The following is a 56,985-nucleotide window of genomic DNA, read 5'->3' as shown; positions in this document are numbered from 1 at the left end:
CGCAGTCCAGGAAAATCTGGCCTTCACTTGCAAACACGAAGCGCTACCTCTGGCGAGTCCTGACAGCGATGTGCTGTTCCAGTACGCCCGTTGGTTGGAAAAGAATAACCAGCTCAAACAAGACCCGACTACCGACCTGGAAATTACCCGGCTGTACCGGATCGCCGCCGAAAATGGGCACCCCAAGGCCACCATCAATCTGCAGAACGGCAGCCTGCGAGGGAAATACAAGCTGCGGGGTCACGAACACCTGCGCTTCAGTCAAGACCTGATCGATGCGAACGTAGCCACGGGTTACTACTTTGTGTCGGTGTTTCTAAAAAACGGTATCGCCGATCTGAAACAGGACATGGAGATGTCGCTGCGCTACCTGCGCAAGGCCGCCGACGAGGGCAGTGCGCAAGCCCAATATGAAATTGGTGATGCGCTGGCGCCGAGCAGCAGGGCGCCGGATGTAGCGCGACAGATGCGGCGTTGCGCAGCTGAGCAAGGGCACGGGCGGGCCGCCCGCGCGTTGGGCGTCGATTTGCAGACCAGGAAGCAATACCGTGAATCGCTGGAAGTATTTCAATTAGGAGTCGCTGCGGGGGATGACTCCTCCGCAGGACGTCTCGACGAGGGATTTGGAGGGGCTGAGCCGACCGACGAACTCTATTACATGGATCTGCAAAAGGACTTGGAACGCGCCGACCGCTACCACAAAATCTGGAGCATCCTTGCTGACTACTCCTACGCCCACCCCAAAGTCCCAGAAATTAACGACATCCTCCCGCTGCCCCCGGCCAAGCTGCCGCCGTGGGACGGCAAGCTGCAATGGCTGGAAGCCCGCGAAGCCAATGTCCCGCCCGAAAAACCATCGCCGGAGTTAATTCAGCGCCTGACCCAGGAGCTTAAACTCGACCCCGCCACCGGCAGGCCTTTGTCTCAATTGCTTCCCATGAACTAATCAACCAACTGAAAAAGGATTTCACATGAAAGGCATCATCCGCATCGGCGACACCACCACTGGCGGCGGCATCGTCAAAACCGGCTCTGACGCAATGATCTTCGAAGGCATTGGCGCAGCGCGCGTAGGCGACGTCGTCCTTTGCCCATTGCCAGGCCATGGCACCACCCGCATTGCCCAGGGCAACTCGGGCTGCAGCGATGACGGCGTGCCGATCGCGTTCCACGGCGACCTCTGTGAGTGTGGCTGCGCATTGATCACCTCGCTGCCGGAAGCCAGCGCCGGCTGACGAAGCATGATGTTTTTCAACACCCGAGACACCAAGACAAGGACATCTGTCATGAACAAGGACAACCCGACGCTGGCGTACTTCGATGCCGAGATGCGCTACCTGCGCGAAGCCGCTAAAGAGTATGCCGAGGCATTTCCCGACCGCGCCAGCGCATTGAACCTGGACAAGCCCGGGGCTCAGGATCCCGCCGTCGAACAGCTGTTCCAAGGCTTTGCGTTCCTGATGGGCCGACTGCGGGAAAAGCTCGACGACGACCTGCCGGAGCTAACTGAGGGCTTGGTCGGGCTGGTCAGGCCGCAGTACCTGCGCATGATTCCGTCGCTGTCGATCGTCGAGTTCTCGCCTGACATCCATGAAATGAAGACCAGCGAGACGATCCGCAAAGGCTTCGAGGTGCGCTCGCGACCTCTCGGCCCAGAGGATACTCGCTGCCGTTACACCACCACGCAGGACCTGACATTGCGCGCGCTGTCGCTCGATAGCGTGGAGGTCGGGCAGCAGGCGGATGGCCGCTCCGTGATCAGGCTGCGGTTCTCCCTGGGGAAGTTGGTGCTGGCGGACACGATGGACTTGAGCAGCCTGCCGTTGTACCTGAACGCCAGCGCGCCCGTGGCCAGCGCCTTGCACCAGGCGCTGGCGCTCAATGCCCGCAAGGTCTACCTGCGCAAGGGAAGCTCGGAACGCGAGGAGGTCGCTGTCAAATTCAGCCCCAAGGGTTTCGGTGACGAAGATCGACTCTGGCCTCATGCCGATGACCGTTCCAGCGGCTGCCCGTTATTGCTGGAGTATTTCAGCTTCCCCGAGAAATTCATGTTCCTCACGATCAAGGGCCTGGAGCAGGTGAAACTGGACGCCAACACAAAGGCGTTCGAGCTGGAGGTGGTGCTGGGTCAACCCTGGCCCCGCGGGTTTGCGCTCAGTGCCGAGCATGTTCGTCTTCACGCCGTGCCGGTCATTAACCTGTTTGCCCTGGAGGCAGACCCTCTGGCCCTCGACCCTTTGCAGACCGATTACCGCGTGCGGCCGGCGCATGTGGAGGATGCCGACACGGAAATCTATTCCGTGGACAGCGTTATCGCGGGCAAGCGTGCTGCGCGGCACGAGTATGTGCCCTTCACCCATTTTCAGCACAGGGGCGGCATGCTGCGTGATGACGCTCCGGAGCGATATTTCCATACCCGGCTCAAACCCGCGCCAGATGGGTCCCACGACACATGGCTGGTTCTGGGCGGCGACGGTTTCGAACAGGACCGCTTGAACCCGGCACACCGCCTGACGCTGCAGTTGACGGGCACCAACGGCCGGCTGCCACGAATGGCGTTGGCCGAGACGGTGCTGGACCAGCCTGCGCAGTCGGGTCGGCGGACATTGACGGTGCGCAACCTGTGCGCGCCGACCATGCCCTGTTACGCCCCTGACAAAGACCGTTTTCATTGGCGTGTCCTCAGTCACTTGGGCTCGAGTTTTCTGCCGCTGCTCGACAACGCCGAGGTCTTGCGCAATACGCTGGCGCTTTACGACTGGACCGACAGTGCGCCGAACCGGCGCCGGTTACAGTCGATCATCGAGGTTCGTCATCATCTGATCCAACGTTTTGAGGGCGGTTTTCTGCTGCGCGGTGTGGACATTGAAGTCACGCTGGATGCAGGCAATTTCGCGGGGGAAGGGGACATTTGCCTGTTTGGTGAACTGCTCAGCCGCTTCTTTGCGCAGTACGCCGACATTCATCTGTTCAACCAATTGACGTTGATCCTGCAACCGCAGGATAAACATTTGCGATGGAGTGAGAATCACAGCCAGCGAGTGCCTGGGTGAGCCGTCAATTCGCAAGCGCCGCCGCAGATTGCCTTGCATTAAGGCACTAGGCTGCAGCGCAGCACACTTAACCCAGTGGGAGCGAGCTGCTTGCGATGGAGGCCGGCAAGTCCGCTGACTATTTCAGCGCCTGGAATGCCGTATTCGCGAGCAAGCTCGCTCCCACAGGTTGTGTAATGCCCGAATGATCAAGTCGGCATAACACCTCTGCCGTGCTTACTCGTCATACCCCAGGTTCGGCGCCAGCCAGCGTTCGGTCACGCTCAAATCCTGCTGTTTACGCGCCGTGTAGCTTTCCACCTGATCTTTGTCCATCTTGCCGACGGCAAAGTACTGGGCCTGCGGGTGGGCGAAATACCAGCCGCTAACCGCCGCCGCCGGGAACATCGCGTAGTGCTCGGTGAGGAACACGCCGCTGACGCCGGGTTTGCCGTCGCCCTGGGCCGGGTCGAGGAGGTCGAACAGCACGCCTTTCTCGGTATGGTCCGGGCAAGCCGGGTAGCCGGGGGCAGGGCGGATGCCGGTGTATTGCTCCTTGATCAACTCGTCATTGCCCAACTGCTCGTCACGGGCGTAGCCCCAATATTCTTTGCGCACCTGCTGGTGCAGCCACTCGGCGCAGGCCTCGGCCAGCCGGTCCGCCAGGGCCTTGACCATGATCGCGTTGTAATCGTCGCCCTTGTCCTGATACGCCTTCGACACCTCTTCAGCGCCAATGCCGGCGGTGGTGATGAAGCCGCCGACGTAATCGGTGACGCCGCTGCCCTGGGGCGCCACGAAGTCGGCCAGGGAGAAATTCGGCTTGCCGTCGGTCTTGATGATCTGCTGGCGCAGATGATGGAGCTTGGCCAGTGGGGCGCCGTTGTCGTCGAGCAATTGAATGTCGTCGTGATCGACCTGATTGGCCGGCCAGAAGCCGAACACGGCGCGGCTGCGGATCAGCTTCTCGTCGATCAGTTTGCGCAGCAGCTCCTGGGCGTCCTTGAACAGCGAGGTGGCTGCTTCGCCCACCACTTCGTCGGTGAGGATGCGCGGGTACTTGCCGGCCAGGTCCCAGGAAATAAAGAACGGCGTCCAGTCGATGTAATCCACCAGCACGTTCAGGTCGATGTCTTCCAGCACCTTGACCCCGGTGAACGTCGGCTTCACAGGCTGGTAGGCGGCCCAGTCGAACTGCGGCTTCTTGGCGATGGCCGCGCCGTAGCTCAGGCGCTCGGTGCGGGCGCTGCGGGCGGACGTGCGCTCGCGCACTTCGACGTATTCGGCGCGGGTCTTCTCGATGAAGCCGGCTTTCAGCTCCTTGGACAGCAGCTGCGTCGCCACGCCCACGGCGCGGGAAGCGTCGGTGACGTAGATCACCGCGTCGTTGCTGTACTTGGGCTCGATCTTCACCGCCGTGTGCGCTTTGGACGTGGTCGCGCCGCCGATCATCAGCGGCAGGTGGAAGTCCTGACGCTGCATCTCACGGGCAACGTGGACCATCTCGTCCAGGGACGGCGTGATCAGGCCGGACAGCCCGATGATGTCGCACTTCTGCTCGCGGGCGACCTGCAGGATTTTCTCCGCCGGCACCATTACGCCGAGGTCGACGATGTCGTAGCCGTTGCAGCCCAGCACCACGCCGACGATGTTCTTGCCAATGTCGTGGACGTCGCCCTTGACCGTCGCCATGAGGATCTTGCCCTTGGCTTCGGGCTTGTCGCCTTTCTCCTCTTCAATGAAAGGGATCAAATGCGCCACGGCCTGTTTCATCACGCGGGCGGATTTAACCACTTGCGGCAGGAACATCTTGCCCGAGCCGAACAGGTCGCCAACCACGTTCATGCCGGCCATCAGCGGGCCTTCGATGACCTCGATGGGGCGCTTGAACGACTGGCGCGAGAGCTCGGTGTCTTCAACGATGTGCGTGGTGATGCCCTTGACCAGCGCGTGCTTGAGGCGCTCGTTGACCTCCCAGCCCCGCCACTCTTCGGTTTCCGCTTCCTTCACCGAGCCGTCGCCTTTGTACTGGTCGGCGAGGGCCAGCAGGGCGTCGGTGCCTTCCGGCGTTCGGTTGAGCACCACGTCTTCCACCGCGTCACGCAATTCCGCCGGGATCTGGTCGTAGATCTCCAACTGGCCGGCGTTGACGATGCCCATGGTCAGGCCGTTGCGGATCGCGTGCAGCAGGAACACCGAGTGAATCGCCTCACGCACCGGGTTGTTGCCGCGGAACGAGAACGACACGTTGGACACGCCGCCCGAGGTCAGCGCATACGGCAGCTCATCGCGGATGTAGGCGCAGGCATTGATGAAGTCCACGGCGTAGTTGTTGTGCTCTTCGATGCCGGTGGCAATGGCGAAGATGTTCGGGTCGAAGATGATGTCTTCCGGCGGGAAGCCGACTTCGTTGACCAGAATGTCGTAGGAGCGCTTGCAGATTTCCTTCTTGCGCGCCTCGGTGTCGGCCTGGCCGGCTTCGTCGAAAGCCATCACCACCACTGCCGCGCCGTAGCGCTTGCACAATTTGGCGTGATGAATGAACTGCTCGACGCCTTCTTTCATGCTGATCGAGTTGACGATGCCCTTGCCCTGGATGCACTTGAGGCCGGCTTCGATGACTTCCCATTTCGAGGAGTCGATCATGATCGGCACCCGGGAGATGTCGGGCTCGCCGGCAATCAGGTTGAGGAAGGTCACCATGGCCTTCTTCGAGTCCAGCATGCCCTCGTCCATATTGATGTCGATCACTTGGGCGCCGGCTTCGACCTGCTGCAGGGCGACTTCCAGCGCTTCGGTGTAGTTATCTTCACGAATCAGGCGGGCGAAGCGGGCAGAACCGGTGATGTTGGTGCGCTCGCCGACGTTGACGAACAGCGAGCTGCGATCAATGGTAAACGGCTCCAGACCGGACAGGCGGCAAGCCTTCGGGATCTCCGGAATCGGGCGCGGCGCATAGGGCGCAACGGCGTTGGCGATGGCCTTGATGTGCGCCGGCGTGGTGCCGCAGCAGCCGCCGACGATATTCAGGAAGCCGCTCTGGGCGAACTCTTCAACGACCTTGGCCATCTCTGCCGGGGCTTCGTCGTACTCGCCGAATTCGTTGGGCAGGCCGGCGTTCGGGTGCGCGGAGACATGGGTTTCAGCTTTATTGGACAGCTCTTCCAGGTACGGCCGCAGCTCGCTGGCGCCCAGCGCGCAGTTGAGGCCCACGGAGATCGGCTTGGCGTGGCGCACGGAGTTCCAGAACGCTTCGGTGGTCTGGCCGGAGAGGGTGCGGCCGGAGGCGTCGGTGATGGTCCCGGAAATCATGATCGGCAGCTCGAAGCCCAGCTCGTCGAACACGCCCTGAACGGCAAAAATCGCCGCTTTGGCGTTGAGGGTGTCGAAGATGGTTTCGATGAGGATCATGTCCGCACCGCCTTCGATCAGGCCTTTGGTCGCCTCGGTGTAGTTCTCCACCAGTTCGTCGAAGGTCACGTTGCGGTAGCCGGGGTTGTTGACGTCCGGCGACAGCGAGCAGGTGCGGCTGGTCGGGCCGAGCACGCCAGCGACGAAGCGCGGCTTGTCGGGGGTTTCGAGCGTCTTGGCGTCGGCGACCTGGCGGGCCAGGCGTGCGCCTTCCACGTTCAGTTCGTACACCAGCGCCTCCATGCCGTAGTCGGCCTGGGACACCTGGGTGGCGTTGAAGGTGTTGGTTTCGAGAATGTCGGCACCGGCGTCGAGGTACTCCTTCTCGATCGCGCCAATCACGTCGGGCCGGGTCAGGATCAACAGGTCGTTGTTGCCCTTGACGTCGCTCGGCCAGTCGGCGAAACGCTTGCCGCGGTAGTCTTCTTCCTCCAGCCGATAGCTCTGGATCATCGTGCCCATGCCGCCATCGAGGATCAGGATCCGCTGTTGAAGAGCCTGCTGGAGTGCTTGAAGACGCGCGCTGCGATCTGACATGAGGTTACCCGGATGAAAAAGTACGAAATAAGATGGCGCTGAAAGGTGCGAAATAATAGCAAACCTGCGCGGATTTAAATCATTCCGGGATTTACATGAATTATGTTCATGTTGGGGATCGTCGTCGGATCTGTAATCGCGTCCTACGTGCAAACCCATGGTTAGCGCGGAATGGCCCCACTGACACTGCCCCAAACGCTGAAACCCTTATAAAACATGGCGCGCAGCCATTATGCAGCCCGTCAGTGAAGCCGAACCTTTTTGCAACGTTTGAAGTCGGACGTTGGGAGTCGCTCTTCGGCACCCGCTCTTTTTGAGTGTGGGATTGAAGGTCAATCCAGACGAAGCAAGAGGTTGCAGATGTTGATTTCGGTTCAGGCCCTGCGGGCACTCGCCGCGTGGGCTGTTGTGTGTCACCACTTCATGCAGATTTTTTTCGACTTCCATCCGAGTGGGCCGGTCGGCCGTTTTTTCACTGAAAAAGGCGCGGTCGGCGTCGACGTCTTTTTCGTCATCAGCGGTCTGGTCATTTACCTTTCCACCGTGGACAAGGACATTCCCGCTGGCCGCTTCATGCTCAACCGGGTGATTCGCATCGTCCCCGCGTATTGGCTGTACACCCTGGTGATGGGCCTGCTTGTGGTCGTCGCTCAGCCGCTGTTGCCCCATCAGGTGGTCGACTGGCAGAGCTTCGTCTTGTCGCTGTTGTTTATCCCTTCGGAAAACCCTGGCGGTTACGGCCTCTATCCCACCCTGAACGTGGGCTGGACGCTGAATTACGAAATGTTGTTTTACGTGCTGTTCTCGATGGTCTTCTTGTTTCAGCAACGGCTGCGCCCACTGATCCTGGCGGCGGCACTGTTTGCCATTACCGACGTGCTGGGCCGCTCCGGGCTGGTCAGCCGGTTCTATGCCAATGACATCGTGTATGAGTTCCTGCTTGGCATCTTCGTGGGTGTGATGTACCGCCGGGGCTGGATCAGCGAAAGGCTGTGGTTGCCATTGATCGCAATCGGCGCTGCGCTGTTCACCATCGACCACCTGCAACCGGCGCCACGCATCATCAATTGGGGCCTGCCGAGCGCTGTGATCGTCGTCGCCTGCATCTCCCTCGAACCCTATCTGCGCAACTACCGCCTGCTGAAAACCATGGGCGACTGTTCGTACTCGGTTTACCTGCTCCACGTGCTGGTGCTCTATGCGGGATGGCTGGTGAGCGAGCGCTACGGCGTTAACCCTTACCTGGTCTTCGCCGTCTGCGTGCCGGTCATCGCGCTCGGGGCGTGGCTCAGTTATGAGTGGATCGAGAAGGGGCTGTACCGGCGCATGAAGGGCTGGCTGGACCAGAGAAGGGCGAGCAAGGAGGCGGCGCTGTCGTGACAGGCGCCGGGTAGTGGATGGGGCGCTTACCCGACTAAATTACTAGGGCTTTGTCAGGCGCAGTTGATTGGCGTAAACTGCGCCCCACGTCTGCGAGGAATTTTCATGACCGCTATTACGATTACCGATGCCGCCCACGATTACCTGGCTGATCTGCTGGAAAAGCAGAACACGCCCGGCATCGGCATCCGCGTGTTTATTACCCAGCCTGGCACCCAATACGCTGAAACCTGCATTGCCTATTGCAAGCCAGGCGAAGAGAAATCCGAAGACACGGCCATTGGCCTGAAAAGCTTCACCGCCTGGATCGACGCATTCAGCGAAGCGTTTCTGGACGATGCCGTGGTCGATTACGCCACCGACCGCATGGGCGGACAGTTGACCATCAAGGCGCCGAACGCCAAGGTGCCGATGGTCAACGCCGACAGCCCGATTAACGAACGCATTAATTACTACCTGCAGACCGAGATCAACCCGGGGCTCGCCAGCCACGGCGGTCAGGTGACCTTGATCGAGGTGGTGGAAGAGGATGCGGCCAATGTCGCCATTCTTCAGTTCGGCGGTGGTTGCCAGGGTTGCGGCCAAGCGGATGTGACGCTCAAGGAAGGCATCGAGCGCACCCTGCTGGAGCGCATACCCGAGCTGACCGGTGTGCGTGACGTGACTGACCACACCCAGAAAGAAAACGCGTATTACTGAGAAGTGATGGCGTGGCAAGCAAGCCCCGACGGGTTCGGGGCTTTTTTGTGGGCGCTCGCCAAGGTCCAGAGGCGCACGCTAGGGCCTGAACACATGGGCGTGGCCCGCGCGATACAGCGATGATTCGCTAAACACATCGTTGCCCAGCACCCGTCCCACCAGAATCAGCGCGGTGCGGCGGAACCCCTTGATCCGCACCTTTTCCTCGATGTCCGCCAGCGTGCCGGTGACCCAGTCCTGATCCGGCCAGCTGGCGCGGTGCACCACGGCAATCGGGCAATCGGCGCCGTAGTGCGGGGTCAGCTCGGCGACGATCTTGCCGAGGTTATTCACGCCCAGATGAATCGCCATGGTCGCCTGATGCTGCGCCAGATCACCGAGGGTTTCGCCTTCGGGCATGTCGGTTTTGTCGGCGTAGCGGGTCAGGATCACGCTCTGGGAAATGTCCGGCAGCGTCAGCTCCGTGCCAAGCAACGCAGCGCACGCCGCGGTGGCAGTGACGCCGGGAATGATTTCGAAGGGGATCTGCAGCTCGCGCAGGCAGCGGATCTGCTCGCCGATGGCGCCATACAGGCTCGGATCGCCCGAGTGAACACGCGCCACATCCTGGCCTTGCGCATGAGCGGATTTCATCAGATCGATGATCTGCTGAAGGTGCAATGGAGCGCTGTTGGTGACCTGGATCGCCTGATGCCCTTCCAGCACTGCTTCTGGCACCAGGGAGCCGGCGTAAATGATCACCGGGCAGGAGCGGATCAGCCGCTGGCCTTTGACAGTGATCAGGTCTGGATCGCCAGGGCCGGCGCCGATGAAAAAAACAGTCATGGAGTGTCCTGATTGGAATTCATTTGAGCACTGTTTGGATGGCTGTATGCGGTCCAGTGGGACCGGCTTTAGCCGGGAAGAGGCCAGCGTGTACACCCTCAAATTTGCAGCGTGGCGCCTGACGCTTTCCCGGCTAAAGCCGGTCCTACGAGGGTACGCGGTGTGTCCGTAGGACCGGCTTTAGCCGGGAAGGGGCCTGGATGTACACCCTCAAATTTGCAGCGTGACTATTAATGCCTTCCCGGCTAAAGCCGGTCCTACAAGGGTTGGCCGGTCCTATTAGATCGCGGTTGCCAGAGCAAATGTCGCATGGGGGCTTTTTCGGCGGGGGATGGCCAAGGTCGCGGGCGAGCCGGTCAACCGCGTCGCCATCGCCAACGCCGCGCTTTCCGCCACGCCGTAGCAGCCGGTGCGTTCAAAGGCGATGTCCGAGCGATGGCTCAGTTGGGACTCGTAAGTTGCCAGCTCACGGGCGCTGAAGAACCCGATCGTTAGGCCCAACCCACGACCCAGCTCCAGCAATCCTTCCTCATCCGACTTGTCGTCAATGGAGGCGATGGCGGCAACGTCTGCCAGCTCAAGACGACACTCCCGCAAACCATCCTCCATCAACAGCCGAAGCTCCAGCGCCGAACAGCCGCGCTGGCAGCCCAGACCGACCACCCACAGTGGCCGATCGCGCACTTCATTCACAGAGCAGGCTTCAAACCGACGTGCGTCGCGGTCGCTTCATTGCGCCGAAACAACCAGGCGCTGATCCAGCCCAGGGCAATCCAGAAAACCGCGTTGGTCAGCAGCGACGCAATCTTGAATTGCGCTTCAAGGGCTTCCGGGGCGAGTGCCGAATGCACCGCCGGCTGAGGGGCGCCGACGATATGCGGCACCACCAGAATCATTGCGCCGACAACCTTCAACAGCCAGTGCCGGGCAAACACCATCAACGCCAACCCTGCAGCCGTGGAGGCGGCAGTGCCCACCCACCAGATCTGCCGTTGGGTCAGGTCCGCCGCGACGGTACCGGGCAGTTCGGGCGGCAAGCCGAGGGTTGGCGCCAGCACAAACACGGCATAACCGGCCAATCCCCACAGCACGCCTTCGCGAGCACTCGTCGGCGTACGCAAGGTGTACAGCGCCGCCAGCATCAGCGCGAAACCGACCGCGACTACCAGATTGCCCCCCGTGGTGGACAGCACGCGCTGCCAGCCGTTTTCAGGCTCCCAGGCTTCGGCGTCATGGACGTGACCGGCCATCGCACCGTCGGTGTGCTCGTGCATCTCGGTAGCCGGGGCCTTTTCGTAGGTCTCCGCCTGCAGGATCAACGGCGCGACCGAGAAGCTCTGCAGCAGTGTCAACAACAGGGCGGCGAGCAGTCCGGTGAACCCGGCCGTTTGCGCAATTCGCTTGAACATGGCGGCAGGTCTCAATGGCAAGGGAAGGCGGAGCTGTGACGGGTGTCGTGTGCCGCGTTGTGCACCGCATCGATGTGGGAGAAACCGGCGAAGTACACCAGAAATGCGCCGAGAAACATCGCGCTGACGGCGGCAACAAGGCGCTGGCTCTGCGTGGCAGTCACGGCCGTTGTGGTGTTGGTGGTGCCGGACGTCTGGCGGGGTGTGCTGATGGACATGGCGCTTCCCTCTGAAGTGGTTTCAGCGGACGGAAAGGCGCAAAGACACCGCAGGCGAATGCCGGCAGTGCTCAACAGCGCCCGCCCACCGCGGGTTGTTATGGTGTGTTGTCGGGCCGGTCTCCGGGCTCGCGAGGGGCACATGCATCAGCCGTTACGGCCGTCGTGCCTTCAAGAATCGCCTTCCCATATCGCTGCCGACACAGTGGATCTGACTCTTCACTCGCTTACCGTTGCGGGGGCAGCACCGGACTGATACACACCCGAAGGTCTGCACGCACCGGTTTCCCGTTTCACCCTGTGAAGGGCACCCGTTACAAGGTGTGTAGGAGACCACGGGCTGTTTGGCTCGTCAATCGACCCTTCAGCCGATGGGTCAATCGATGCAGCGATCGGTGCGTCAATTGGCGCGGCACTCACTGCAAAGCGCGATTGACCGGCCTCCAGTCACTGCGTAGCCTTGCGCACTTGAGGTTCGCCGGCCGCTTTTATGAAAGCCACCGGCGCTAAGAAGGGAATGCGGTTTCAAGCCGCAGCTGCCCCCGCAACTGTAAACGGACAGGTTCATTGCACAGCCACTGCGCGAGCGGGAAGGCGCGATGAATGCCAGTCGCCTGACGATCCCTGTCAGTAACCGGCCGCCGTGAGCCAGGAGACCTGCCTCGAATCGGACCGCCTGCAAGCGGCCGAGGAATTCCACTACAACCGGGCGGGGTGATCCGGTGGCGAATTGAACCGCGCGCCTGCTTCGGCCGGCCCTGCGCTGTTTTCGTCCTCGTTGCCCCGCCGCACGCCTGAGGGCAACCGATGAAAACACTGGCCAAACTTCCCGTCACCATCGTCACCGGCTTTCTCGGCTCGGGCAAAACCACCTTGCTGCGGCACATGCTCGACAACGCCGAAGGCCGACGCATCGCCGTCATCGTCAATGAATTCGGCGAGTTGGGCATCGACGGCGACATCCTCAAGCAGTGCACCATCGGCTGCACCGAAGAAGAAGCCGTCGGTCGCGTCTACGAGCTGGCCAACGGCTGCCTGTGCTGCACCGTTCAGGAAGAGTTCTTCCCGGTGATGCAGGAGCTGGTCGCCCGCCGCGGCGATCTCGATCACATCCTCATCGAAACCTCGGGCCTGGCCCTGCCGAAGCCGCTGGTGCAAGCCTTTCAATGGCCGGAAATTCGCAACGCCTGCACCGTCGACGCGGTGATCACCGTGGTCGACAGCCCGGCCGTGCTCGCCGGCACCTTCGCCGCGTTCCCGGATCAGGTCGACGCCCAGCGCAAGCTCGACCCGAACCTGGACCACGAATCGCCGCTCCACGAGCTGTTCGCCGACCAACTGGCCAGCGCCGATCTGGTCGTGCTGAACAAGGCCGACATGCTCGACGCCGATGCGCTGGCAGCGGTGCGCGCGGAAGTCGCCGAAGAGTTGCCGCCAGCGGTGAAGATCGTCGAAGCGAACCGAGGCCAGTTGCCGATCAGCGTGTTGCTGGGGCTCGGCGCCGAATCCGAGCTGCACATTGATGGCCGCAAGACCCATCACGATCACCACGAAGGCGACGATCACGATGATCACGACCATGACGCCTTCGACTCCATCTCCATTACGCTGCCCCAGGCGGACGAATCGCTGTTGCTTGACGCGCTGACCCAGGCCGTCGTCCAGCACGGCATCCTGCGCGTCAAAGGCTTCGCTGCGATTCCCGGCAAACCCATGCGCCTGCTGGTGCAAGGCGTCGGCACGCGCTTCGACAAGCATTTCGACCGCGCCTGGAAGCCTGACGAAGCCCGGGAAACCCACCTGGTGCTGATCGGCCAGGAACTGGACGCCGGCGTCCTCGAAGCGCAATTGCGCGCTGCACTCTCAGGGATCAAAGGCTAACCATGCACCTGCTGCGCACTCAGCCCGGCGGCTTCGTTCCCGACGACAGCATCGCTGACCTGGGCCAGACCCCCGCCGAGCTGGTGATCCTGTGCAGCGCCGACTCGAACCTGGCCCTGCTGGCTGAAACCGCGCAGCAACTGCCGGGTGACTACCCGAGCCTGCGCCTGGCCAATCCGATGCAGGTGCAAAACCATGCGTCGGTGGATTTGTACGTCGACGAGGTGCTGCGACACGCCAAAGTCATCCTGATTTCCCTGCACGGCGGTATCGGCTATTGGCGCTACGGCGTCGAGCGGCTGGTGGAACTGGCGGCAAAGGGGGTGAAGCTGATTCTGGTGCCCGGCTGCGATCGCCCGGACCCCGAGCTGAGCGGCCTGAGCACGGAATCTGCCGAAGACCTTGATCGGCTCTGGCATTACCTGCGTCAGGGCGGCAAGCACAACGCGCTGGCGCTGTTCAACTTCATCGCCACGCGCTGGCTGGGCGGCGACTATCCCTGGGTCGAGCCGCAAACCTTGCCGCGCACCGTGATTTACCACCCGCAGAACACCTACGCCGATTTGGCCCGCTGGCAGGCCGACTGGCGCGCGGATCAGCCGGTCGCCGCCGTGCTGTTTTATCGCTCTCACTTGCAGGCGGCAAACACCGGTTTCATCGATGTGTTCTGCGAGCGCTTGTCGGCCCAGGGATTGAACCCGTTGCCGATTGCCGTCGCCAGCCTGAAGGAAGCCGGCTGCATGAGCGCGATACAAGACTGGCTCGACGAAGTGGAGTGTGAGGTCATTCTCAACACCACCGGGTTTGCTCAATCGAACCCGGAAGCGCCGGATGTACGACCGTTTCGCCGGGACATCCCGGTCATTCAGGCCATTTGCGCCCAGGACAACGAACCGGCCTGGCAGGCCAGCGCTCAAGGGCTGGGGCCACGGGATCTGGCGATGCACATCGCGCTGCCGGAACTGGACGGGCGCATCATCAGCCGGCCGATCAGCTTCAAGGACCTGGCCTGGCACAGCGAGCGCAGCCAGTCCGACGTGGTCTGCTACCGCGCCCAGCCGGGGCGCATGGATTTCGTTGCCGAACTGGCCCGGCGCTGGGTGTTGCTGGCCCGCACGGCCAACGCCGACAAGCGCGTGGCGCTGATTCTCGCCAACTACCCGACCCGCGACGGGCGCATCGGCAACGGCGTCGGCCTCGACACGCCGGCGGCCGCGCTGAACATCCTTAAGGCGATGCAGGCCGAGGGCTACCCGGTCGAAGGTTTGCCCGAAACCGGCACTGCGCTGATACATGCGCTGCTTGGCGGTGTCACCAATGACCCGGACAGCCTCGATCAGCGGCCGTGCCATCAGAGCATGGCCATGGACGAGTACCTGGCGGCGTTTCAGGCGTTGCCTGAGGCCAATCGCGATGCCGTGATGGCTCGGTGGGGCGCGCCGCAGACCGATCCCATGTGTCGCGACGGGCGGATGATGATCGCCGGCCTGCGTTTCGGCATGACCTTCGTCGGCATCCAACCGGCGCGGGGCTACAACGTCGATCACAGCGCGGTGTATCACGATCCTGATCTGGTGCCGCCACACGGTTACCTGGCGTTCTACTTCTGGCTGCGCAAACGCTATGGCGCCCATGCCGTCATCCACGTCGGCAAGCACGGCAATCTGGAGTGGCTGCCGGGCAAAGGCGTTGGTCTGTCCGAACACTGCTGGCCGGACGCGATCCTCGGCCCGATGCCGAATATCTACCCGTTCATCGTCAACGATCCGGGCGAGGGCGCACAGGCCAAGCGCCGCACCCAGGCGGTGATCATCGACCACTTGATGCCGCCGCTGACCCGCGCCGAAACCTACGGGCCGCTGCGCGACCTTGAACTGCTGGCGGACGAATATTACGAAGCGCAGCTGCTCGACCCGCGCCGTGCCCGAGAGCTGCAAAAGGACATTCTCCGGCTGGTGCGCGAGACACATATCGACCGCGAGCTGGCGATGGACGGGGACACCAGCATCGATGCCGATGCCGCCGTGTGGTTGCCGCGCCTGGACACCTATCTGTGTGACCTCAAGGAGTCGCAAATTCGCGATGGCCTGCACGTCTTCGGCGAGTCGCCCACTGGACGGCTGCGCATCGACACGCTGCTGGCGATGGTGCGCGTGCCTCGCGGCGATGGTCGCGGCGGTCAGGCGAGCCTGTTGCGCGTTTTGAGTCAGGCGCTGGCACTGGATTTCGACCCGCTGGACTGTGACCTCGGCGCGCCGTGGACCGGCGAAAAACCTCATGTATTACATGAGGTCAGTGCTGAACCCTGGCGCACGGCCGGTGATACCCGCGAGCGACTGGAGCTGCTGGCTGCGCAGATGATTGAGCAGATTGCCAGTGGCGTTCCTCCCAGTAATCGGTTTGAAAACAACAGCTTGCTCGATGTAATTCAGTCTTTGCATGAAGTCGTGATCCCGCGCCTTGACGCCTGTGGTCCTGCAGAGATGTCCAACCTGCTCAGCGCGCTAAGTGGGCGTTTCGTCCCGGCCGGGCCGAGCGGCGCCCCCAGTCGCGGACGGCTGGACGTGTTGCCCACCGGGCGCAATTTCTTCTCGGTGGACGTAAGAAACCTGCCGACCATGACCGCGTGGCGCATTGGTTTCCAGTCGGCGAATCTGTTGCTGGAGAGGCACTTACAGGACCATGGTGATTATCTCCGTCAGCTGGGTCTTTCGGTGTGGGGCACGGCAACCATGCGCACCGGCGGTGATGATATCGCTCAGGCCATGGCGTTGATGGGGGTGCGTCCGGTGTGGGCGGCGGGCAGTCAGCGCGTGGATGATTTCGAAATCCTGCCCTTGAGCCTGCTTGATCGGCCTCGGGTCGATGTGACCCTGCGGGTGTCCGGTTTCTTCCGCGACGCGTTCGCCAACCTGATCCGCCTGTTCGATGCGGCGGTGCAGGCCGTCGCCGCGCTGGACGAGCCCGACGACATGAACCCCCTGGCGGCGCGCGTGCGCCAGGAGCGCGAGCAATTGCTGCGCGATGGTCTGGATGCCGGGCAAGCGGCGAAGCAGGCCGGCTGGCGCATCTTCGGCGCCAAGCCAGGGGCGTATGGCGCGGGGGTGCAGAACGCCATCGACGGACGCTTGTGGCAAAGCCGCGAAGACCTCGCCGAGGTCTACCTGAACTGGGGCGGCTACGCCTACGGCGGCAGCGACGAGGGCACACCGGCCCGTGACGGTTTTGCCAAGCGGCTGAGCCAGGTTCAGGCGGTGCTGCAGAATCAGGACAACCGCGAACACGATCTGCTGGATTCCAACGATTACTACCAGTTCCAGGGCGGCATGCTGGCGGCGGTGGAAAGCCTGTCCGGCGAAAAAGTCGCCAGTTATCACGGCGACCACAGCCAGCCCGATCTGCCGAAGATCCGCACGCTGAAGGAAGAGCTCAACCGAGTAGTGCGCTCGCGGGCGGCCAACCCGAAGTGGATTGAAGGGGTCAAGCGCCACGGCTACAAGGGCGCGTTCGAGATGGCGGCGACGGTGGATTTCCTGTTCGCCTTCGACGCCACCACCGAGCTGATCGACGACCACCAATACGCGCTGCTCGCCGACGCCTATCTGCTGGACGCCTCGACCCGCGATTTCATCCAGCAGCACAACCCCGACGCATTGCGGGACATGACCGAGCGCATGCTCGAAGCCCAGCAGCGCGGCTTGTGGCAGGAGCCGGGCGAGTACCGCGAGGCGCTGGAGAATCTGTTGCTGGACATCGAAGAGTCATGAGCCTGGATGAGCGCCTGCCCGGCAGTGCGCACAGCCACCTGACGGGCTTGAACAACGTGACTGACCTGCGGCTTGAAGAGAATCGAACATGACCGACACCCCACATTTTCCTTTGGTCGCCGTCGTCGGTGCCGATGACCTGAAGCTCGCCTTGTGCCTGACCGCCATCGACCCGAAAATCGGCGGCGTGTTGATTGAAGGGCCGCGCGGCATGGCCAAATCGACCCTGGCCCGAGGGCTGGCGGAACTGCTGGCCAGCGGTCAGTTCGTCACGCTGCCGCTGGGCGCCACCGAAGAGCGGCTGGTCGGCACGCTGGACCTCGACGCGGCGCTGGGCGAAGGCCGTGCGGCGTTCTCACCGGGGGTGCTGGCCAAGGCTGACGGCGGCGTCCTGTACGTCGATGAGGTCAATCTGCTGCCGGACCATCTGGTCGACCTGCTGCTGGACGTGGCCGCCAGCGGGGTCAATCTGGTGGAGCGCGACGGCATCTCCCACCGCCACGCCGCGCGCTTTGTGCTGATCGGCACCATGAACCCGGAAGAGGGCGAGCTGCGCCCGCAGTTGCTCGACCGTTTCGGCCTGAACGTGGCGTTGAGCGGGCAGACGGTACCGCAACAGCGCGGGCAGATCATTCGCCGCCGGCTGGATTTCGACGCCGCGCCGCAAGCGTTCTGCGAGCAGTGGGCCCCGCAGCAGCAGGCATTGAAGGCCCGTTGTGAAACCGCCCGTGGGCTGTTGCCGAGCATCGAGCTGGATGACGTCAGTCTGGGCCTGATCACCGAGCGTTGTTTTGCCGCCGGGGTCGACGGTTTGCGGGCGGATTTGGTTTGGTTGCGCGCGGCCCGTGCCCATGCGGCCTGGCGTGGCGGAGCCCATATCACTGAAGCGGACATCGACGCCGTGGCAGATTTTGCCCTGCGCCACCGCCGGCGTGAGCCGCAACCACCCCATCACTCCCAACCCCAACCCCCTGCCTCATCAGAGCAGACCCCGCCGACACCCGATGAAGGTGCTCGCCCGCAGCATGACGCGCCAGCATCAGGCGAGGGCAGTTGGGGCGAGCTACCCGCCCGCAGCGTGCAAACCGGCAATGGCAAAGAAGTGCCCCACTGGCCAAAAAAGCCCTAGGCATTCGCCCCCGCCTGTCGAAGGGGGCGAATGCCATCCCTCGACCGGGCGCGGTGGGTGGCGGTAAAAACGGCGCCGCACGCTCAGGTGCCGACGGCGCCATTGCCTGGCTGCCGACGTTGCTGCGCGGCCGCCCTCGGGTTCGTGCCGATCTGGTGCATCTACCCCGCAGTCGCCGGCCGGAGCAGCTCTGGCTGGTGATCGTCGACGCGTCGGCATCGACTCGACGCAATCAGGCGCTGAGTCAGGCGAAGGGGTTGTTGGCGGGGGTGTTCGACGATGCCTATCGGCAGCGCGCCAGACTGGCGTTGCTCACCGCAAGCGGCACGGGCGCCCGCTGGCAGCATCAGGGCCTGAAGGCCAGCGCCGCGTTGCAGCCCTGGCTGGATGCATTGGGCGCTGGAGGCGGCACGCCGCTGTTTGATGCGATCAATCAAGCCGCGGCCTGGTCAGCCAAGCGGCAGAAGCGCTGCCCGGCGGAACAGCAACGGGTGCTGATTCTCACGGACGGGCGGGTCAAGGACATGCCGGCGCTATCAGCTCGACCGGCGCAGCCGCTTCCCTTGTTCAGCGGCCCTGTGCTGCTGATCGACATCGAGCGCGGGCCCATCCGACTGGGCCGCGCCCGGGACATCGCCGCGCAGCTAGACGCTGACTACCGCCACATCGACGAGTGCTGAGCGCGCTTCGTCGGCAGGTGTTTGATCAGCAGGTCTCAGGCGGGCATGGTCCACGGCTCAAGGCTGTAGCCTTCACCGCTGATCTCCGCACGGGCCTGTTCAAGAAACTGCGCCAGTTGTTTCGGATCGGAGTAGGCGCTGCTGGGGATCTGCTTGCGGCCAATGCGGGTGCTGGTGCGGTCGACGACCGTCAGGCTCAGCTCGCCATTGCCATCCTGTGGGGCCCAGGCCACGCACTGGAAGGGTTCAAAGGCGTGACCGGCAATCAGCAAAGCATCGTTGAAGCGCAAGGGGGCGTTCATGGACTGTCCTCAAAGTGCCCGTATCCGTTGTGCACCGGCGGCGGGCGTTTCGCTCGGTGGTGACTGGTGTCGCTACCTGTACTGATGACCGTCCCCCACGGCTGAGTCACACCCATTCCTGAAATTTCCTGATTTATTTTGAACGAAGGTTAGGTCGCGCTTCCTTCCCGCGTCTGGGTGAGCTGTTCCTGAGCCGGGGTTTTCATGGCCAGCGCCGTTCGATCTCGCACGCTGCTGCTAAGCACGTTTCGATCTGAGGCTTATAGAAAATCGATCCAAGGGCGTGTCAAAAATCTTGCTATGGTGTCAATCGGCCTTCACAAGCCACTGTTTATAAGAACGTTTTCTCCATGGATCACTACGCGACTCCGGCGCCAAGGAATCAAACATGCATGATCTGGCCTCCATTCGCCGCCTGCTGATCGTCGAACCGTGCGAGGAATGTTTGCAGCTGGTCCCCGGCTTGCGTATCGCGGGTTGGGATGTCGACAGCTGCACCCTGGAAGAGGCGGCGTTGCGTCCCTGTGACGTAGGTCTTATCCGCCTGCTGCCCGAGCATTTCGCCCACCCCGAAGTGGTCAAATCCCTTATTTCCCGAAGCAACACCGAATGGATCGCCGTGCTGACCAGCGAGGACCTGCGCCGCGAGCACATCGGTGATTTCGTCTGCGAATGGTTCTTCGATTTCCATACCTTGCCCTTCGATGTCGCTCGGGTGCAGGTCACGTTAGGGCGCGCCTACGGGATGGCGCGACTGCGAGGCAAAGACGCCAGCCATTCCAATGGCCTCTTTGTTGGCGAGAACCCGGGGCAGCAACTTCTGGGGGAAAGCCGGCCGATGCGCGAGTTGCGGCGTTTGCTGGGCAAGCTGGCGCCCACTGAATCGCCAGTGCTGATCCGAGGCGAAGGCGGGACAGGCAAGGAATTGATCGCGCGCACTTTGCATGGGCAGTCCCAGCGCCGCGAGCAGCCCTTTATTTCGGTCAATTGCGGGGCGGCTTCGGAGGGTTTGCTGCAGGAAGAGCTCTTCGGCGACGCTGGGGAGACAGTCGACGCATCACGCCAGCGCAAGCCGGGGCGCATCGAAGAAGCCAACGGCGGCACCTTGTTCCTCGACGGAATTGGCGATCTGCCCCTGGACGTGCAGGCCAACCTGCTGCGGTTTTTGCAGGATCGGCACATCCAGGTGGCCGGCGAACGCGTCCCGGTCGATGTACGGGTCCTGGCGGCGACTCACGTCGACCTGGAAGCGGCGATTCGCATGAAGCGTTTTCGTGAAGACCTGTATTACCGGCTCAATGTACTGCAAGTGGGCACCGCACCTTTGCGTGAGCGGCACGGCGATCTGGCGTTGCTGGCCAATCACTTCGCTCAGTTCTACAGCCGGGAGACCGGCCGGCGGGCGCGCAATTTCAGTCAGGACGCGCTGGTCGCCATGGGCAAGCACGACTGGCCCGGCAACGTGCGGGAGCTGGAAAACCGGGTGCGTCGCGGGCTGGTGCTCGCAGAAGGGCGGCAGATCGAAGCGTTTGACCTCGGCTTGCTGGGCGAAGAGGAAATCAGCTCCAGCATGGCCACCCTGGATGAGTACAAGTCCCGGGCGGAACGGCAAGCACTGTGTGATGTGTTGACCCGTCACAGCGACAACCTCAGCGTAGCGGCCAAAGTGCTGGGCATTTCGCGGCCCACGTTCTATCGCTTGCTGCACAAACATCAGATTCGTTGACCCGGCGTCGGGCGATTTATGCCCGGCGCTCACCTTCCGGCTGTTTTGCATTCAGCCGTTGATCAACCGGGCGACCCGCTGCAGCACATGGTCGTTGCGGTCGCTCCAGCTTCCTTCAATCACAGCGAAAGGCTGCCGGTGGGCCACCAGCCATTGCCGGCTGGCCTCGAAGAATGCCTGGCGTTCGCCCAGATCCGGCTGGCAGCGCTGACCGTCGCCGACCCATTCGACGCCGTCGGGCGATAGCAACAGGTGCAGATCGTACTGGCGCTCGACGAGGGCGGCTTCGAGCCAGGCCGGGCAGTCGTTGAACAGCGTACGACTCCAGAGGATGTTGCTGAGCAAATGGGTGTCGAGGATCAGCAGTGCCGGCTTGACTGCGCGGGCGGCGTCTTCCCGTGCCAGTTGCTCGTGGGCGATGACATCGATGTCGGCGTAAACGGTGTCCCGCTGGACCTCATCGATGTACTGGCGGACGTATTCGCCCACCAGCACGCCGCCGAACTGACGTTGGATCTCTTCCGCCAGCCAGCTTTTGCCGCTTGATTCAGGCCCTGTCAGTACCAGCACTTTCATCCCGGTCAACGCGCCAGCGCAGGGTCGGCGCGCCAGTCACGCCAGCCTTGCACGGCGAGCAGGGTGAACAGGGCATAGAGGCCGGCGGTGAGGTACAGCGCCTTGTAGAGAAACAGACCGACGAAGATGACGTCGAGGAGGATCCACAGCGGCCAGCACTGCACGCGCTTTTGCGCCATCCAGACCTGCGCCACCAGGCTGTAACCGGTCAATGTGGCGTCAAGCCAGGGTTGCGCAGCGTCGGTGAAGTGGGCCATGGCCGCGCCAAGCACGAGGCTGACCACCGCGCCGGCCGCCAGACTGAGCAACAGACTGCCGCTGCCCAGCGAGGTGACGAGGCGGCCGTTGTCTGCCGCGCCCCGTCGGGTCCACTGCCACCAGCCGTACAGCTGCAGCCCGGCGTAGACCACCTGCAGCAGCATGTCGGAGTAAAGCTTCACGTCAAAGAAGATCCAGGTGTAGAGCAGCACCATGACCAGGCCGATGGGCCAGCACCACGGGTTCTGTTTGACCGTCAGCCAGACGGCAATGACACCGAGTGCAGCGGCGAACAGCTCAAGCCCAGACATGGCAACTCCTGAAGAAACGGTGGAAAAACGGGTCGGCGATTGTAGGCGCTTTATCGCCCGAGGTGGGGGGCGATGATGCGTCGGAAGCGTCTGAAAAGGCAGCGGAAAACCGTCAGGGCATCCAGCGACGCTCATAGAGGAAATGTAACGGGCACGGGGTGAACGTCAAAGGCTTCGCGCCAGTATTCATGCTAGCGCGTTCGTCAGAAAGGTCTGCTAGCATCGCCGCGCTCATGCCCGAGCCAGACCGCTTCAGCGTTCATGCTTTTTTTACGCTCGAGCGTTTATCGTTCGCGCAACAGTTTGTAATACATATCAAGAGAGCCTTGCCATGAGCAGGTTCCAGCCGGGGGAATGATGGATCTTTGGACCGCTGCACAGGCGCTGATACTTGGGGTTGTAGAAGGGCTGACGGAATTTCTGCCGATCTCCAGCACGGGTCATCAGATCATCGTCGCTGATCTGATCGGCTTTGGCGGCGAGCGCGCGATGGCGTTCAATATCATCATTCAACTGGGGGCGATCCTCGCAGTGATGTGGGAGTTTCGCCGCAAGATCCTCGACGTCGTCAGCGGTTTGCCGACGCGGCCCGAGGCGCGCCGATTCACCCTCAACCTGATCATCGGCGTGCTGCCGGCCATGGTCCTCGGGGTGCTGTTTTCCGACCTGATCCACGAATACCTGTTCAACCCGGTCACCGTGGCCGTTGCACTGGTGGTCGGCGGCTTCATCATGCTCTGGGCCGAGCGCCGCGAGCATGCGATTCACGCCGAAACCGTGGATGAGATGACGTGGGTGGATGCGTTGAAGGTCGGCTTCGCGCAATGCCTGGCGATGATCCCCGGCACCTCGCGGTCGGGCTCGACCATCATCGGCGGGCTGCTGTTCGGCCTGTCGCGCAAAACCGCCACCGAGTTTTCGTTCTTTCTGGCGATGCCGACCATGATCGCGGCTTCGGTGTACTCCGGTTACAAATACCGAGACCTGTTCCAGCCTGGCGATTTGCCAGTCTTCGCGATCGGCTTCATCGCCGCGTTCATCTTCGCGATGATCGCCGTGCGCGGCTTGCTCAAGTTCATCGCCACCCACAGCTACGACGTGTTCGCCTGGTACCGCATCGCCTTCGGTTTGCTGATTCTGGCGACCTGGCAATTCGGCTGGGTCGACTGGTCCAGCGTGCAGGGCTGATCTTTCAATGACTCACCGCTTTGAACCGCAAAACCCGGGTCGACCGGCTGCTGGCAAGCCTGTTGCGGTGCGCTTCCTGAAACTCAAGCTCCTGGCGCTCTTGTTGCTGTGCGGCTTGCCGGTTTACGGGGTCGTGACGTATTGGACGCGCGGCGGCAGCTGGCTGCCGGCGGCGATCTACGCGCTGATGAGCGTTATTGCCTTTGCCTTGTACGGCTACGACAAGCAGCAGGCCCGGCACGGCGGCCAGCGTACGCCGGAAAAGCTGCTGCACGGGATGGAACTGCTCGGTGGCTGGCCCGGCGCACTGCTGGCCCAGCAGGTGTTCCGCCACAAGACCCGCAAGTTTTCCTACCAGTTGCTGTTCTGGCTGATTGTGCTGCTGCACGAACTGTTCTGGATGGACCGTCTGCTGTTCGGCGGTCGCCTGATTTCCCGCCATCTGTTCTAAAGGACTCGCGTAAAGGCGGGATGGCGCGATTACAGCTTCAACGCCACCTGCCGGCGCTTCGACAGCTTGCCGACCACCAGTTGATGGGAGCGGGTCAGCACATCCTTCAGCTCGGCCTCGCCCATGGCGAACGGGTAGGTGAGGGTGATCCAGTGAGCGCGGGCCAGGTACGGCGCAGGGCGCACGCCCGGACGGTCAACGTAGCCGAGGAACAGCTCGGCGCCGACCTTGAACGACAGGTCATTCCCCGCCAGGCCCATCACCGCGAACATCTTGGTGTCGGCGATGGAGAACACCCTGACACCGCCCCATTTGTAATCCTCCCGCGTGCCCGGAAGATTCAGGCAGAACGTCGCGACTGCTTCAATTTCCATCAGGTGTTTCCGGTTTCAAAGGAGGCATTCTGCCACAGGCTCGAATGGACTTTTTATGCTGGGGAGTCATACGCATCCTCAGTATGATGGGCTTTGCGTCGGACTGGATACGGGCAGCCTTGCAGAGGCTATCAGTCGGAAACGCCGTTGCGCTGCAAGTCGCGGAGTGGATGGCGAGCAAACCCATGAGTGCGGGTTGAAAACTGAATGCCGGGCTTGCAACACAGTGCCGCTCATCGAAATGGCAAGGTTCTCGAGCAAAACCTGTCATTTCTGACAGTAGTCGGGCACGGCTACCGGGGGGAGAATTCGAAACATTGTACTCAACCAACGAAAAAAGAGGTGTGCCATGGACAAGGCTGATATTTCTTCCAGGATTAAGGAAATAATCGCCAATAAAGTTGGTGTTCCTGAAGGGGACGTTTCTGAGAAGTCGAGGTTCATCGACGACTTGGGCGCTGACTCACTCGACCTAGTAGAGCTAATGATGGCGGTGGAAGACGAGTTCGAGACTGTGATAACGGATGACGAAGCTGAATCTATTAAGACGGTTGGTCAGGCAATCGATTTGATTTTCACCAAAGCCCGCTGAGAAAGCATTGAGATGGGCTGTTTGATACCGCCCCCTCTCATCAGCCAACCATTATTCATAACGCCTTCCGTCCTGAGCTCTAAGCACCTCCGTTAGGGATTTTTTTGGTATTCCCTTGCAACGGGGGCAAACACCCCAAAACGCCAGTTATCTCAAACCACCGCCCTAATTTTGCGCGTGCGGCATCACTTCGATTTGCACGTTTGTGAGCTCCCCTGCGACGAATGACTGTTCGCGCCCGAAGACCGCATTGTTCTGCGCTGACACCTCCGTAGTGATCCGGGGGCACAGGTGCCTTGAGGGCTTACCCGGGCTGATGGGTGCGACCGCCATTCGACGCCAGGTCCGCCAGAATCGGGCAGTCCGGGCGACGGTCGCCCTGGCAGTGGCTGACCAGGTTCTGCAGCGTGTCGCGCAGCCCGGCCAATTCCTCGATTTTCTGATTGAGTTCGGCTATGTGCTGGTGCGCCAGCGCCTTGACGTCGGCGCTGGCGCGGCCGCGGTCTTGCCACAGGGTCAGCAGTTTGCCGACCGCTTCCAGGGAAAACCCCAGATCCCGCGAGCGTTTGATGAACGCGAGGGTGTGCAACTCGTCCGGGCCGTACAGGCGGTAACCGCTGTCGGTGCGGGCAGCGGCAGGCAGCAGGCCGATGGATTCGTAATAACGAATCATCTTGGCGCTGAGGCCGCTGCGTTTGGCGGCTTGTCCGATGTTCATGACGCGTCTCCCGTGTGGTTGGGCTTGTCTTTGGGGTCGTCTTTGGGTGTCCAGGTTTTCAACAGCAGGGCGTTGCTCACGACGCTGACACTCGACAAGGCCATGGCCGCGCCGGCCAGCACCGGATTGAGCAGGCCGAACGCGGCCAGCGGAATGCCGATCAGGTTATAGAAGAAGGCCCAGAACAGATTCTGGCGGATCTTCGCGTAGGTCTTGCGGCTGATGTCGAGGGCGGCGGGGATCAACCGTGGGTCGCTGCGCATCAGGGTGATGCCGGCGGCATGCATGGCGACGTCCGTGCCGCCGCCCATGGCGATGCCAATGTCGGCAGCGGCCAGGGCGGGGGCGTCGTTGATGCCGTCACCGACCATCGCCACCACCCCGGTTTCCTTCAGGGACACGACGGTCGCGGCTTTGTCGGCAGGCAATACCTCGGCGTGAACATCGCTGATGCCCAGGGCCTGCGCGACGACTCTCGCACTGCCGCGATTGTCACCCGTCAGCAAGTGGCTGCTGATGTGCCGGGCGTTCAGTTGCGCGATGGCCTCAACGGCGCCGGTCTTCAGCGTGTCGCCGAAGGCAAACAGGCCCAGCACCTGACGCTGCGGGCTCAATTCGATGAGCCAGGACAGCGTGCGGCCTTCGGCTTCCCAGGCCTGAGCGCGCTTGTGCAGGGCGTCCCCGTTCAGGCCGTTTTCTTGCAGCAAGCGGTGATTACCCAGCGCCAGTTCGCGGCCTTGCAGGGTCCCGGCGATACCGCGTCCGGCCAGCGCGCGGCTATTGCCGACGGCCTCCAGCCTCAGGCCGCGCTCGGCGGTTACGTCCAGCACCGCTTTGGCCAACGGGTGTTCGCTGCCACGCTGCAGCGCACCGGCCAGTTCGAGCACGTTGTTTTCGTCACCGTCGAGCGCGACCATGTGGGCAATGCGCGGCGTGCCGGAGGTCAGCGTGCCGGTCTTGTCGAACACCACCGTGGTGACTTCATGGGCGCGTTCCAGGGCTTCGGCGTCCTTGATGAGGATGCCGTGGCGTGCGGCCACGCCGGTGCCGGCCATGATCGCGGTGGGAGTGGCTAGCCCCAGCGCGCAGGGGCAGGCGATGACCAGCACGGTGACGGCGTTGATCAATGCGCTCTCCAGTGAGGCACCGGCCATCAGCCAGCCGGTCAGTGTGGCGACCGCTATCAACAAGACCACCGGTACGAACACCTGACTGACTTTGTCGACCAGCTTCTGAATCGGCGCCTTGGCAGACTGCGCGGCTTCCACCAGACGGATGATGCGCGCCAGCACGGTTTCCGCGCCCAGCGCCCGGGTGCTGATCAGCAGCCGACCTTCGCCATTGATCGCGCCGCCAGTGACCCTGTCGCCGGGCTGTTTCGGCACCGGCAGGCTCTCGCCGCTGATAAGGGCTTCATCGGCGTGGCTCTGGCCTTCGATCACCTCGCCATCCACCGGAAAGCGCTCGCCGGGTTTCACTACCACCGTATCGCCGACGCTCAATTCGCTGATGGCGACGTTCGCTTCCTGCCCGTTCACCAGCCGGATCGCGCGGTCGGGGCGCAAGGCTTCCAGCGCCCGAATCGCGCTGGCGGTCTGGCGCTTGGCGCTGCTCTCCAGGTATTTGCCGAGCAGGACCAGGGCGATGACCACCGCCGACGCCTCGAAGTACAGGTGCGGCATCGAACCGGGCGCAGCGCTTAGCCACTGGTAAACGCTCAACCCATAACCGGCGCTGGTGCCCAGCGCGACGAGCAAATCCATGTTGCCGGCACCGTCGCGCACGGCTTTCCACGCGGCTATGTAAAAGCGCGCGCCGAGGAGAAATTGCACCGGCGTTGCCAGGGCGAACTGCAGCCATGCCGGGAGCATCCCGTGGACGCCAAACGGTTGCAGGATCATCGGCAGCACCAATGGCAGCGCGAGAACGATGGCCACGATCAACTGCCAGCGCTCGGTGTCGTGACGTTGGCGCTGGTTGGCCTGCTGGACGGCTGAATCCTGTTCGAGGCTGGCGCCGTAGCCCGCCTTGTCGACGGCGGCTAACAGCACGGCGGGATCGATCTGCCCGCTGACCTCGACGTGGGCGCGTTCGTTGGCGAGGTTGACCGTGGCGACTTGAACGCCCGGCACTTTGCGCAGGGCGCGCTCGACCCGGCCTGCGCAGCTGGCGCAGGTCATGCCGGTAATGGGCAGATCGATTATTGCGGGACTGGGCATCGTGGACACTCCGGTGAGTCGAATGCCAGTAAGGATCAACCTTGCCCGTCTGGCAAGGTCAAGGGGCGTGCCGTGATGGTTTTTTTCTGGCCGGATCGTTTGCCCAGGCCGTGCAGGACAGCCTATTTGCAACCTGCGACAATCTCAGCCCTTTTGGCCAGGCGAGCGGCATACCGTGTACGACTTCAACGATTTGTACTACTTCGTGCAGGTGGTCGAGAACAAGGGGTTCGCCGCCGCCGCGCGCAAGATCGAGGTGCCGAAGACCAAGCTCAGTCGACGCATCGCGCAGCTGGAGGATCGGCTGGGAGTGCGGCTGATCCAGCGCACTACGCGGAAGTTCACGGTGACCGAGGTGGGTCTGGATTATTACCGGCACTGTGTGGCGATGCTGGTGGAGGCCGATGCCGCCGAGAAGGTGGTTGAGCAATCGCGGTCCGAGCCCCAGGGCATCGTGCGCATCAGTTGCCCGCCGGCACTGGGGGCCATGGGGGTGAGCGACACGATCGCCAGGTTTCTGGTGCTGCACCCGAAAGTGCAGATTCAGGTGGAGAGCACCAACCGTCGGGTAGATGTGTTGGGGGAGGGCTATGACATCGCGCTGAGGGTGCGGTTTCCGCCGCTGGACGATGAGAATCTGGTGATGAAGGTGTTGGGCGAGAGCGTCCAGAAGCTGGTGGCGCGACCGTCGTTGGTGGAGGGTTTGTCGCTGCGTACGCCGCAGGATTTGCTGGGGCTGCCGAGTATGGATCTGGCCCCGGCAAACCGGGATCACCGCTGGGCGTTGATTGGGCCGGACGATAAGCGGGTTGAGGTGCCCCATCAGCCGCGCTTTGTGACGTCTGATCTGGATGCGTTGCACCGGGCGGCGGTTGAGGGGGTGGGTATGGTGCAGATGCCGGAGATCATGATTCGGCATTCGTTGCATGAGGGGCGGCTGGTTGAGGTGTTGCCGGGGTTCCGGCCGCCGAGCGGGTTGATTCATGCGGTGTTTCCGTCGCGGCGGGGGTTGTTGCCGTCGGTGCGGGGGTTGGTGGATTTGCTGGCGGAGGATTTTGGCGCGAATGCCAGAGCGGATCGGGAGGCATGTGAGTTGGCGCGACATCTTTGAGCGCTTTCAACATCAAGAGCAGATCAACTGCTTCCCGGCTGAAGCCGGTCCCGCTAACGGCTGGGCGGGATTTTACTGGCTGAATGCGCTGCTTTTAGTGGGACCGGCTTCAGCCGGGAAGAGACCAGTGTGGAGGCCGTGAATATCAGGATTTTTCGAGGATCCCTCAAACCAACGTTCGTGCTCCATCTTTTGATTGTCCTGCAGGTGAGACGATCTATCGCATTTCCACCCGCTAATCACGCATTGCTCCGAGCGGTAGGATGACGCCACTCGATCGCCAGGCGGCGATTCTCACCTTGGGGAGCACCTTATGAAACTCTTGCACATCGATTCCAGCATCCTCGGCGATCACTCCGCTTCGCGTCAGTTGAGCCGCAGTGTGGTTCAGTCTTTTACCGCCATCACCCCGGATACCCAGGTGGTTTACCGCGATCTGGCGAATGAGCCGCTCAGTCATTTCTCCGGTGCGACGCTGGCCGCTGCCGGTACGCCGGTGGAAGGTCGTGATGCGTCACAGAAGCTGGAAGTGGAGACGAACGAAGCCACGCTTGAAGAGTTCCTGTCGGCTGACGTGGTGGTCATCGGTGCGCCGATGTACAACTTCAGCATCCCGAGCCAGTTGAAGGCGTGGATCGACCGGATCTGTGTAGCCGGCCGCACCTTCCGTTACACCGAAGCGGGTCCGGAAGGTTTGTGCAAGGGCAAGAAAGTGATCGTCGTTTCGACGACGGGCGGTCTGCATCAGGGCCTGCCGAGTGGCGCGGGCCATGATGATTTGCTCAAGGTCGTATTCGGTTTCATCGGCGTCACCGACCTGCAGTTCGTCGTGGCCGAAGGCCTCGCTTATGGCGACGAGCCGCGTGCCGCCGCCATGGCCGCTGCGCAGAAAAACATCAGCGAAACGCTGTTCGCCTAAGATCGTCCTCGACGCGAGCTCCTCCCGCGAAGGGGCTCGAAGCGGGAACAAGCGTCACCCGAAAGCCCTGTCATCACCGGCCCCATGCCGGTGGAGGCGGGGCTTTCGCCGTTTTACGGCGCCGTGTTCAGCCCAGCGACAGCCTTTATGACATCTTTGCGCGTAATCTCCTTGCAGCACCGTAGAATGCCGGCCTCTTCGGTCCGTTCTGCGTCAAGCGGTGGCCATTGTCTTTAATCAGTCGAGCTTGGCCCGCCTTGTGCACCATTGATCCTCAAGCGTTTCGGAATGTTATCGAACCCCAAGGGTCAGATAGCGACAGACGCCGTTTTTATGGGCCCTCGGGCCTTGAACGTCTGAATCGGCAGGGATGGATTGATAAGGTGAGGGGCATTGCAATGATGCGTCTTTGTGCAGTGATGATGATCAGCCTGCTGGGCAGCCTGATTTCGGTGCAAGCCAGCGAGCTGCAGAGCTGGAGCGTGGGCTTTCACGAGCTGACGTTTCTCGATCCCCTGGATTCCCGGCCGATGCACGCCTACGCCTTTTACCCCTCCACCGACGATGAACACATCACCCGCGTTCAAGGGTATCCCATTGAAGCGTCGGAAGACGCCACCATTGCCATGGGCCGCTTCCCCCTGCTGATGCTGTCCCACGGCAACACCGGCACACCGCTCGCGCAGCACGACCTGGCGACGTCATTGGCACGCAAGGGATTTGTCGTGGTGGCGGTGTTCCACCCGGGCGACAACTACATGGACCACAGCCGTCTGGGCAGCCTGAGCAATCTCTACGGTCGCCCCCTGCAAATCTCCGAAGCCATCAGTGCCGCATTGATCGACCCGATGCTCTCGCCATACATCAGCGCGCGCCGGGTCGGGGTGATCGGTTATTCGGCGGGTGGCGAAACGGCGTTGATTCTGGCGGGTGCCCAGCCTGATCTCCAGCGCTTGCGCCATTACTGCACCGAGCGGCCCCAGGACCATGACGCCTGTAAAACCCAGGGCGAACTGGTGGCAGACCGTGAAGACCTGCACGCCCAAGCCGATCCCCGCGTAGGCGCATTGATGCTGATGGCACCGCTGGGGTTGATGTTCGGTCGGCAGACGCTGGCGGATGTGCACGTGCCGGTGTTGCTGTACAGCGGCGACGGCGACGAACTGCTCGCCATCGACAAGAACGCCGAAGCGCTGGCGCGCAAGCTGCCCGATGTCTCGGATTTCAAACTGTTCGCCGGGGCAGGGCATTTCGTGTTCATGGCGCCCTGCGATGACGAGCAACGCGCCACCCAGCCTGGCCTGTGCACCGACGCCATTGGCGTCAACCGTGAAAGCATTCACCGCGACCTGAGCAGCGAGGCCGTGCGCTTTTTCGGTACTGCACTCGGCACGCCCATCAGCACTGCCGGCATGCAGACCGCCGCCCACCATGAATTTGATCCAGTCGGCAGCCTCGATCAGTAGCGGAGCACAGAAACTTCTGGTGCTCCTACGGAGCCTGGTTTGTGTCCGCTGCGGGTGAGGGCACCGCCGGTTTGCCACGGATCACTTTGCCGCGGCGCTCGGCGATCTCTCGCGCCTGACCATCACGCTGGCCACCGGTACGGGCCTCGCTGATCAATGCCGGAATCAACGGCCCCTCTGGCAGGTTCTTCCAGAACCGCGCCGGCAGATGACCCTGCATGACTTTCGGATTCAGCCGGGCCGGATTGAAGATGTGGCTGTAATAAGTCAACCACAAATTGCCATGGGGATCGTCGGCATTGCGTGCCAGTGATTGCCACGCCTCCGGGCACACCGGCTGATGAATCAATTGCTTGCCGTCATAAAACACGCCGTCTTTGGGCGTCGCGATCATCCAGCGATGACGGCCCATGCGCCCGATGAAGTGCTCGCTGGCGGTGCGCAGAATGTCGTGGGCTGGCTCGTGCCACGCAACGTATTCCGGCAGGCAGGACATCTCCAGTAACGCTGCTTTGGCGGCGACGTCTTCGGCATTGTCGAGCACCGGCAACGCCACGAAGCGCAGAAACGCATGCAGGTGATGAGCTTCGCGGCTGACCTGTTTCAGGCGCCGGTGCAGTTCGCTGCCCAGTTTGTCGCCGGCCAGCATCGCCGTGCGATCACCATGGCTCACGCGCCAGAGCACTTCGTACAACAGCGTCCAGCGCTGATCGCCGCAGAATTGCGCGGCGTTCTGCAGCAGTTCCAGCAATTCGAGGGGTATGCGCGCGCGGAACGGACCGGGCTCGTCCGGGTAGTCGGTGTCGCTGGCAAACAGGTCAGCGTCCTGCTGCACGCTCCAGCTCACCTGATCCGGGTTGATCTGATGGCTCAGCAGCCAGCGCGCCTGCTGCCGCCAGGTATCGAAGGCGTCGGCGCAATCGAGAATGATCATCCCCACAGCGCCATTTGCTGCGGCTGCGGTTTGTCGCGCAGTTGCTCGCGCAGATCGATGCTCGAGCTGTCAGCCTGGCGCGGATGGTAGTCGCTGGTAATGATGAACGGCTTGGCCTTGGCCAGTACGCAGCGCAGACGGGTCAGGTCTTCATAACGAATGCGGCGCTGGCGGCGCAGTTCGACCAGGCGCTTGGTGGTGCGAATGCCGATGCCGGGGATCCGCGCGATCATGGCCGGCTCCGCGCGGTTGAGGTCCAGCGGGAAGATGTCGCGATGCTCCAGCGCCCAGGCCAGCTTGGGGTCGATGTCCAGGGCCAGATGCCCCGGGCCTTGTAGCAATTCGTTGGCACTGTAGCCGTAACTGCGCAGCAGAAAGTCTGCCTGGTATAAGCGGTGCTCGCGCATCAGCGGCGGCGCGGCATGGGGCACGCTTTTCGGGCTGTTGGGAATCGGGCTGAACGCCGAGTAGTAGACACGCTTGAGGCGGAAATCGCCGTACAACGATTCGGCGGTGTGCAGGATGGTGCTGTCATCGGTTTCGTCAGCACCGACAATCATCTGCGTGCTTTGCCCGGCCGGGGTGAATTTTGGCGCCCGCGGTTCATTCAGTACGGTTTGCTGACCGGTGTAGATGGTCTGCATGGCCTGCTTGATCGAGCCCATTTCCTTTTCCGGGGCCAGGGTCTGCAGGCCCAGCTGGGTCGGCAATTCGATATTGACGCTCAGGCGATCGGCGTAACGGCCAGCCTCTTCGATCAGCGCGGGATCCGCTTCGGGAATGGTCTTGAGGTGGATGTAGCCACGGAATTCGTGGTCTTCACGGAGCAATTTGGCCACGCGAATCAACTGTTCCATGGTGTAGTCCGCCGAGCGGATGATCCCGGAGCTGAGAAACAGGCCGCTGACGCAGTTGCGACGGTAGAAATCCATGGTCAACGTCACCACTTCCTCCGGACTGAAACGTGCGCGGGGCACGTCGCTGGACCGGCGATTCACACAGTACTGGCAGTCGTACAGACAGAAGTTGGTCAGGAGAATTTTCAGCAGCGAGACACAGCGCCCATCGGGGGTGTAGCTGTGGCAGATGCCCATGCCGGTGCTCGAACCAAGGCCGGATTTGCCTTCGGAACTGCGTTTGGGGGCGGCGCTGCTGGCGCAGGAGGCGTCGTACTTGGCGGCGTCGGCGAGGATGCTCAGCTTGTCGATCAGCTGCATGGATTTTCTCGATACTGTTTTTATGTACAGTATCGAGTTGGTCGGAGATGAACAAGGGCCGATCGGATGGATGGCCGGTGGATCAACTGATGCGCTGTACCAATTCCCTCAATTCGCCGAAATCCTTGACGCGATGGAAGTTGGCATTGCCCATGAACGCCGAGAAATCGGTGTCGCCGTAGCCCGCCACTTGCGCACCGGCACCGAGCCCGGCTTCAACGCCCGGAACGCTGTCTTCCACCAGCAGACACTGAGTGGGCGGCAGGCCCAGCAATTCTGCGGCGTGTTCGATCAGCACCGGGGACGGTTTCCACGACTGCACTTCATAAGCGCTGACGATCAGGCCGTGGAACACGTCCAGCAGGCCGACTGTGCTCAGGCACGTTTCGATCTTGCTGCGCGGGCCGTTGGACGCTACGCACTTGGGCAGCGCCAGATTGCGCACGAAGTCGACCGCGCCGGGCATTTCTTCCAGTCGCTCCCGCAGCAGCGGCAGAGTGCGCGCTCGGAATTCGGTTTCGATCTCGTCGCTCGGCAGCCATGGATAATCGCGGCAGAGGCCTTCCAGGCATAGCGCAAACTGCACGCCACGAAAGCGTTGCAGCACCTCCTCGACGCTCAGCAACACCTGATGCTGGTGAAGGATCTCTCGCAGCAACCCGGCGGCCAGCCGTTCGCTGTCAACCAGGGTTCCGTCGCAGTCAAAAATGACGCCGGCAATATTCAAACAGGGTTCTCCTTCTTTTCTCGATCAGGTTGCTTGATCGGAATGCATGTGCAGATGTCTGGAATCCGGGTAGGGGCACTTCGACCGGCATTATCCTGAAAAGTTGGCATCAATGTTCGAGCACTGACTTACGGTACGGCCTCTTCAGTCCATGCTCCGGCCGACAGGCGTTTGAACGTCATTGCGAGCAGGCCGACGGCTTAATCGTCAGACCTGCACGTGAAGCGCCGGTTACAACTCGACCGGCGTGACCAGCGTACCCTTATCGAAGTATCCCTTGACGTTGGCGAAGACCAGGTCGGCCATGGCCTGGCGCGTTTCGTAGGTCCCCGAGCCGATGTGCGGCGTGAGTACCACGTTGTCCAGCTTCAACAGTTCGGCGGGCACATTGGGCTCGTCGTCGAACACATCAAGACCTGCGCCGGCAATTTCCGAGGCCAGCAACGAGGCCACCAGTGCCTTTTCATCGACAACGGTGCCGCGCGCAACGTTGATCAGAAATGACTTGGGTCCGAGGGCCCGAAGCACGTCGGCGTCGATCAGGTGCTGGGTGTCCGGGCCACCGGGGACGATGACGATCAGGTAGTCCGAGTCCTGCGCCAGTTCCCGAAGGTCACCGTAATGCCGGTAGGACACATCGTCGTAGGGGCGGCCACGGCGGAAGTAGGCGATGTTCATCTCGAACGCGGCGGCGCGTTTGGCGATGGTCTTGCCGATCTTGCCCAGGCCGACGATGCCGCAGGTCTTGCCGCACAGGTCGTTGCCGAGGGGGAATTTGCCGTTGGGCCACTGGCCCGCACGCACGAAGCGTTCGGCTTCGCTGATGCGTCGGGAGACGCACAGCATCAGCGCCATGGCGGTTTCCGCGACGGCGTTGTTGAGCACGTCTGGGGTGTTGCTCAGTTTGATGCCCCTGCGCGACAGGTATTGGGTGTCGACCGCGTCGTAGCCGACGCCGAAGCTGTTGACCACTTCCAGATTCGGCAGGCGGTCAAGAATGGCGTTGTCGGTGCCGAACACACCGCTGGTGACGACGCCGCGCACCTGGGTCCCGTGCTGGTCGGCCCAGGCATCAATGTCGTTGATGTCGGCGAGTTTGTGCACGCTGTAATCGCGCTCGAGGTTTTGCATCAGCGAGGCGTGCATCGGGCCCCAGACCAGAATGTCGGTTTTTTGCTCGCTCATTGTTTTCTCCTTGTTCAAACCAGATAGGTGTCGGTACTCAGCACCTCGGCATAGGCAAAGCCCAAGGCTGACATGAAGGCGGCGTGGACCTGAGCGGCAGGTACCACGGTGCCTTCGAATTCCAGGTCGCGGCTGGCGCAGGCGTCGTGGATGACTTTGACGGTGTAGCCCATGTCCGCCGCAGCCCGGGTGGTGGCGTCGATGCACATGTGGCTCATGGAACCGATGATCACCAAGTGTTTGATGCCCTTGTCTTCAAGCAGCGCCTGCAGCCCGGTTTCGCGAAACGAGTTGGGGAAGTGCTTGAGCACCACCGGTTCGCTTTCCAGGTTCAGGACCTTGGGATGCAATTTGGCGCCATCGGAACCGGGGGTGAAGAAGGGGGCATCGGCGCCTGATTCATGGCGGATAAACACGACCAGATCCCCGGCGTCCCGAGCGGCCTGAATCACCCTGGCGGCGTTGTCAGCGGCGGCATCCGCACCTGCGAGGGGCCATTTGCCGCCGGGGAAATAGTCGTTCTGAATATCGACTACGATGAGCGCTGTGGTGGGCATTCGGGCTTCCTTGTTGAATGGGTAGGGTGGGTCAGAGTAATGCCTGCCCGAGCGTAGGGCCACTCCCGCTACACAGGTTCAACGCGATGCGTTTTGTAGGACCGGCTTCAGCCGGGAAGGGGCCAGTGCGTACAACATCGATTTTGCGGCGTGACGTCCGACGCTTTCCCGGCTAAAGCCAATCCCACTATGAAGACCGTATCCGGCGCTTTTTGAATCAGCTGCGTCCTCCGCTGTCCATAGCCCGCCACCCCGTTTGAAGTAACCAGCGAGAAGTCATGCCCGTGAATGGAATCAGTCGCCACCTGCACACCCTGGCCAGCCTCATCCTGCTGACGCTGCTCGCGGGTTGCAGTTCGCAACGCAGCCAGGAACCCGCGCCGGAACCCTCAGTGGTCCGCAGTGAGATTGTGCGGTTGTTGCCTGCCAATGTCGCCGACGGCCAGGGTTGGGCCCAGGACATTCAACGCGCGTTCGAAGTGCAGAAAATCGACCCCAGCCTGGAAAACCTCTGTTCCGTGCTGGCGGTGACCGAGCAGGAATCCAACTTTCAGGTCGACCCGGCCGTTCCCGGCATGAGCAAGATCGCCCAGGACGAAATCGACCGTCGAGCCAGCAAGGCGCACATTCCCAACCTGCTGGTGCGCAGCGCGCTGGACATCCGCTCTTCGACCGGCAAGACCTACAGCGAACGCCTCAGCGCCGCCCGGACTGAAAAAGACCTGAGCGCGATTTTCGATGACTTCATCGGCATGGTCCCCCTGGGCCGCACGTTGTTCGGCAACTTTAATCCGGTGCACACCGCCGGGCCCATGCAGGTCAGTATTGAGTTCGCCGAGCGGCAGGCCCGGGATTATCCGTATCCGGTCGAGGGTTCGATTCGCCATGAGGTGTTCGGCCGCCGTGGCGGCATGTACTTCGGCATCGCCCATCTGCTCGGTTATCCGGTGAGCTACGACAAACCGCTGTACCGCTTCGCCGACTTCAACGCCGGCTGGTACGCCAGCCGCAATGCAGCATTTCAGAGCGCAGTGGCGCGGGTGTCCGGCAAGCGTCTGGCGTTGGACGGCGACCTCATCAGCTACGGTTTCGGCCCGGCGCTGGGGCGGACCGAACTGGCCGTGCGCAGCCTCTACCCTCAGCTGGACATGCGTAATACGACCATCCGCAGCCAGCTGGAGAAGGGCGAAACGCTGGCCTTCGAAGACACCGAGCTGTACGCGAAGATCTTCGCCATGGCCGACAAGGCCGCCGGTAAACCGCTGCCGAGGGCAATCCTGCCGGGCATCGTGCTGGAAAGTCCGAAAATCACCCGCAAGCTGACCACCGCCTGGTTTGCCCAGCGAGTGGAAGAGCGGCGTGTACGCTGCATGTCGCGGGCGTCGGGTTCACTGAAGTGAGGGTGTCTTCGCCGCTGCCTTCCTTCCTTCCTGCTGAAACTGAACGCCGTTCGTCCGCTTGCGGGCACCCGACCCAGATCCTTCAATCAAATATCGATGGGTGACGCAGGATCGACTGCGCCGCCGTTTTATAGGCAGGAGCCCCGCTTGTGAGCCGTGACATGGAAACACCGACCATCATTACCAGCAGCAACCCGATCGCCGCGGAGCAGTCCGCTAACGCTCAAGTGGCAGACGCCATGCTGTTCGGGTCGCCGAAGGACCGGCTGGATTTCTACCGTAAGGAGATCCAGTACGAGACAGCGATCCTGTCCAACCGCACCAACGCCTATCTGTCCGCGCAGTCTTTTCTGGTGATCGCCTTCGCCTCGTCGATGGCCAACCTCAATCCCGAATGGGGCAAGATGTTCACGCTGGTGGTGCCGCCCTTTCTGACATTGCTCGGATTGATCAGCTCCATGCACGCCTGGCCGGGCATCCGCGCGGCGTACGAAATCATCGACCACTGGCATTTCAAACAGGCCCAATTGCTGAGCAGTCAGCCGGCCATGGGCTTGGCCTATGACGATTCGCCGTTGTTCAGCGAGCACGAATCCAGCGAAAAGGGCTACCGCAAGTCGCTGATGTTTTCGATGCGCACACCGTGGCTGTTTACGGCGTTCTGGTTTTTGCTGGGCGCGTTTTCCATCTATGTTCAATTGGTCGACAGCGTGTTTTAAGCCAGTGACGACTCCACTGATAAATAAACATTGAAAACAGGGTGATGTTACCTTGACACCTACCGGCGGCACGCGTATTTCGTGTGCGCGGCTCGCGCAGGTTGCAGCCGCTGTACGCTCGTGGCTCAGGTAGCTTCCTGGTCCGCACATTGCAACAACCTGCCGCGCGACTCTCTGCGCTGTTTTTTTGACCCTTTCGCATATTTCACAGGCCTGCTTACGTCGACCCATTCCAATTCTCGACTTGCACTCACTGGAGCCACCTCATGGCAGCATTACAACAACTCACCGTTGACGCCCTTAAGCGCTCTGAATCGCAACTGGCTGTCCAATGGCACGCCGATCTGGAAGCCAGCGGCGCAACGCGCAATCTCAAGCCCGAGGAAATCCGCCAGCAGGTCGCCGACTTCCTGCGTCTGCTGACCTCGACCCTTGAGAAGGGTGGCTCGGTCAACATCACCACAGGCGAGTGGGATGACGTTCGCCACTTCCTGGAAAAACTCTCCAGCCAGCGCGCGTTGGCCGGTCAGGACTCCCAACAAACCGCCAGCTTTATCTTCGCCCTCAAAGGCCCCCTGTTCGCGCAACTGCAGCGCGACTTTGCCGACCAGCCCGCGCTGGTTGCCGAGCAAGTGATGCAGGTCTCCGAACTGCTCGACGGCCTGGGCCTGCACACCATCCGTACCTATCAGAAGTCCCGCGAAGCGGTGATCAAGCGTCAGCAGGAAGAACTGCTCGAGCTGTCCACCCCGGTGGTGAAACTGTGGGATGGCGTGCTGGCGCTGCCGATGATCGGCACGCTGGATTCGCAACGCACCCAAGTGGTCATGGAATCCCTGTTGCAGCGCATCGTCGACACCGGCGCGGAAATCGCCATCATCGACATCACCGGCGTGCCCACCGTTGACACCCTGGTGGCCCAGCACTTGCTCAAAACCGTCACGGCGATTCGCCTGATGGGCGCCGACTGCATTATCAGCGGCGTGCGTCCGCAGATTGCCCAGACCATCGTGCACCTGGGTCTGGACCTGCAAGGCGTCGTGACCAAAGCCAATCTGGCCGATGCCCTCGCGCTGGCCCTGCGCCGTCTCGGCGTCACCATCACCAAGGCGGTATGAGCCCATGGAGCGCATCCCGATTCTGCAGATGGGCGACTTTCTGCTCGTGACCATTCAGGTAGACATGCACGACCAACTGGCGCTGACGCTGCAGGATGACCTGTCCGAACGCATCAGCCGCACTTCGGCGCGCGGCGTGCTGATCGACATCTCCGCGCTGGACATGGTCGATTCGTTCATCGGTCGGATGATTGGCATGATCTCCGGCCTGTCGCGAATCATGGACGCCGAAACCGTGTTGGTCGGCATGCAGCCTGCCGTCGCCATTACCCTGGTGGAGCTGGGCATGACCCTGCCCGGCGTGAGCACCGCGCTGAACGTTGAGCGCGGCATGAAGCTGCTGCGCGAGCGGGCCTATTCTCAATGAACGAGCGCAGCAGCGGCACTCAGCCCATTCGCATCGAGCAAGATGTCGTGCTGGCGCGGCAGACCGCGCGCAAGCTGGCGCAGGACTGCGGCATGCGCCTGATCGACCTGACCAAGCTGGTCACGGCGGTCAGCGAGCTGGCGCGCAACACGATGGTCTATGGCGGCGGCGGTGACATGGACTGGCAGATTGTCGAAGACGGCCTGCGCGTCGGTGTGCGCCTGACCTTTCGCGACGAAGGCCCCGGCATTCCCGACCTCAAGCTGGCGATGACCGACGGCTGGACGTCCGGAGGCGGCCTCGGTCTTGGCCTGACGGGCGCCAAGCGCCTGGTGGACGACTTCGAGCTGGACACCGCACCCGGCGCAGGTACGCGCGTGATGATCTGCAAATGGACGTGAACCTGCACAGTCATCTGACCCAGGTGTTGTCGATCGAAGACATCAGTCAGGTCGGGCACGCACGGCGCACGGTGCAACGACTGGCCGAACAGGCGGGGTTTGACGAAGCCGATTGCGGCCGTGTGGCCTTGGTCGTCACCGAACTGGCCAGCAATATTCTCAAACATGCGCAAAGCGGCGAGTTGCATGTGCGCGCGCTGCCGGGTGATGCCTCGGGCGATGCCTCGCGTTCAGCGCCGGGCGTCGAGATCATCGCGATCGACCGGGGCAAGGGGTTCGACGTGCAAAACTGCATGGCCGATGGTTTTTCCACCCGCGGTACCCAAGGCATCGGCCTGGGCGCCGTGCTGCGCCAGGCGCAAGTCTTCGATGTGCACAGCGACGCGCGTGGCAGTGTGTTGCTGGCGCGTTTCTTCCCGCGCAAAGCCACGGTCAAAGACCTGCGCATGGGCATCACCCAGCATTCGCTGCACGATGACCCGGCCTGCGGCGATGTGTGGGAGGTCGCGGTCAAGGGGCAGCAGATGTCGATCATGATGATCGACGGCCTCGGTCACGGCCCTGAAGCCGAAGCGGCGGGAATGGCCGGCGCACGTGCGTTCATTCGCACTCCGTTCGCCGATCCGGGCGTGCTGCTGGAGGACCTGCACGTCGACATGCAAGGCAGCCGTGGCGGCGCGGCAGCACTGGTGCGGTTCGACGGCGCGACAGGCAAGCTGCGTTTTATCGGCATCGGTAACATCGGCGCGACGCTGATTGGCGACGAGAAAACCCGCGGTATTCCCTCGCACCCCGGCATCGTCGGCCTGCAGTACCGCAAAATACCGCCGATGGACTATGACGATTGCACCGGGCAGCTGTTGATCATGTTCAGCGACGGCCTGCAATCGCGATGGAATCTTCGCGATTATCCAGGCCTGGTGTACCGACATCCGGCAATCATCGCAGCGGTCTTGCATCGCGATTATTGCCGGGGCAGGGACGATGTAACGGTATTGGTGATGGCTCTGGAGACGCTCGATGACTGACCACAACGCCCGTGTGACGCCTCAGGGGTCTATCGAACTTGAGCTGGAACGCTCGCGCGCCGAAGCCGTTGCCCTGCGCACCGAGCTTGACGAGACCAACCAGGGGGTTCTCGCGCTGTACGCCGAACTTGAGAATCAAGCCGACCAATTGCGTCAGGCTTCCGACCTCAAGAGCCGTTTCCTGTCCTACATGAGCCATGAGTTTCGCACGCCGCTCGGGTCGATCCTCAGCATTGCCAGTCTGTTGACCGATGAACTGGACGGTCCCCTGAGCGAGGAACAGCACAAGCAGGTCGCATTTGTCAGCACCGCCGCGCGGGAGTTGAGCGACATGGTCGACGACCTGCTGGACCTGGCGAAGATCGAAGCCGGCCGCATCAGCATCTCGCCGGCGTGGTTTGACATGTTCGATCTGTTTTCGGCACTGCGTGGCATGTTCCGTCCCATCGTCGACGCCTCCGCCGTGGACCTGATCTTCGAAGCGCCCGTGGGCTTGCCCAGGCTGTACACCGACGATCAAAAACTGGGGCAGATTCTGCGCAACTTTATCTCCAACTCGCTGAAGTTCACCCAGCGCGGTGAAGTGCGCGTCTCGGCACGGCTGGAAGCCGAGGACTCGGTTCGCTTTGCCGTGACCGACACCGGTATTGGCATTCCCCAGGAGCTTCATGGTGCCCTGTTCGAAGACTTCACTCAGGTCGATTCGCCCCTGCAGAAACGCCTGCGCGGCACCGGTCTGGGCCTGTCACTGTGCAAGCGTTTTGCCGAATTGCTGGGCGGGCGTGTCGGCGTGGAGAGCGAGCCCGGTGTGGGCTCGACGTTCTACGTGGTGATCCCGTTGGCGCTGGCCCAGGAGCCTGCCAATGAAGCCTGAAACCCGGCTGCTGATCGTCGATGACAATGCCGCCACCCGCTACGCCTTGCGGCGTCGGATGGAGCGCCAGGGGTTCAAGGTGGCGGAGGCCGGCACCGGCACCGAAGGTCTGGCGCTGATCGCCGAGCGCTTGCCTGACGCGCTGATTCTCGACGTCAATCTGCCCGACATGAGCGGCTTTGACATCGTTCGTCAGCTGCGCGCTGCGCCCCGTACGGCGCTGTTGCCAGTGGTGCACGTGTCGGCGGCGTCGATCCAGACCGGCGACATCGTCACCGGCCTGGAAGCAGGTGCGGACGCCTATCTGGTGCACCCGGTCGACCCCGACGTGCTGCTTGCCACGCTGCGCACGCTGTTGCGGGTGCGTGATACCGAATACGCATTGCGTGACAGCGAAGAGCGCTTCCGCGAGATTTTTGCCAACGTCTCGGCGCCGATTGCGGTCATGGACGGCAGCCTGAACGTCCACGAAGCCAACCACGCCTTTGCCCAACTGCTGGGTCAAGGCGCCGATGAGGGGGCGGTGCTGCGCAGCTTCAGCGAAGATCAGGGCTCGGCCCTCGACGGCCTGCGCGAAGCGCTGGACGCAGGGGAGCGCTGGATGGGCACGCTGAGCATGCGGGTCAAGGGTGAATTGCGCGAGACTGAATGGCAGGTTTCGCCGTACCGGGAGAGCGGCATGAGCCTGGTGTTCATCGAAGACGTCACCGAGCACCGCCGTCGCGAACAGTCGCATCTGCAGCAACTGGACTCGGTCAACAGCCGGCTCGCCCATGAAGTCGCCGAGCGCGCCCGGACCGAAGAACAACTGTTGCAAGCGCAGAAGATGGACGCTATCGGCAAGCTCACCGGCGGCATCGCCCACGATTTCAACAACCTGCTGACGGGTATCGTCACCGGGCTTGAGCTGGTCAAGAAACGCACCGAAGACGGCCGCCCCGAAAAAGTCATGGTGTATGCCGATGCCGCGTTGGCGTCGGCGAAGAGCGCGTCGGCACTGACCCATCGTCTGTTGGCCTTCGCCCGCCAGCAGCCCCTCGATACCCGCGCATCTGACGTCAATCAATACGTGCGTTCCCTCGAGGACCTGCTGGGTCGCACCATCGGCAAAGGCATTTGCCTGACGCTGGAGCTGACTTCACGTAGCGCCGTGGCGATGGTCGACGCCGGCCAGCTCGAAAGCGCCGTGCTCAACCTGGTGATCAATGCCCGGGACGCATTGCCGTCGGGCGGCAATATCTGGATCAGCACCTTCGAGACCTACTCCCAGGGCCACTCACGCATGGCAGATGGCGCGTACATCGCCCTGACCGTGCGCGATGACGGCGTCGGCATCGAACACCATTTGATCGACAAGGTATTCGACCCGTTCTTCACCACCAAGCCGATCGGCCAGGGCACCGGCCTGGGCCTGTCGACGATCTACGGTTTCGCCCGGCAGTCGGGCGGCGACGTGCAGATTCGCAGCGTGGTCGGTCACGGCACCGAGGTCACGCTGCTGTTGCCGGCGGCGGACGAGCAGAGCGTCGAGCCGCAGCAGCCTTCCGCCGTCGCCGCGCAGGGCGCGGGGGAGCACGTGTTGATCGTCGAAGACACGGCGTCGGTGCGCATGTTTGTCAATGAAGTCCTCACCGATGCCGGTTACCGCTGCACCCAGGCGGCCGATGTCGGCACGGCGCTGTCGTGCCTGGAGCATGACGGCACCATCGACCTTTTGCTCACCGACGTGGGCATGCCGGAAATGAACGGCCGCGAAGTGGCCCAGCGCGGCCGAGGGTGGCGGCCCGACCTGCCAGTGCTGTTCATGACCGGCTACGCGGAGAACGCGCTCAACCGACAGGATTTTCTGGGCGAACGGATGGACATGATCCTGAAGCCCTTCCAGTTGGTTGAATTTCTGTCGAAGGTGAGGGCCATGCTCGACAGCTAATGCGAATGGATGGTTTTTTTCTCGCCAATCAGTGAGTTCGGAGTATTTGAGCCGGACGGTTTTTGTTAACGTGTGCGGCATTCCCATCCGTGCCGCCTTTCCGGTACACATTGCCGACGCCGTTTACCCAAACGTTGAAGGTAAAGGAGCCAGACCTTGACCCTTAGCGACGACGCCCTCAAGGGCGCGATCGAGCACTGCGCGCGTGAACCGATTCAGATCCCCGGTAGCATTCAGCCCCAGGGATTTCTGCTGGTCATCGACGAAGCCGCTTCTACGGTCATTCAAGTCAGCGCCAACGTCAGCGACTGGCTTGGGCTGGATCCGCAGTCGTTGATCGGCGCATCCCTGTCCAGTGTGTTCGCCGAGCCTGAGCGCCTGCTCCAGCGCCTGCACGCTCTGCCTGATGAAGAACAAAATCCTTTTCACATTGGGGAAGTGCGTTTCCTGCCAGGTTCGAGTGCCGGCCAGCCGATGACCATGATGGTCCATCGTCACGATCAGGTGCTGATCGCCGAGTTCGAGCCGGCCGGGGACATGAGTGGCGCGTACGGCAACGTCTATCCACTGATGCGCGGCTTCATCAGCCAGATGAATGTGGAAGAGAGCATCGAAGCGCTGTGTCAGCGCTCGGTGGCCGAGGTCAAGCGCATCACCGGTTTCGGCCGGGTCAAGGCTTATCACTTCGATGCCGATGGCAACGGGCTCGTCAGCGCCGAAGCGCTGGATGAAGATTACGAAAGCCTGCTCGGCCTGAGCTTTCCGGCTTCTGACGTGCCTGCCCAGGCCCGGGCGCTGTACCTGGCCAACCGCATTCGCGTCATCGAAAACGCCAACTACCAGCCATCGCCGCTGGTACCCGGCAACAACCCCATGACCGGCGCGCCCCTGGACCTCACTTTTGCCACCTTGCGCAGCGTGTCGCCCGTGCACCTGCAGTACATGCGCAACATGCGGACGCTGGCCTCGATGTCGATCTCCATCGTGGTGCGCGGGCAGTTATGGGGCCTGATTTCCTGTCACCACGCCACGCCCCGGCGGGTCAGTTTCCAGACCCGCACTGCCTGTGAACTGTTGGGCAGCGTCCTGTCTCTGCAGATCGAGAGCAAGGAAGCCCATGCCGCCAACCAGCGCATGCTGAGCCTGCGCCGGCAGATCGTGCAGATGCTCGCAGCCATGGCTGACCTCGACAGCGTCACCGGCGGCCTGCGCACGATGCCCGATGCGTTGCTGGGTTTTGTCGGTGCCACTGGCGCGGCGGTGATTTCCGGCGCCAGCGTCGATGTCTACGGCGAAACCCCCGAGCGCGAGGAGATCGTCAAGCTCGCCGACTGGTTGAGCGGCCGCGACCCCCACGAGGTCTTTCGCTCCGACAACATCAGTCGCGACATCCCCGAGCTGCCCGTGCTGGCCAGCTCGGTCAGCGGCGTGCTGGCGACGGCGATCTCCGAGCTGCATTCCAACTTCATCATCTGGTTCCGGCCCGAGCAGGCCCGCGTGGTCAACTGGGCCGGCAAACCCGAGAAAAGTGTCAGCCCGAGCGGCTCGCTGAGCCCGCGCAACAGCTTCGCCTTATGGCAGCAGACCGTGCGCGGGTTCTCCAGACCCTGGGACGACATGGACTGCGAAGCGGTGACCGAGCTGCGTGCGGCCGTGCTGGGCATCGTCCTGCGCAAGGCTGAAGAAATGGCCGCACTGGCCGATGAATTGAAGAAATCCAACAAAGAACTTGAAGCATTTTCCTACAGCGTGTCCCACGATCTGCGCGCGCCGTTGCGACACATCGCCGGCTACGCCGAGTTGTTGAGCGACATTGAAGGCAGCAAGTTGTCCGACCGAGGGGTGCGCTTCCTGGAAAACATCAGCGAGTCGGCGCGCTTTGCCGGCACGCTGGTCGACAACCTGCTGAGTTTCTCGCAGATGGGCCGTTCGGCGATGCGTTTCTCTGATGTTGACCTCAACGCCATGGTCGAATCGATCCGCCGGGAGATGCTGCCCGATTACGAAAGCCGCACGCTGGAGTGGAAAGTCTCCCAGCCGTTGCCAGTGGTCATTGCCGACGCGGCGTTCCTGCACCTGGCGATGCGCAACCTGCTGTCCAACGCGATCAAGTACACCCGCAACGAGAACCCGGCAGTGATCGAGGTGGGCAGTTACGAGGAAGACGGCAAGGTCGTGGTGTACATCCGCGACAACGGCGTAGGCTTCGACATGGCCTACGCCGGCAAGCTGTTTGGCGTATTCCAGCGCCTGCACCGCATGGAAGAATTCGAAGGCACCGGCATTGGCCTGGCGAGTGTCCGACGGATCATCGAACGCCATGACGGCACCGTATGGGCCCATAGCCAGTTGGGCCATGGCGCCACTTTTTACTTTGCGCTGCCCAAGCGCGGTTGACCGTTACTCTTTGAGTGTCGAAGGAGACGCCCAGTGCTCAAACCCATTCTTCTGGTGGAAGACAATCCAAACGATCTGGAGCTGACCCTTGTCGCCCTTGAACGTAGCCAGTTGGCCAATGAAGTGATCGTGCTGCGTGACGGTGCCGAGGCGCTTGATTACCTGCTGCGCCGCAACCATCACCACGACCGTGTCGCCGGTAATCCGGCAGTGATGCTGCTGGACCTGAAGCTGCCGAAAGTGGATGGCCTTGAAGTGCTCAAGGTCATCCGTGAAACCGAGGAACTGCGCAGCATTCCCGTGGTAATGCTGACGTCCTCCCGCGAGGAGCCCGATTTGAACCGCGCCTACTCGCTGGGTGTGAACGCTTACGTGGTCAAGCCGGTCGAATTCAAGGAATTCGTCTCGGCGATCTCGGACCTCGGCGTGTTTTGGGCCGTATTGAACGAGCCACCACCGGGCTCCCTGCGACTCGCGCGCCGTCCAGGCTCCTGACTCCGGGGCTCTCGGACCGGCACTTATAACCGCCGAACCAGTCCCTTCTGGAACAATGACTTTTATTCATGCCGTTATCGCAGCTTAAATTGCTTATGGTCGAAGACAGTTCGCTGGATGCCGAACTGATCCTGCTCACCCTCGAAAACAGCGGGCTGAAGATCGACGCCACGCTGGTCTACAACCACCAGGACGTCGAGCGTGAGCTGCTGGCCGCGCGTTTTGACCTCATTCTCAGCGATTTTCTGCTGCCGGGCTCTTCCGGGGCGGATGTGCTCAACAGCGCATTGCGTCTGGCGCCGCAGACGCCTTTCATCTTTTTGTCCGGGATTTTCGGCGAGCAGCATGCCGTCGAAATGATGCGCATGGGCGCCATCGATTACGTCCTCAAGCAGAACATGAAGATGCTGCCCAAGGCGGTCATGCGCGCGGTGTCCGAAGTGCAGGAGCGGGAAAAGCGACTGTACGCCGAGAAGACGCTGCAAGTGGCGGAAGTGCGCGCGCAGCTGGCGATCGAGGCCGCGGACATGGGGGTCTGGACGTACGATCCACGCACCGACACGCTGCTGTGGGACGAGCGCTGTAAGGCGCTTTACGGCGTTGACGCCGACGCTTCCGTCAGTCTGGTCCTGATGTTTCTGCTCTGCCACCCGGACGACCGCGATCAGCTGCACAGCAAGGTCATGGCCGCGCTGACGGTGGACACTTCCTTCCAGATCGAGCACCGACTGATCACTAATGAAGGCGAGGAACGGTGGGTGTTCTCCAACGGTCGCTCGGTGTTTGAAGAGGGCCGATGCGTGCGCTTCACCGGCGTCATGCAGGACATTACCGAGCGCAAGCACGCCACTCAGGCGCTCCATCAGCTCAACGACATCCTCGGCGAACGTGTCGTGCAGCGAACCCGTGAACGCGACCGAACCTGGGAGCTGTCCCGGGAATTGCTCGGCGTGCTGCATTTCGACATGACGCCGATCGCCCTCAACCCGGCATGGGAATCGACGCTGGGCTGGGCGCGCGATGAGGTCGGCCGGCAGCGTTTGAGCGAGTTGATTCATCCGGATGATCTCGAAGCCACGTTGCGCGAAACCGCCAGCGTGGCCGAAGGCCATGTCTCGACGCGTTTCGTCAATCGCATGCGCCATACCGACAGTGGCTACCGCTGGTTGTCCTGGACCATCGTGCCGGACGACGGCCTGATGTACGCCGCAGTCCGCGACATCACCGGCGAGCGTGCGGTGGTGGACGAGCTGGCGGCGACCAACAAGCGCCTGCGCGATCAGATCAAGGAGCGCGAGCGCGTCGAGGCCGCCCTGCAGCAAATGCAGCGGCTGGAGGTGGTCGGCCAGTTGACCGCCGGCGTTGCCCACGACTTCAACAACCTGCTGACCGTGATTCTGACCAGCGCGAACTTCCTCAGCCGGGATCTGGAAAAAGGGGTGTTCACCAAGTCTCCCCAGCGCCTGCAAAACATCCGCGAAGCGGGCGAGCGGGGCGCCAAGCTGACCAGTCAGCTCTTGTCGTTCTCCCGTCGCCAGCGTCTGGAGCCTGTGGCGCTGAACCTCAACGACACGATTGCCGGCATGCGCGAACTGCTCGGCCGCGCGCTGGGCGGCAGTGTGTGGGTGGAGACCGAACTGGCCGAAGACCTGTGGAGTGCGCTGGTCGACCCGACGCAGACCGAGATGATCATTCTCAACCTGGCAATCAACGCCCGGGACGCCATGCCTCAGGGCGGGCAACTGCGCCTGAGCACCTGGAACGAGATGGTCTATCGCCTGCCGCTACGGCCTGAAGACCCTGAGCCCGGCGCCTACGTGGTGTTGTCGGTGAGTGACTCCGGCTGTGGCATGAGCCCCGAAGTGCTGGCCAAGGCCTTCGAGCCGTTCTTCACCACCAAGGCAGTGGGCAAGGGTTCGGGACTGGGTCTGGCGCAGGTGTTCGGTTTCGCCAAGCAATCGGGGGGCGGCGTCAGCATCGACACCGCCGAAAACGCCGGCACCACGCTGCGGGTTTACCTGCCGAGTGTTGCGCGCACCGCAGTTCCGGTGATCAGCGCCTCCGACATGCCCGGCCGTGCCGACGCTGACGACAAGGACCGCACGATTCTGCTGGTCGACGATGACCCGGACGTACGCTCGGTGACGGCGATGATGCTGGTCTCACTGGGTTATTCGGTGGTCGAAGCGGACAGCGGCGACGAGGCGCTGAAGAAACTCGACCCGAGCATCGAACTGCTCCTCACCGACTTCGCCATGCCCAACATGACCGGCGGCGAACTGGCCGAAATCGTCCGCCGCGACCACCCGCAGCTGCCGATCATGTTCATCACCGGTTTCGCCGACATCGACATCCTCGATGTCGACCCAAAGCTGATCGTGCAGAAGCCGTACAAGGAAGAAGAGCTGGCGAAGAAACTGGCCGATGTGTTGATGAAGGTATCGGCCGGGTGATAAACCGCTGCATCGGATCCTCTTGCCGTCAGGCCAGGGCTTCAGCTATTGCACTGGATGTTTTTCCGGTGCCGGCCAGCATGATGACGGCCATGGCTTTTCCCCTGACAAGGTCAGACTTTGTCATTTGAATGCTCTGCAAAGTACGAAGCAGCCTGTTCAAAAGATTGCCCGGCACGAGGATTCCACTGCACGCCTGAGCGGGCTTTAATTCCCGGTTTCAGCTGCTGGTTGTCGTCGTAGTCCTCACGGGGGTGAAAAAACAGCGGCTCCAGCGTTTCAAGGCGCCGCAAGTAGTCGGCATATGCATTCAGACACTGCTGACGTTCGTCATCGCTGAGCTGCGCTGGCATCCATGCAGCAAACGGGGGGAAAACGGTGAAGCCGGTATAGGCCAGAATGCCGTTATGGATAGGCCAGAGGACGTGATGCAAATCGCCGTCAATCCCGGCGGGTGTGTAAAGGCTGTTTGCAGTGCCCGTGGTGAGACAAAGCATGGCCTTCTTTCCTTTGAGGAGCCCCGATCCATACTTGTGCCCTGATGAGTATGCGAATCCCCGGCTCAATACCCGGTCTACCCAGCCTTTCAATATGGCGGGCATCGAAAACCACCACACAGGAAACTGAAAAATCACGAGGTCAGCCCACATGACCTTCGATTGCTCAGTCTTGACGTCGCCGGTGTGGGACCCGTTTGCAAACGCATGTTCTTGCTCGCGGGGAAGATCAAAATAGTCAGGATCGGCACGATTATCCATGAAGTCATCAATCCCCAGCTCAGCCTTCCAATTCATCGCGTAGAGATCGCTCACCTGAACCTGGTGACCGAGTTCGCGCAGGGTTTCGACAGCAACGTCCTTTAAGGCGCCGTTAAAGGAGCGTGGTTCCGGGTGCGCCAATACGATTAATGTCTTCATAGCGGGATCTTCTCCTTGGGATGTTTCGGTGCAGGGCCACTTGTATCGCGTCGATTCTGTGCCGCCACTTTGCTGAGGTTCACCACGAGCAGGCCGGCAATAGTCAGGCTTGCGCCCAGCAAAAAACCGAAGCTTGTCTGCTCACCTAGCCACAGATAACCCATCATTACGCCAAACAGCGGACTCATGAAGGCCAGCACGCCCAGGCGAGCCGCGAGGTAGCGACGAAGCATCCAGAACCAGATCAAGTAGCTTGCCACCGACACGATTAATGTCTGGAAAACCAGGCTGGCCACCGCACCCGTTGAAAAGCTCATCAAGCTTTGGCCTGCAAGCAGGCTCAACGGCAGCAAAAGGACAAAAGCACCCGCCAGTTGGTAAAACAGGGTCTGGGTTGCGCTTGCTTCACTTAAGCGACTGGTCCGCACCGCTACTGTCGTGAATCCCCAGGTAGCGCCCGCGCACAAGCCCAGCAGGTCACCCGGCAGACTGTTCGCGTTGACGGTTTGAATGGCTGTCCCATCCCGCGGCATGAGAAAGGTGGTTGCAATCCCTGCGAAGGCCAGCGACATACCCAACCACTGAATCGCACCAAGACGCTCCTCCGGCAAGCGCAGGTGCAGACCAATGGCGGCGAATAAGGGGGCCGTATAAAGGAACACCGCCATGTGCGAGGCACTTGTCCGGCGTAACCCTTCTGCGACGAACAGAAATTCACCCGCAAACAGAACCGCGACGACTAATCCCGAGCGGCACCAGACGCCGGGTAACCACACCTCGCGCATGATCCATTTTCCGATTATCCACACCAGGGCGGCAGCGATTCCGGAGCGAACGGCGACCTGCATGATGGGTGCTATGTCACCGGCAACTGCCTTCATTGCCACCTGCTGCGCCCCCCAAACGACACACAGCAGCACCATGACCGCCGTGGCAGTTCCATCTACTGACTTCCTCACTTATCGGCACCTTTTGTCACTGATCTGGTCATCAATTTGTTCCTCACCCCGGTGACTCGGCCATTTGGCACTGGCGTTTCCCCTTTGCAAATCGGATTGAGTTGCAGCGCTGTGGCGAAATTCGATTGTGGGAACGTTCGCAAGCCGCTACAAATCATGTGTTTTCGGTCTATAGAAGAGAAAAACTACGCCATGAGAGCGGATACGCCCCTCAGGGCCATTGCTTGCTTTGACGCAGTCATGCGCACCGGCAGCGTGACCCTTGCTGCAAGCCAGCTGTTCGTCACGCCGGGAGCGGTCGGGCAACAGATTCGCAAGCTGGAAGGTTGGTTAGGAACGTCTTTGTTTGTGCGCAGTGTGCGCAGGCTGGAGCCAACGGCTGAAGCGCTGGGCTATTGGGAGCAGGTGAAGCCGGCTCTGCGCCAGTTGGAAACCGCCAATCTCGCGGTTCGAGGTCTTAGAGACAGGCAGGTACGGCTAAGCCTGCCGCCGGCGTTTGCCAATTCCTGGTTTGCGAAGCGGATGCCATTGTTCACGGAGCGATACCCGGAGGTGCAACTGCACCTTAGCGCGTCCAGCGATACCGTGGATTTCAATGACGGTACCTGCGACCTGGCGGTGCGGCATTTCGATGGATATGGCGGTGACGTCAACGCAGAACTGCTCTTGCCAGACGAGGTAAGGGTCTATTGCAGCCCGGCTTACCGTGAACGGCTCCAGCTGCATAGCCTTGACTCCTTGCCGGGAGCAACCTTGCTCTATACGACCTCACATGCTCACTGGTCTCAATGGCTGTCATCGGTCGGCATGTACCCTGATAGCTTCTCCAGCAGCCTCAGGTTCGATCAGTCGGAGCTGGCAATCGACGCGGCGCGCCGCGATCAAGGTCTGGTGCTCACGAGCCCCTGGCTGGTTGAAGAAGATGTCCAAAGGGGCTTGCTCGTCCCTGTCGTTGCCTCCGCATTGAAAACTGGCAAGGGCTATTATCTTGTGCAGGCCAAAGATGTGGTGCTGGGTGAGGCAGCACAACGCCTTCGCCAGTGGTTTTGCGACGTGGCGCAGCGGGTTTGATCACGTTGATAATTTGAATCTAAGGCTTGTTCTTCAACGCGAATGGCAGTGATCGAGGGTGACGGCACCCGGCCTCAATCCTCCCGCGTAAGGACTTCCAGCAATTCAATCTCAAACACGAGGTTTGAATGGGGTGTGATGTGCGCGCCCATCGACCGCTCACCGTAGGCCAGCGTCGCAGGCACCAGCAGCTTGCGTTTGCCGCCTACTTTCATGCCCATCAGCCCGATGTCCCAGCCCTTGATGACCCGACCGGTGCCGATCACGCACTGAAACGGCTTGCCGCGCTCCCATGAGGAATCAAACACCGTGCCGTCTTCCAGGGTGCCAGTGTATTGGGTGGTGATCAGCGCGCCTTTTACGGCGGCTTTGCCGGTGCCTTCCGTTAGATCGATGATGATCAGTTCTTCATTCATGCTCAGGTTTCCGCAGCGAGATAGCGCCAGAGGCTAGTCATTCGGTCGGCCGCTGGCAACGCTTCACGCCGATCCCAGGGCAAAAAAAACGGCACGGCCCCTCACAGGGTCGCGCCGTTTCTCGTTGGTGTGAAGCATCGGATCTGATGAACAATACCTGACGAATCAGGCCCCTTCATCAGGCGATGACGTCAGTGCTCCACTCGCCGTTCACCAGGCGCTTGAGGCCCAGCGGGTTGGCGTTTTGCAGAGCGGCCGGCAGCAGGCTGTCCGGGTAGTTCTGGTAGCAGACCGGGCGCAGGAAACGATCGATGGCCAGGGTGCCCACCGAGGTACCGCGGGCATCGGAGGTCGCCGGGTAAGGACCGCCGTGCACCATCGCGTCAGAGACTTCGACGCCGGTCGGGTAGCCATTGACCAGAATGCGGCCGACTTTCTCTTCCAGCACCGGTACCAGCCACTGGTACTTCTGCAGGTCGGCGGTTTCGCCGATCAGCGTCGCGGTCAGTTGGCCGCGCAGGGCCAGCAGTGCGGCTTTCAGTTCAGCGTCGTCAGCCACTTCGATGAGCAGCGTAGTTGGGCCGAAGACTTCTTCCTGGAGCAACTCGTCGCCGTTGAGCAACATGCTGACGTCCGCCTTGAACAGCTGAGCCTGGGCCTGCTTGCCTTCCTGCGGCTTGCCGGCCAGGTGCGTGACGCTTGGGTGTGCCAGCAGCTTCTCGACGCCTTTGCTGTAGCTGCGCAGGCCGCCTTCGTTGAGCATGGTCTGTGGTGCCTGACCGCCCATGTGCTCGGTCAGTTGCTCGGTGAACGCCGTCAGGGCGGGGGAGCGAATGCCGATTACAACGCCTGGGTTGGTGCAGAACTGGCCTGCGCCCATGACCACGGAGGCCGCGAGTTCGCCCGCGATGGCGGTGCCGCGCGCTGTCAGTGCGCCGGGCAGGAGGACCACCGGGTTAATGCTCGACATCTCGGCGAACACCGGGATTGGCTGCGGACGCTCGGACGCCAGTTTGCACAGGGCGTTACCGCCATGCAGAGAACCAGTGAAGCCGACGGCCTGAATGGCCGGGTGCTTGACCAGACCTTCGCCAACGCCGCTGCCGAAGATCATGTTGAACACGCCTTTAGGCATGCCGGTCTTCTCGGCGGCGCGGACGATGGCGTTACCGACCAGATCAGCCGTCGCCATGTGGCCGCTGTGGGCTTTCACCACAACCGGGCAACCGGCAGCCAGTGCCGAGGCGGTGTCGCCGCCGGCAGTGGAGAAGGCCAGCGGGAAATTGCTGGCGCCGAACACGGCCACCGGGCCAACGCCGATGCGCTGCTGGCGCAGGTCGACACGTGGCAGTGGCTTGCGGTCAGGAAGGGCTTGATCGATACGCGCACCGAGGAAGTCACCGCGACGCAGGACTTTGGCGAACAGGCGCATCTGGCCGGAAGTACGGCCACGCTCACCCTGGATTCGACCGGCCGGCAGCGCGGTTTCCTGGCAGACGAGGGCAACGAAGTCATCGCCCAGGGCGTCGAGTTCGTCAGCGATGGCGTCAAGGAATTCAGCGCGACGGGCCGGGCTCAACTGACGGAATTCGAGGAAGGCGTCTTTGGCAGCCGAGGCGGCGGCATCGATTTCCGCGTCGGTAGCCTGATGAAAGGTGTAAGGCAGTGCTTCGCCAGTAGTGGCGTCGAGGCTTTTATGGCGTGCTTCGCCGAGGCCACTGCGGGCGCCGCCGATGAAGTTCTGACCGAGAACGGTAGGCATCTGCTTCTCCTGTTATTTTTGGGGCGAATCGATCAGGCGTGGAGCCTGATGGAGGAATTCGAATCGTATGAAGCGTAGCGGTGATGAGCGCAAAGGCCCATCGAAAAGTCGACAGTCATCATACAACTGCATTTTTTCAGCCGCAAGGCGCGCCTCGCAGAGGCAATGTCCAAAGCCCGGCGAACAAAATAGCCGGGCTCTGGATTGCGATCAACGTGTGTACGCCGTCATACCTGATCAACAAGACGGTCAGGCATTCGGCTCATCGGTATTGATGTACTCCGGCACCTTGGCCAGCGGCAGGCGACGGGCCTGCTCGATGCTGATGCCCGGGCGCTCCGGCAATGGCTCAAGCTTCTGCGGCTGCCCGGTGGTCAGCGCACGTTCAATGGCCTCGACCACACGCACATCGCGCCAGCCCTCGTCGCCGTCAGGCTCGGGTTCGCGGTCCTGAAGGATGCAGTCGGAGAAGTACTGGGTCTCACCGCCAAACTGATCGACCACCGGATGGGTGTGTTCGGTGGTCTGGCGGTCGATAATCGCCCGGTACCCGATGGCCACGCCTTCGCCGAAACCGAAGCACGGCGATGCTTCGAACTCACCCTTGGTGCCGATCAGCTGGAAACGCTCGGTGGATGGCAGGCTGTAACTCACGGTGAAGGTGGCCAGGCGTTCTTCGGCAAAGCGGAGTGTCACGTTGACCGTGTCGAAGGTGTTGATTTCGCGCCCTGGCGTTTTGATGCCGACGGCGTGGACTTCGATCGGTTCGGCGGCGAACAGGTTGCGCACGGCGTTGATGGGGTAGGGGCCCATGTCGGCCACGGGACCTGCATCGAAGCCGCTCTGCATGCGGTGGTTGGCCGGGTCGGTGGTCTGGGCGAAGGTCGCGGTGAACAGGCGCAGGTCGCCGAGGTCGCCGGCACGCACGCGGTGGACCATTTCGACGGTGCCTGGCTCGAAGTGCAGGCGGTAGGCGACCATCAGTTTGGCGCCCGAGCGTTTGGCGGCTTCGGCAATGGCCAGGCAGTCTTGTTCATTGGCAGCCATGGGCTTTTCAAGCAGTACGTGGATGCCGGCTTCGAGTGCGGGCACAGCGAATTCGCGGTGGCGGAAGTTGGGGGTTGCCAGGTAAATGGCGTCGATTTCGCCAGATTTCAGCAGGGTGTCGAATTCGTCGTAGTGGTAGCTTTTGAGGTCGTAAAGTGCGGCCAGTTGGTCGGCTTTGACGGGGTCGCCGGTGACCAGGGCGGTCATGACGGAGTTGTCGGTCTGTTCAAGTCCCGGCATGAATGCGCCTTGGGAGATCCAGCCTCCAGCGACCACTGCGTAGCGGATTTTGCCGTTTGCGTCTGGCATGTATAAGCCTCCATTTCTCAGCGGACGGTGTGTCCGGCAGCTCTGTAGTCGGCAGGTTCCGGGGTTAGAAGTTCCATCGGATTGTGTCAGGTGGATCTGTGGCGTGGCTTGGTGCCGCAAGATCAACAGCGTCTGCCTGGGGCAGACTGTTTCGCCTTCGGCGAGTTACTTGATAAAGCCCCAAGTAACCAAGGGCTTGTGCTCCTGGTTGGGCCCTTCCTTCGTCAGGGTTCCTTCACTCCGGTCTCGCTCCGTGGGCCCGCGCCGAACGGACATCCATGTCCTGACGGCGCTCTCGCCGCATCCCTGCGGCTCGGCCCACTCCGCGAGACCTGCGTTCAGCCTGCACCCAAGTCGCGATTGGCGTCGTCCGGACGTCTTGCGTATGAAGATCAAGATCAAAAGCAAATCAAAAGCTTCCCGGCTGAAGCCGGTCCCACGGGGGGGTACGCGGTCTGCTTTTAGTGGGACCGGCTTTAGCCGGGAAGAGGCCGGTGCAGGCGCCATCAATTTTATGATCGTGCCCGCGCTCCGCGTGGGAATGCATCCCATGACGCTCCGCGTCAGCGGTCTCACTGATGCAGCGCGCGCTGTTAGTGGGACCGGCTTCAGCCGGGAAGGGGCCGGTGTGTGCCCCCTCAATTTTCCCTGTTAATCAAACACCATCAGCAAATCCCGCAACCTGTCCAGTGCCGGGTCGATGTCGAGCAGGTCGATGGCGCCGAATCCCAGCATCAGTCCATCGCGCGGTGTCGCGTCGCTGTAGAAGCCGTGGAGGGGATAAAGGCCTAAGGCCTTGTCCCGCGCGCGATCGACCAGCAGGTGCAGGTCGATCGCCGGCTGGAGCGAGGGCTTGAGCATCACCGCCATGTGAAAGCCCGCCGTGCACGGGATGGTTTCCAGCCAGGGCGACAGGTCGCCGGCGATGCGGGACAGGATTCGTTCGCGGCGACCGGCGTAGGTGCTGTGGCACCGGCGGATGTGTTTGTTGAGCAGGCCTTCGCTGATGAATTTGCTCAGGGCCCATTGCGGCAGCGTCGAGGTGTGCCAGTCGGTCAGCTGCTTGGCTTTGATCACCGCTTCGAGGATCGCCGCCGGCAGCACGACGTAGCCCAGGCGCAGTTCCGGCAGCAGGGTTTTTGAAAAGGTGCCGACGTAGGCCACGACGCCGTGCTCGTCCATGCTCTGCAACGAGTCAGTCGGGCGGCCTTCGTAGCGGAATTCGCTGTCGTAGTCGTCTTCGATGATGATCGCGCCGATTCGTCGCGCCTTCTCCAGCAGGGCGTGGCGGCGCGCCAGGCTCATGGGCATGCCCAGCGGCATCTGGTGGGAGGGGGTCACATAAATGGCGCAGGCGTCGTCGGGAATCTGTTCGACGATGATGCCCTCGCGGTCGACCGGCACACTGGCGACCTCAGCGCCCTGGGCGGCAAACAGCAGGCGTGCCGGCGTGTAGCCCGGGTCTTCCATGGCCACGCGGCTGCCCGGTTCGATCAGCACGCGGGCGATCAGGTCCAGGGCCT

Annotated in this window: 50 protein-coding genes and 2 riboswitches (2 of these 52 running past the window's edge); of the genes, 28 read left to right on the top strand and 22 right to left on the bottom strand. The window is 61.9% G+C overall.

Annotation, left to right across the window (positions count from 1 at the left end):
• The 3 genes in view from FX982_RS21645 to tssF are tightly spaced (at most 51 nt apart) and all read left to right on the top strand, a layout consistent with a single transcriptional unit that may run on beyond the window.
• On the top strand, positions 1 to 946 hold the 3' portion of the coding sequence (locus FX982_RS21645) for an SEL1-like repeat protein (RefSeq protein ID WP_216843199.1). It extends 98 nt beyond the left edge of the window; 946 of the gene's 1,044 nt are visible here — the last part of the coding sequence; its start codon lies beyond the left edge, outside the window; it ends in the stop codon at positions 944 to 946.
• Between the two features lie 25 nt (positions 947 to 971).
• Positions 972 to 1,235 carry a PAAR domain-containing protein gene (locus FX982_RS21640; protein ID WP_172612525.1) on the top strand — a complete coding sequence of 88 codons (264 nt, stop codon included), beginning with the start codon at positions 972 to 974 and terminating at the stop codon, positions 1,233 to 1,235.
• 51 nt (positions 1,236 to 1,286) lie between these two features.
• Complete coding sequence (gene tssF / locus FX982_RS21635) at positions 1,287 to 3,053, top strand: type VI secretion system baseplate subunit TssF (RefSeq protein ID WP_172612524.1); 1,767 nt, start codon at positions 1,287 to 1,289, stop codon at positions 3,051 to 3,053.
• A gap of 216 nt (positions 3,054 to 3,269) precedes the next feature.
• On the opposite strand, the gene metH is transcribed toward tssF, so the two are convergent.
• Positions 3,270 to 6,980 (bottom strand): methionine synthase, encoded by a 3,711-nt coding sequence (gene metH / locus FX982_RS21630; protein ID WP_172612523.1) that lies wholly within the window; start codon positions 6,978 to 6,980, stop codon positions 3,270 to 3,272.
• Between the two features lie 360 nt (positions 6,981 to 7,340).
• Here metH and FX982_RS21625 point away from each other — a divergent pair, with 360 nt between their 5' ends.
• Together FX982_RS21625 and nfuA are read left to right on the top strand one after the other, a co-directional pair.
• On the top strand, positions 7,341 to 8,360 hold the full coding sequence (locus FX982_RS21625) for an acyltransferase family protein (RefSeq protein WP_122538500.1): 1,020 nt from the start codon (positions 7,341 to 7,343) through the stop codon (positions 8,358 to 8,360).
• Positions 8,361 to 8,465: 105 nt separating this feature from the next.
• Positions 8,466 to 9,059, top strand: a complete 594-nt coding sequence (nfuA, locus tag FX982_RS21620) for a Fe-S biogenesis protein NfuA (protein WP_172612522.1) — start codon at positions 8,466 to 8,468, stop codon at positions 9,057 to 9,059.
• A gap of 78 nt (positions 9,060 to 9,137) precedes the next feature.
• Here the strand turns inward: nfuA and cobM are convergent, their stop codons facing one another.
• From cobM to FX982_RS21600, 4 genes are all read right to left on the bottom strand, one after another.
• A complete protein-coding gene (gene cobM / locus FX982_RS21615; protein ID WP_172612521.1) occupies positions 9,138 to 9,884 on the bottom strand; it encodes a precorrin-4 C(11)-methyltransferase in 747 nt (248 codons plus the stop codon).
• A 279-nt stretch (positions 9,885 to 10,163) separates the two neighbouring features.
• Positions 10,164 to 10,577, bottom strand: coding sequence for a cobalamin biosynthesis protein (locus FX982_RS21610; protein ID WP_438826292.1), 414 nt, complete (start codon positions 10,575 to 10,577; stop codon positions 10,164 to 10,166).
• On the bottom strand, positions 10,574 to 11,293 hold the full coding sequence (locus tag FX982_RS21605; RefSeq protein WP_172612520.1) for a CbtA family protein: 720 nt from the start codon (positions 11,291 to 11,293) through the stop codon (positions 10,574 to 10,576). Before FX982_RS21605 ends, FX982_RS21610 begins: the two co-directional genes overlap by 4 nt.
• 11 nt (positions 11,294 to 11,304) lie before the next feature.
• The gene (locus FX982_RS21600; protein ID WP_172612519.1) at positions 11,305 to 11,511 is read right to left on the bottom strand and encodes a CbtB domain-containing protein; all 207 of its coding nucleotides are present in this window, start codon (positions 11,509 to 11,511) and stop codon (positions 11,305 to 11,307) included.
• Between the two features lie 97 nt (positions 11,512 to 11,608).
• A riboswitch (cobalamin riboswitch) is annotated at positions 11,609 to 11,841 on the bottom strand.
• 124 nt (positions 11,842 to 11,965) lie between these two features.
• Positions 11,966 to 12,190: riboswitch (cobalamin riboswitch) on the top strand.
• A gap of 128 nt (positions 12,191 to 12,318) precedes the next feature.
• Between FX982_RS21600 and cobW the strand changes: the two genes are divergently transcribed.
• The 4 genes from cobW (at position 12,319) to FX982_RS21580 (ending at position 18,968) form a co-directional block, all read left to right on the top strand.
• Positions 12,319 to 13,392 (top strand): cobalamin biosynthesis protein CobW, encoded by a 1,074-nt coding sequence (cobW, locus tag FX982_RS21595; protein WP_172612518.1) that lies wholly within the window; start codon positions 12,319 to 12,321, stop codon positions 13,390 to 13,392.
• Positions 13,393 to 13,394: 2 nt separating this feature from the next.
• The gene (cobN, locus tag FX982_RS21590; RefSeq protein ID WP_172612517.1) at positions 13,395 to 17,159 is read left to right on the top strand and encodes a cobaltochelatase subunit CobN; all 3,765 of its coding nucleotides are present in this window, start codon (positions 13,395 to 13,397) and stop codon (positions 17,157 to 17,159) included.
• 88 nt (positions 17,160 to 17,247) lie between these two features.
• Positions 17,248 to 18,288: an ATP-binding protein gene (locus FX982_RS21585; protein WP_172612516.1), complete on the top strand. Its 1,041-nt coding sequence runs from the start codon at positions 17,248 to 17,250 to the stop codon at positions 18,286 to 18,288.
• Between the two features lie 53 nt (positions 18,289 to 18,341).
• Complete coding sequence (locus FX982_RS21580; protein ID WP_172612515.1) at positions 18,342 to 18,968, top strand: vWA domain-containing protein; 627 nt, start codon at positions 18,342 to 18,344, stop codon at positions 18,966 to 18,968.
• A gap of 35 nt (positions 18,969 to 19,003) precedes the next feature.
• Here FX982_RS21580 and FX982_RS21575 read toward each other — a convergent pair whose 3' ends face one another.
• The gene (locus FX982_RS21575) at positions 19,004 to 19,270 is read right to left on the bottom strand and encodes a hypothetical protein (protein WP_062381945.1); all 267 of its coding nucleotides are present in this window, start codon (positions 19,268 to 19,270) and stop codon (positions 19,004 to 19,006) included.
• 388 nt (positions 19,271 to 19,658) lie between these two features.
• Here FX982_RS21575 and FX982_RS21570 point away from each other — a divergent pair, with 388 nt between their 5' ends.
• A complete protein-coding gene (locus tag FX982_RS21570) occupies positions 19,659 to 20,996 on the top strand; it encodes a sigma-54-dependent transcriptional regulator (protein ID WP_172612514.1) in 1,338 nt (445 codons plus the stop codon).
• Positions 20,997 to 21,047: 51 nt separating this feature from the next.
• Here the strand turns inward: FX982_RS21570 and FX982_RS21565 are convergent, their stop codons facing one another.
• Both FX982_RS21565 and pnuC read right to left on the bottom strand, forming a co-directional pair.
• Complete coding sequence (locus FX982_RS21565) at positions 21,048 to 21,572, bottom strand: AAA family ATPase (RefSeq protein WP_172612513.1); 525 nt, start codon at positions 21,570 to 21,572, stop codon at positions 21,048 to 21,050.
• A 5-nt stretch (positions 21,573 to 21,577) separates the two neighbouring features.
• Positions 21,578 to 22,141 carry a nicotinamide riboside transporter PnuC gene (gene pnuC / locus FX982_RS21560; protein WP_122623195.1) on the bottom strand — a complete coding sequence of 188 codons (564 nt, stop codon included), beginning with the start codon at positions 22,139 to 22,141 and terminating at the stop codon, positions 21,578 to 21,580.
• 357 nt (positions 22,142 to 22,498) lie between these two features.
• On the opposite strand from pnuC, the gene FX982_RS21555 reads away from it, so the two are divergent.
• Together FX982_RS21555 and FX982_RS21550 are read left to right on the top strand one after the other, a co-directional pair.
• Entirely contained in the window at positions 22,499 to 23,329 is an 831-nt protein-coding gene (locus FX982_RS21555) for an undecaprenyl-diphosphate phosphatase (RefSeq protein ID WP_172613137.1), read from the top strand.
• Positions 23,330 to 23,336: 7 nt separating this feature from the next.
• Positions 23,337 to 23,780 carry a DUF1294 domain-containing protein gene (locus FX982_RS21550; RefSeq protein ID WP_172612512.1) on the top strand — a complete coding sequence of 148 codons (444 nt, stop codon included), beginning with the start codon at positions 23,337 to 23,339 and terminating at the stop codon, positions 23,778 to 23,780.
• Positions 23,781 to 23,809: 29 nt separating this feature from the next.
• On the opposite strand, the gene FX982_RS21545 is transcribed toward FX982_RS21550, so the two are convergent.
• Complete coding sequence (locus tag FX982_RS21545) at positions 23,810 to 24,154, bottom strand: MmcQ/YjbR family DNA-binding protein (RefSeq protein ID WP_172612511.1); 345 nt, start codon at positions 24,152 to 24,154, stop codon at positions 23,810 to 23,812.
• 349 nt (positions 24,155 to 24,503) lie between these two features.
• Between FX982_RS21545 and acpP the strand changes: the two genes are divergently transcribed.
• Entirely contained in the window at positions 24,504 to 24,746 is a 243-nt protein-coding gene (gene acpP, locus FX982_RS21540; protein WP_172612510.1) for an acyl carrier protein, read from the top strand.
• 304 nt (positions 24,747 to 25,050) lie between these two features.
• Here the strand turns inward: acpP and cueR are convergent, their stop codons facing one another.
• Positions 25,051 to 25,464 carry a Cu(I)-responsive transcriptional regulator gene (cueR, locus tag FX982_RS21535; protein WP_172612509.1) on the bottom strand — a complete coding sequence of 138 codons (414 nt, stop codon included), beginning with the start codon at positions 25,462 to 25,464 and terminating at the stop codon, positions 25,051 to 25,053.
• Positions 25,461 to 27,683 (bottom strand): heavy metal translocating P-type ATPase, encoded by a 2,223-nt coding sequence (locus FX982_RS21530; RefSeq protein ID WP_172612508.1) that lies wholly within the window; start codon positions 27,681 to 27,683, stop codon positions 25,461 to 25,463. The genes cueR and FX982_RS21530 overlap by 4 nt, the downstream gene beginning before the upstream one ends.
• A gap of 175 nt (positions 27,684 to 27,858) precedes the next feature.
• On the opposite strand from FX982_RS21530, the gene FX982_RS21525 reads away from it, so the two are divergent.
• From FX982_RS21525 to FX982_RS21515, 3 genes are all read left to right on the top strand, one after another.
• Positions 27,859 to 28,794 carry a LysR substrate-binding domain-containing protein gene (locus FX982_RS21525; protein ID WP_172612507.1) on the top strand — a complete coding sequence of 312 codons (936 nt, stop codon included), beginning with the start codon at positions 27,859 to 27,861 and terminating at the stop codon, positions 28,792 to 28,794.
• Positions 28,795 to 29,107: 313 nt separating this feature from the next.
• Positions 29,108 to 29,713 (top strand): FMN-dependent NADH-azoreductase, encoded by a 606-nt coding sequence (locus tag FX982_RS21520; protein ID WP_172612506.1) that lies wholly within the window; start codon positions 29,108 to 29,110, stop codon positions 29,711 to 29,713.
• Between the two features lie 398 nt (positions 29,714 to 30,111).
• On the top strand, positions 30,112 to 31,179 hold the full coding sequence (locus FX982_RS21515; RefSeq protein ID WP_122538542.1) for an alpha/beta hydrolase family protein: 1,068 nt from the start codon (positions 30,112 to 30,114) through the stop codon (positions 31,177 to 31,179).
• A 25-nt stretch (positions 31,180 to 31,204) separates the two neighbouring features.
• On the opposite strand, the gene FX982_RS21510 is transcribed toward FX982_RS21515, so the two are convergent.
• The 5 genes from FX982_RS21510 to FX982_RS21490 form a co-directional block, all read right to left on the bottom strand.
• Positions 31,205 to 32,113: a TIGR03915 family putative DNA repair protein gene (locus FX982_RS21510; RefSeq protein ID WP_172612505.1), complete on the bottom strand. Its 909-nt coding sequence runs from the start codon at positions 32,111 to 32,113 to the stop codon at positions 31,205 to 31,207.
• Complete coding sequence (locus FX982_RS21505) at positions 32,110 to 33,330, bottom strand: putative DNA modification/repair radical SAM protein (protein ID WP_122538546.1); 1,221 nt, start codon at positions 33,328 to 33,330, stop codon at positions 32,110 to 32,112. The genes FX982_RS21510 and FX982_RS21505 overlap by 4 nt, the downstream gene beginning before the upstream one ends.
• A gap of 82 nt (positions 33,331 to 33,412) precedes the next feature.
• Entirely contained in the window at positions 33,413 to 34,057 is a 645-nt protein-coding gene (locus FX982_RS21500) for an HAD family hydrolase (protein WP_172612504.1), read from the bottom strand.
• A 231-nt stretch (positions 34,058 to 34,288) separates the two neighbouring features.
• The gene (locus FX982_RS21495; protein ID WP_172612503.1) at positions 34,289 to 35,242 is read right to left on the bottom strand and encodes a 2-hydroxyacid dehydrogenase; all 954 of its coding nucleotides are present in this window, start codon (positions 35,240 to 35,242) and stop codon (positions 34,289 to 34,291) included.
• A gap of 14 nt (positions 35,243 to 35,256) precedes the next feature.
• Positions 35,257 to 35,799, bottom strand: a complete 543-nt coding sequence (locus FX982_RS21490) for a cysteine hydrolase family protein (protein ID WP_172612502.1) — start codon at positions 35,797 to 35,799, stop codon at positions 35,257 to 35,259.
• Positions 35,800 to 36,077: 278 nt separating this feature from the next.
• Between FX982_RS21490 and FX982_RS21485 the strand changes: the two genes are divergently transcribed.
• The 11 genes from FX982_RS21485 (at position 36,078) to FX982_RS21435 (ending at position 48,981) form a co-directional block, all read left to right on the top strand.
• Positions 36,078 to 37,199 (top strand): DUF1615 domain-containing protein, encoded by a 1,122-nt coding sequence (locus FX982_RS21485; protein WP_172612501.1) that lies wholly within the window; start codon positions 36,078 to 36,080, stop codon positions 37,197 to 37,199.
• A gap of 239 nt (positions 37,200 to 37,438) precedes the next feature.
• On the top strand, positions 37,439 to 37,918 hold the full coding sequence (locus FX982_RS21480) for a hypothetical protein (RefSeq protein ID WP_122538719.1): 480 nt from the start codon (positions 37,439 to 37,441) through the stop codon (positions 37,916 to 37,918).
• 266 nt (positions 37,919 to 38,184) lie between these two features.
• Positions 38,185 to 39,036 carry an STAS domain-containing protein gene (locus FX982_RS21475; RefSeq protein ID WP_172612500.1) on the top strand — a complete coding sequence of 284 codons (852 nt, stop codon included), beginning with the start codon at positions 38,185 to 38,187 and terminating at the stop codon, positions 39,034 to 39,036.
• 4 nt (positions 39,037 to 39,040) lie between these two features.
• Positions 39,041 to 39,403, top strand: coding sequence for an STAS domain-containing protein (locus FX982_RS21470; protein WP_037010489.1), 363 nt, complete (start codon positions 39,041 to 39,043; stop codon positions 39,401 to 39,403).
• The gene (locus tag FX982_RS21465) at positions 39,400 to 39,804 is read left to right on the top strand and encodes an anti-sigma regulatory factor (RefSeq protein WP_122624707.1); all 405 of its coding nucleotides are present in this window, start codon (positions 39,400 to 39,402) and stop codon (positions 39,802 to 39,804) included. Before FX982_RS21470 ends, FX982_RS21465 begins: the two co-directional genes overlap by 4 nt.
• Entirely contained in the window at positions 39,795 to 40,832 is a 1,038-nt protein-coding gene (locus FX982_RS21460) for an ATP-binding protein (protein ID WP_172612499.1), read from the top strand. Before FX982_RS21465 ends, FX982_RS21460 begins: the two co-directional genes overlap by 10 nt.
• Positions 40,825 to 41,706, top strand: coding sequence for a sensor histidine kinase (locus tag FX982_RS21455; RefSeq protein WP_172612498.1), 882 nt, complete (start codon positions 40,825 to 40,827; stop codon positions 41,704 to 41,706). The genes FX982_RS21460 and FX982_RS21455 overlap by 8 nt, the downstream gene beginning before the upstream one ends.
• The gene (locus FX982_RS21450) at positions 41,696 to 43,636 is read left to right on the top strand and encodes a response regulator (RefSeq protein WP_172612497.1); all 1,941 of its coding nucleotides are present in this window, start codon (positions 41,696 to 41,698) and stop codon (positions 43,634 to 43,636) included. The genes FX982_RS21455 and FX982_RS21450 overlap by 11 nt, the downstream gene beginning before the upstream one ends.
• A 156-nt stretch (positions 43,637 to 43,792) precedes the next feature.
• Positions 43,793 to 46,033, top strand: a complete 2,241-nt coding sequence (locus tag FX982_RS21445; RefSeq protein ID WP_172612496.1) for an ATP-binding protein — start codon at positions 43,793 to 43,795, stop codon at positions 46,031 to 46,033.
• Between the two features lie 33 nt (positions 46,034 to 46,066).
• On the top strand, positions 46,067 to 46,528 hold the full coding sequence (locus tag FX982_RS21440) for a response regulator (RefSeq protein ID WP_122538564.1): 462 nt from the start codon (positions 46,067 to 46,069) through the stop codon (positions 46,526 to 46,528).
• A gap of 68 nt (positions 46,529 to 46,596) precedes the next feature.
• Positions 46,597 to 48,981 (top strand): hybrid sensor histidine kinase/response regulator, encoded by a 2,385-nt coding sequence (locus FX982_RS21435; RefSeq protein WP_172612495.1) that lies wholly within the window; start codon positions 46,597 to 46,599, stop codon positions 48,979 to 48,981.
• Positions 48,982 to 49,094: 113 nt separating this feature from the next.
• On the opposite strand, the gene FX982_RS21430 is transcribed toward FX982_RS21435, so the two are convergent.
• A complete protein-coding gene (locus FX982_RS21430; protein ID WP_172612494.1) occupies positions 49,095 to 49,898 on the bottom strand; it encodes an NAD(P)H-dependent oxidoreductase in 804 nt (267 codons plus the stop codon).
• Positions 49,895 to 50,821, bottom strand: a complete 927-nt coding sequence (locus FX982_RS21425; RefSeq protein WP_216843221.1) for a DMT family transporter — start codon at positions 50,819 to 50,821, stop codon at positions 49,895 to 49,897. The genes FX982_RS21430 and FX982_RS21425 overlap by 4 nt, the downstream gene beginning before the upstream one ends.
• A gap of 276 nt (positions 50,822 to 51,097) precedes the next feature.
• Between FX982_RS21425 and FX982_RS21420 the strand changes: the two genes are divergently transcribed.
• The gene (locus tag FX982_RS21420; RefSeq protein ID WP_254074847.1) at positions 51,098 to 51,928 is read left to right on the top strand and encodes a LysR substrate-binding domain-containing protein; all 831 of its coding nucleotides are present in this window, start codon (positions 51,098 to 51,100) and stop codon (positions 51,926 to 51,928) included.
• 74 nt (positions 51,929 to 52,002) lie between these two features.
• Here FX982_RS21420 and FX982_RS21415 read toward each other — a convergent pair whose 3' ends face one another.
• The 4 genes from FX982_RS21415 to FX982_RS21400 form a co-directional block, all read right to left on the bottom strand.
• Positions 52,003 to 52,344 carry an FKBP-type peptidyl-prolyl cis-trans isomerase gene (locus tag FX982_RS21415; RefSeq protein ID WP_172612492.1) on the bottom strand — a complete coding sequence of 114 codons (342 nt, stop codon included), beginning with the start codon at positions 52,342 to 52,344 and terminating at the stop codon, positions 52,003 to 52,005.
• Positions 52,345 to 52,522: 178 nt separating this feature from the next.
• Entirely contained in the window at positions 52,523 to 54,106 is a 1,584-nt protein-coding gene (locus FX982_RS21410; RefSeq protein WP_037010473.1) for an aldehyde dehydrogenase (NADP(+)), read from the bottom strand.
• A gap of 249 nt (positions 54,107 to 54,355) precedes the next feature.
• Positions 54,356 to 55,462, bottom strand: coding sequence for a Gfo/Idh/MocA family protein (locus FX982_RS21405; RefSeq protein WP_172612491.1), 1,107 nt, complete (start codon positions 55,460 to 55,462; stop codon positions 54,356 to 54,358).
• Positions 55,463 to 56,113: 651 nt separating this feature from the next.
• Positions 56,114 to 56,985, bottom strand: partial view of a PLP-dependent aminotransferase family protein gene (locus FX982_RS21400; protein ID WP_172612490.1) — the 3' portion only. 574 nt of this gene lie beyond the right edge of the window; only the last 872 of its 1,446 coding nucleotides appear in the window; its start codon lies beyond the right edge, outside the window — the gene reads right to left on this strand; the stop codon is at positions 56,114 to 56,116.

Origin of the sequence: Pseudomonas graminis, from assembly GCF_013201545.1 — a bacterium.
Classification (GTDB): Bacteria; Pseudomonadota; Gammaproteobacteria; order Pseudomonadales; family Pseudomonadaceae; genus Aquipseudomonas.
This window is presented reverse-complemented; position numbering and strand designations above follow the sequence as displayed.

Coding starts and splice junctions, on each gene's coding strand:
- cobW (WP_172612518.1), top strand. CDS start 12,319: ATGAAAACACTGGCCAAACTTCCCGTCACCATCGTCACCGGCTTTCTC.
- FX982_RS21410 (WP_037010473.1), bottom strand. CDS start 54,106: ATGCCTACCGTTCTCGGTCAGAACTTCATCGGCGGCGCCCGCAGTGGC.
- cobN (WP_172612517.1), top strand. CDS start 13,395: ATGCACCTGCTGCGCACTCAGCCCGGCGGCTTCGTTCCCGACGACAGC.
- FX982_RS21450 (WP_172612497.1), top strand. CDS start 41,696: ATGAAGCCTGAAACCCGGCTGCTGATCGTCGATGACAATGCCGCCACC.
- FX982_RS21430 (WP_172612494.1), bottom strand. CDS start 49,898: ATGAAGACATTAATCGTATTGGCGCACCCGGAACCACGCTCCTTTAAC.
- cobM (WP_172612521.1), bottom strand. CDS start 9,884: ATGACTGTTTTTTTCATCGGCGCCGGCCCTGGCGATCCAGACCTGATC.
- FX982_RS21435 (WP_172612495.1), top strand. CDS start 46,597: ATGCCGTTATCGCAGCTTAAATTGCTTATGGTCGAAGACAGTTCGCTG.
- metH (WP_172612523.1), bottom strand. CDS start 6,980: ATGTCAGATCGCAGCGCGCGTCTTCAAGCACTCCAGCAGGCTCTTCAA.
- FX982_RS21625 (WP_122538500.1), top strand. CDS start 7,341: ATGTTGATTTCGGTTCAGGCCCTGCGGGCACTCGCCGCGTGGGCTGTT.
- FX982_RS21420 (WP_254074847.1), top strand. CDS start 51,098: ATGCGCACCGGCAGCGTGACCCTTGCTGCAAGCCAGCTGTTCGTCACG.
- cueR (WP_172612509.1), bottom strand. CDS start 25,464: ATGAACATCGGACAAGCCGCCAAACGCAGCGGCCTCAGCGCCAAGATG.
- FX982_RS21605 (WP_172612520.1), bottom strand. CDS start 11,293: ATGTTCAAGCGAATTGCGCAAACGGCCGGGTTCACCGGACTGCTCGCC.
- FX982_RS21555 (WP_172613137.1), top strand. CDS start 22,499: ATGGATCTTTGGACCGCTGCACAGGCGCTGATACTTGGGGTTGTAGAA.
- FX982_RS21575 (WP_062381945.1), bottom strand. CDS start 19,270: ATGAACGCCCCCTTGCGCTTCAACGATGCTTTGCTGATTGCCGGTCAC.
- FX982_RS21460 (WP_172612499.1), top strand. CDS start 39,795: ATGGACGTGAACCTGCACAGTCATCTGACCCAGGTGTTGTCGATCGAA.
- acpP (WP_172612510.1), top strand. CDS start 24,504: ATGGACAAGGCTGATATTTCTTCCAGGATTAAGGAAATAATCGCCAAT.
- FX982_RS21520 (WP_172612506.1), top strand. CDS start 29,108: ATGAAACTCTTGCACATCGATTCCAGCATCCTCGGCGATCACTCCGCT.
- FX982_RS21530 (WP_172612508.1), bottom strand. CDS start 27,683: ATGCCCAGTCCCGCAATAATCGATCTGCCCATTACCGGCATGACCTGC.
- FX982_RS21585 (WP_172612516.1), top strand. CDS start 17,248: ATGACCGACACCCCACATTTTCCTTTGGTCGCCGTCGTCGGTGCCGAT.
- FX982_RS21550 (WP_172612512.1), top strand. CDS start 23,337: ATGACTCACCGCTTTGAACCGCAAAACCCGGGTCGACCGGCTGCTGGC.
- FX982_RS21480 (WP_122538719.1), top strand. CDS start 37,439: ATGCTGTTCGGGTCGCCGAAGGACCGGCTGGATTTCTACCGTAAGGAG.
- FX982_RS21600 (WP_172612519.1), bottom strand. CDS start 11,511: ATGTCCATCAGCACACCCCGCCAGACGTCCGGCACCACCAACACCACA.
- nfuA (WP_172612522.1), top strand. CDS start 8,466: ATGACCGCTATTACGATTACCGATGCCGCCCACGATTACCTGGCTGAT.
- FX982_RS21490 (WP_172612502.1), bottom strand. CDS start 35,799: ATGCCCACCACAGCGCTCATCGTAGTCGATATTCAGAACGACTATTTC.
- FX982_RS21475 (WP_172612500.1), top strand. CDS start 38,185: ATGGCAGCATTACAACAACTCACCGTTGACGCCCTTAAGCGCTCTGAA.
- FX982_RS21495 (WP_172612503.1), bottom strand. CDS start 35,242: ATGAGCGAGCAAAAAACCGACATTCTGGTCTGGGGCCCGATGCACGCC.
- FX982_RS21570 (WP_172612514.1), top strand. CDS start 19,659: ATGCATGATCTGGCCTCCATTCGCCGCCTGCTGATCGTCGAACCGTGC.
- FX982_RS21425 (WP_216843221.1), bottom strand. CDS start 50,821: ATGGTGCTGCTGTGTGTCGTTTGGGGGGCGCAGCAGGTGGCAATGAAG.
- FX982_RS21640 (WP_172612525.1), top strand. CDS start 972: ATGAAAGGCATCATCCGCATCGGCGACACCACCACTGGCGGCGGCATC.
- FX982_RS21505 (WP_122538546.1), bottom strand. CDS start 33,330: ATGCAGCTGATCGACAAGCTGAGCATCCTCGCCGACGCCGCCAAGTAC.
- FX982_RS21415 (WP_172612492.1), bottom strand. CDS start 52,344: ATGAATGAAGAACTGATCATCATCGATCTAACGGAAGGCACCGGCAAA.
- FX982_RS21485 (WP_172612501.1), top strand. CDS start 36,078: ATGCCCGTGAATGGAATCAGTCGCCACCTGCACACCCTGGCCAGCCTC.
- FX982_RS21405 (WP_172612491.1), bottom strand. CDS start 55,462: ATGCCAGACGCAAACGGCAAAATCCGCTACGCAGTGGTCGCTGGAGGC.
- pnuC (WP_122623195.1), bottom strand. CDS start 22,141: ATGTCTGGGCTTGAGCTGTTCGCCGCTGCACTCGGTGTCATTGCCGTC.
- FX982_RS21545 (WP_172612511.1), bottom strand. CDS start 24,154: ATGGAAATTGAAGCAGTCGCGACGTTCTGCCTGAATCTTCCGGGCACG.
- FX982_RS21510 (WP_172612505.1), bottom strand. CDS start 32,113: ATGATCATTCTCGATTGCGCCGACGCCTTCGATACCTGGCGGCAGCAG.
- tssF (WP_172612524.1), top strand. CDS start 1,287: ATGAACAAGGACAACCCGACGCTGGCGTACTTCGATGCCGAGATGCGC.
- FX982_RS21565 (WP_172612513.1), bottom strand. CDS start 21,572: ATGAAAGTGCTGGTACTGACAGGGCCTGAATCAAGCGGCAAAAGCTGG.
- FX982_RS21465 (WP_122624707.1), top strand. CDS start 39,400: ATGAACGAGCGCAGCAGCGGCACTCAGCCCATTCGCATCGAGCAAGAT.
- FX982_RS21515 (WP_122538542.1), top strand. CDS start 30,112: ATGATGCGTCTTTGTGCAGTGATGATGATCAGCCTGCTGGGCAGCCTG.
- FX982_RS21455 (WP_172612498.1), top strand. CDS start 40,825: ATGACTGACCACAACGCCCGTGTGACGCCTCAGGGGTCTATCGAACTT.
- FX982_RS21470 (WP_037010489.1), top strand. CDS start 39,041: ATGGAGCGCATCCCGATTCTGCAGATGGGCGACTTTCTGCTCGTGACC.